General features: G+C 70.9%; 36 protein-coding genes and 1 pseudogene (1 of these 37 only partly in view). 16 read left to right on the top strand and 21 right to left on the bottom strand.

What is annotated here, in order from left to right:
* A protein-coding gene (locus ASE20_RS13175; protein WP_056895198.1) for an adenylate/guanylate cyclase domain-containing protein crosses the window boundary here: on the top strand, positions 1–1262 show its 3' portion. Its footprint begins 313 nt before the window's first position; only the last 1262 of its 1575 coding nucleotides appear in the window; its start codon lies off the left edge, out of view; the stop codon is at positions 1260–1262.
* An 83-nt stretch (positions 1263–1345) separates the two neighbouring features.
* Here the strand turns inward: ASE20_RS13175 and ASE20_RS13180 are convergent, their stop codons facing one another.
* Complete coding sequence (locus ASE20_RS13180) at positions 1346–1933, bottom strand: TetR/AcrR family transcriptional regulator (RefSeq protein WP_056894976.1); 588 nt, start codon at positions 1931–1933, stop codon at positions 1346–1348.
* Positions 1930–4968 carry an MMPL family transporter gene (locus ASE20_RS13185; protein WP_056894977.1) on the bottom strand — a complete coding sequence of 1013 codons (3039 nt, stop codon included), beginning with the start codon at positions 4966–4968 and terminating at the stop codon, positions 1930–1932. Before ASE20_RS13185 ends, ASE20_RS13180 begins: the two co-directional genes overlap by 4 nt.
* Positions 4969–5148: 180 nt before the next feature.
* Here ASE20_RS13185 and ASE20_RS13190 point away from each other — a divergent pair, with 180 nt between their 5' ends.
* Entirely contained in the window at positions 5149–6870 is a 1722-nt protein-coding gene (locus tag ASE20_RS13190) for an FAD-binding dehydrogenase (protein ID WP_056894978.1), read from the top strand.
* 100 nt (positions 6871–6970) lie between these two features.
* Here ASE20_RS13190 and ASE20_RS13195 read toward each other — a convergent pair whose 3' ends face one another.
* The 3 genes from ASE20_RS13195 to ASE20_RS13205 all read right to left on the bottom strand — a co-directional run bounded on the left by ASE20_RS13195 (position 6971) and on the right by ASE20_RS13205 (position 10887).
* Positions 6971–8131 carry a zinc-binding dehydrogenase gene (locus ASE20_RS13195; RefSeq protein ID WP_056894979.1) on the bottom strand — a complete coding sequence of 387 codons (1161 nt, stop codon included), beginning with the start codon at positions 8129–8131 and terminating at the stop codon, positions 6971–6973.
* A gap of 65 nt (positions 8132–8196) precedes the next feature.
* Positions 8197–10020 (bottom strand): phosphoenolpyruvate carboxykinase (GTP), encoded by a 1824-nt coding sequence (locus tag ASE20_RS13200; protein ID WP_056894980.1) that lies wholly within the window; start codon positions 10018–10020, stop codon positions 8197–8199.
* Between the two features lie 357 nt (positions 10021–10377).
* Positions 10378–10887, bottom strand: a complete 510-nt coding sequence (locus ASE20_RS13205; protein WP_056894981.1) for an Lrp/AsnC family transcriptional regulator — start codon at positions 10885–10887, stop codon at positions 10378–10380.
* A gap of 120 nt (positions 10888–11007) precedes the next feature.
* Between ASE20_RS13205 and hppD the strand changes: the two genes are divergently transcribed.
* From hppD to ASE20_RS25305, 8 genes are all read left to right on the top strand, one after another.
* On the top strand, positions 11008–12213 hold the full coding sequence (hppD, locus tag ASE20_RS13210; RefSeq protein ID WP_056894982.1) for a 4-hydroxyphenylpyruvate dioxygenase: 1206 nt from the start codon (positions 11008–11010) through the stop codon (positions 12211–12213).
* A complete protein-coding gene (locus ASE20_RS13215) occupies positions 12213–13415 on the top strand; it encodes a homogentisate 1,2-dioxygenase (RefSeq protein WP_056894983.1) in 1203 nt (400 codons plus the stop codon). Before hppD ends, ASE20_RS13215 begins: the two co-directional genes overlap by 1 nt.
* Positions 13412–14248 carry a hypothetical protein gene (locus tag ASE20_RS13220; protein WP_056894984.1) on the top strand — a complete coding sequence of 279 codons (837 nt, stop codon included), beginning with the start codon at positions 13412–13414 and terminating at the stop codon, positions 14246–14248. Before ASE20_RS13215 ends, ASE20_RS13220 begins: the two co-directional genes overlap by 4 nt.
* Positions 14245–15372, top strand: a complete 1128-nt coding sequence (gene fahA, locus ASE20_RS13225; RefSeq protein WP_056894985.1) for a fumarylacetoacetase — start codon at positions 14245–14247, stop codon at positions 15370–15372. The genes ASE20_RS13220 and fahA overlap by 4 nt, the downstream gene beginning before the upstream one ends.
* A 23-nt stretch (positions 15373–15395) precedes the next feature.
* Entirely contained in the window at positions 15396–16634 is a 1239-nt protein-coding gene (locus ASE20_RS13230) for a Glu/Leu/Phe/Val dehydrogenase dimerization domain-containing protein (protein ID WP_056894986.1), read from the top strand.
* Positions 16635–16656: 22 nt separating this feature from the next.
* On the top strand, positions 16657–18369 hold the full coding sequence (locus tag ASE20_RS13235; protein ID WP_056894987.1) for a cation:proton antiporter: 1713 nt from the start codon (positions 16657–16659) through the stop codon (positions 18367–18369).
* A gap of 116 nt (positions 18370–18485) precedes the next feature.
* The gene (locus ASE20_RS13240) at positions 18486–19679 is read left to right on the top strand and encodes an ATP synthase F0 subunit B (protein WP_056894988.1); all 1194 of its coding nucleotides are present in this window, start codon (positions 18486–18488) and stop codon (positions 19677–19679) included.
* Between the two features lie 193 nt (positions 19680–19872).
* Positions 19873–20727 (top strand): helix-turn-helix domain-containing protein, encoded by an 855-nt coding sequence (locus ASE20_RS25305; protein WP_056894989.1) that lies wholly within the window; start codon positions 19873–19875, stop codon positions 20725–20727.
* A 181-nt stretch (positions 20728–20908) separates the two neighbouring features.
* Here ASE20_RS25305 and ASE20_RS13250 read toward each other — a convergent pair whose 3' ends face one another.
* Positions 20909–22648, bottom strand: a complete 1740-nt coding sequence (locus ASE20_RS13250) for a sigma-70 family RNA polymerase sigma factor (RefSeq protein ID WP_056894990.1) — start codon at positions 22646–22648, stop codon at positions 20909–20911.
* Positions 22649–22859: 211 nt separating this feature from the next.
* On the opposite strand from ASE20_RS13250, the gene ASE20_RS13255 reads away from it, so the two are divergent.
* On the top strand, positions 22860–23846 hold the full coding sequence (locus ASE20_RS13255) for a helix-turn-helix domain-containing protein (RefSeq protein WP_056894991.1): 987 nt from the start codon (positions 22860–22862) through the stop codon (positions 23844–23846).
* Positions 23847–24004: 158 nt separating this feature from the next.
* On the opposite strand, the gene ASE20_RS13260 is transcribed toward ASE20_RS13255, so the two are convergent.
* Genes ASE20_RS13260 through ASE20_RS13270 form a run of 3 tightly spaced genes read right to left on the bottom strand, consistent with a single transcriptional unit; the run spans position 24005 to position 27021 of the window.
* Positions 24005–25243, bottom strand: a complete 1239-nt coding sequence (locus ASE20_RS13260) for an acyl-CoA dehydrogenase family protein (protein WP_056894992.1) — start codon at positions 25241–25243, stop codon at positions 24005–24007.
* 3 nt (positions 25244–25246) lie between these two features.
* On the bottom strand, positions 25247–26269 hold the full coding sequence (locus tag ASE20_RS13265) for a phosphotransferase family protein (RefSeq protein ID WP_056894993.1): 1023 nt from the start codon (positions 26267–26269) through the stop codon (positions 25247–25249).
* Positions 26266–27021 (bottom strand): SDR family oxidoreductase, encoded by a 756-nt coding sequence (locus ASE20_RS13270; protein WP_056894994.1) that lies wholly within the window; start codon positions 27019–27021, stop codon positions 26266–26268. The genes ASE20_RS13265 and ASE20_RS13270 overlap by 4 nt, the downstream gene beginning before the upstream one ends.
* A 98-nt stretch (positions 27022–27119) precedes the next feature.
* Here ASE20_RS13270 and ASE20_RS13275 point away from each other — a divergent pair, with 98 nt between their 5' ends.
* On the top strand, positions 27120–27752 hold the full coding sequence (locus tag ASE20_RS13275; protein WP_056894995.1) for a TetR family transcriptional regulator: 633 nt from the start codon (positions 27120–27122) through the stop codon (positions 27750–27752).
* On the opposite strand, the gene ASE20_RS13280 is transcribed toward ASE20_RS13275, so the two are convergent.
* From ASE20_RS13280 to ASE20_RS13305, 6 genes are all read right to left on the bottom strand, one after another.
* Positions 27700–28491: an endonuclease/exonuclease/phosphatase family protein gene (locus ASE20_RS13280; RefSeq protein ID WP_056894996.1), complete on the bottom strand. Its 792-nt coding sequence runs from the start codon at positions 28489–28491 to the stop codon at positions 27700–27702. The genes ASE20_RS13275 and ASE20_RS13280 overlap by 53 nt on opposite strands.
* A 9-nt stretch (positions 28492–28500) precedes the next feature.
* Positions 28501–28992, bottom strand: a complete 492-nt coding sequence (locus tag ASE20_RS13285) for a hypothetical protein (protein ID WP_056894997.1) — start codon at positions 28990–28992, stop codon at positions 28501–28503.
* Positions 28993–29063: 71 nt separating this feature from the next.
* Complete coding sequence (locus ASE20_RS13290) at positions 29064–29282, bottom strand: hypothetical protein (protein ID WP_056894998.1); 219 nt, start codon at positions 29280–29282, stop codon at positions 29064–29066.
* Between the two features lie 93 nt (positions 29283–29375).
* Positions 29376–30314 (bottom strand): AraC family transcriptional regulator, encoded by a 939-nt coding sequence (locus ASE20_RS13295; protein ID WP_056894999.1) that lies wholly within the window; start codon positions 30312–30314, stop codon positions 29376–29378.
* Between the two features lie 71 nt (positions 30315–30385).
* Complete coding sequence (locus ASE20_RS13300) at positions 30386–31531, bottom strand: tetratricopeptide repeat protein (protein ID WP_157538521.1); 1146 nt, start codon at positions 31529–31531, stop codon at positions 30386–30388.
* Between the two features lie 136 nt (positions 31532–31667).
* Positions 31668–32807 carry a glutamate--cysteine ligase gene (locus tag ASE20_RS13305; RefSeq protein WP_162261015.1) on the bottom strand — a complete coding sequence of 380 codons (1140 nt, stop codon included), beginning with the start codon at positions 32805–32807 and terminating at the stop codon, positions 31668–31670.
* A gap of 107 nt (positions 32808–32914) precedes the next feature.
* Between ASE20_RS13305 and ASE20_RS13310 the strand changes: the two genes are divergently transcribed.
* From ASE20_RS13310 to ASE20_RS13325, 4 genes are all read left to right on the top strand, one after another.
* On the top strand, positions 32915–33625 hold the full coding sequence (locus ASE20_RS13310; RefSeq protein WP_082612365.1) for a PAS and ANTAR domain-containing protein: 711 nt from the start codon (positions 32915–32917) through the stop codon (positions 33623–33625).
* 1643 nt (positions 33626–35268) lie between these two features.
* Positions 35269–36453, top strand: coding sequence for an aromatic ring-hydroxylating oxygenase subunit alpha (locus ASE20_RS13315; RefSeq protein ID WP_056895003.1), 1185 nt, complete (start codon positions 35269–35271; stop codon positions 36451–36453).
* A 111-nt stretch (positions 36454–36564) separates the two neighbouring features.
* Positions 36565–37557: a PDR/VanB family oxidoreductase gene (locus ASE20_RS13320; RefSeq protein ID WP_056895004.1), complete on the top strand. Its 993-nt coding sequence runs from the start codon at positions 36565–36567 to the stop codon at positions 37555–37557.
* A gap of 101 nt (positions 37558–37658) precedes the next feature.
* The gene (locus ASE20_RS13325) at positions 37659–38210 is read left to right on the top strand and encodes a TetR/AcrR family transcriptional regulator (RefSeq protein WP_056895005.1); all 552 of its coding nucleotides are present in this window, start codon (positions 37659–37661) and stop codon (positions 38208–38210) included.
* 210 nt (positions 38211–38420) lie between these two features.
* Here the strand turns inward: ASE20_RS13325 and ASE20_RS13330 are convergent, their stop codons facing one another.
* From ASE20_RS13330 to ASE20_RS25585, 6 genes and pseudogenes are all read right to left on the bottom strand, one after another.
* Positions 38421–39452 carry an LLM class F420-dependent oxidoreductase gene (locus ASE20_RS13330; RefSeq protein ID WP_225869113.1) on the bottom strand — a complete coding sequence of 344 codons (1032 nt, stop codon included), beginning with the start codon at positions 39450–39452 and terminating at the stop codon, positions 38421–38423.
* An 80-nt stretch (positions 39453–39532) separates the two neighbouring features.
* Entirely contained in the window at positions 39533–40645 is a 1113-nt protein-coding gene (locus ASE20_RS13335) for a zinc-binding dehydrogenase (RefSeq protein WP_200952790.1), read from the bottom strand.
* Between the two features lie 31 nt (positions 40646–40676).
* A complete protein-coding gene (locus tag ASE20_RS13340) occupies positions 40677–42119 on the bottom strand; it encodes an aldehyde dehydrogenase family protein (protein WP_056895199.1) in 1443 nt (480 codons plus the stop codon).
* A 146-nt stretch (positions 42120–42265) separates the two neighbouring features.
* The coding region (locus ASE20_RS13345) for a GMC oxidoreductase (protein WP_414858375.1) at positions 42266–43557 on the bottom strand (1292 nt) is incomplete at its 5' end.
* Between the two features lies 1 nt (position 43558).
* Positions 43559–43957 (bottom strand): annotated as a pseudogene (locus ASE20_RS25580) (GMC family oxidoreductase N-terminal domain-containing protein); the annotation flags it as partial.
* 45 nt (positions 43958–44002) lie between these two features.
* A partial coding sequence (locus ASE20_RS25585; protein ID WP_235538817.1) for a molybdopterin dinucleotide binding domain-containing protein occupies positions 44003–45215 on the bottom strand: 1213 nt, incomplete at its 5' end.

The raw sequence follows: 45215 nt of genomic DNA on the forward strand, positions 1-45215 counted from the left end.
CCGTCGACCCCGACCGGACCCAGCGCGAGCGCGCGCTGCGGGTGCCGTTCTGGCTCACCACCATGCAGCTGGTGCTGTGGACCACCGGGACCGTCCTGTTCACGGTGCTGAGCGTCGTGCTGCAGCCGAGCCGGGCACTGGGCACCGGCCTCACCGTCGGTATCACCACGGTGATCGTCGCCGGGGTGGCCTACCTGTTGACCGAGTTCGCCCTGCGTCCGGTGGCGGCGCGCGCCCTCAGCGACGTCCGCGTCACGGGTCGGCTGCGCGGCGCCGGCGTCGGCCCCCGGCAGGCGATCTTCTGGTGGCTCGGCACCGGCGCCCCGACCGTCGGGCTGCTGATCACCGCGATCCTCGCCCTGACCCCGCGCAACGACGCCACCTTGAACCAGCTCGCCGTCGTCACGATCGTCGTCTGCGGGGTCGTGCTGGTCTTCGGCTTCCTGCTCACCGACCTCAACGCCCGCTCGGTGGTCGCGCCGATCATCTCCGTGCGCGACGCGATGCGTGCCGTCGAGCGCGGCGACCTCGACACCGACGTCGTCGTCTACGACGGCACCGAGCTCGGCCAGCTGCAGAGCGGCTTCAACGACATGGTCTCCGGGCTCCAGGAGCGCGAGCAGATCCGCGACCTGTTCGGCCGGCACGTCGGCCAGGAGGTGGCCGCGGCCGCCGCCGCGCTGGGAGCAGGCGAGATCGAGCTCGGCGGCGAGACCCGCACCTGCTCGGTGCTCTTCGTCGACCTGGTCGGCTCCACGACGTACGCCACCGAGCACGGCCCGACCCAGGTCGTCGCCGTGCTCAACCGGTTCTTCGGCGTCGTCGTCGACGAGGTCGACCGCCACCACGGCCTGGTCAACAAGTTCATCGGCGACGCGGTCCTCGCCATCTTCGGCGCCCCCGTCGAGCACGCCGACCACGCGTCAGCGGCGCTCGAGGCGGCGCGCGCGATGGCGGCCCGACTGGCCGTCGAGGTGCCCGAGGTCGGTGCCGGCATCGGCGTCGCGACCGGACAGGTGGTCGCCGGCAACGTCGGCCACGAGCAGCGCTACGAGTACACCGTCATCGGCGACGCCGTGAACTCCGCCGCCCGGCTCACCGACCTCGCCAAGGACGTCCCCGGCTGCGTGCTCGCGGCCTGGGACTCGGTCGAGGCGGCGCGAGCCGACGGGTCCCCGGAGGCGGAGCACTGGGTGGAGCACGGGGAGACCACGCTGCGGGGGCGGACGACGACGACCCGGCTGGCCGTCCCGCGCTTGTAACTCGGTGTTCGGGTGCACTACCACGGTCTCCTGACCGGTCAGGAGACCGTGGAGGTATCCCCGAACACCGAGTTACAAGCTGCTCAGGCCAGCGCGTCGAGCGACCGCGCCACCCGCTGCAGGAGCCCGGGGTCGATCTCGGGCATGACCTCGACGAGCTGGGCGTCGCGCTGCAGGACGGCGAGTCCGTGCACGGTCGCCCAACCGACGGTCGCCAGCTCCTCGGTCGGTACGGCGGTGCCCCACCCCTCCGCCTGGGCGGTGGCGATGATCTGCACGAGGAGCTCGCGGTGGAGGCGGCGTACGTCGACCAGGCGGGGGTCGTCGACGTGCAGCAGCTCGGGCCGGAACATCACGTCGAACATCGTGGGGTGGCGCATCGCGAAGGCGACGTACGCCGCCCCGGAGGCCGCGACCTGGGAGCCGGACGCGATGCCCTCGGTGCCGACGGCCTCGATCGCGGCGACCGTCTCCTCGAGCAACAGCTCGAAGCCCTCGACGGCGAGCGCGGTGAACAACCCGGCGCGGTCGTCGAAGTGGTGCGCGGTGGCCTGGTGGGAGACGCCGACCCGTCGGGCGATGCCGCGCAGGCTCGCCTTCGCGGGGCCGCTGGTCGCGATCTCCTGCTCGGCGGCGCGGAGCAGGCGCTGGCGGAGGTCGGCCTGTCTCATGCCTGCGATTGTGCCGGAACCGCCTCCGGGACGGCCCCCGGCGCAGGCTTCTGCGGCCACCAGAGCCGCGGACCGAGCAGCGTCGCGAGCGCCGGGACCAGCAGCGAGCGGACGACGAAGGTGTCGAGCAGCAGGCCGACGGCGATGGTGAAGCCGACCTGGCCGATCGTGGTGACCCGGCCGGCGAGCAGCGCCATCATGCTGACCGCGAAGATCACGCCGGCCGAGGTGATCACGCCGCCGGTCGCCGCGGTCGCCCGCGCGATGCCGGACGCCGAGCCGTCGGGCGCCTCCTCGTGCATGCGCTTGGTCAGCAGCAGGTTGTAGTCGGCGCCGACCGCCACGAGGATCACGAACGCGATCGCGGCCACGGTCCAGTCGAGCTGGATGCCCAGGCCGTACTGCCAGACCAGCACGGACAGGCCGATCGCGGCGCCGTACGACAGCACCACCGTGGCCATCAGCGCGAACGCCGCGACCGGGCTGCGCAGCAGCAGGAGCAGGACGAGGAAGACCGCGACCAGGGCGCCGGTGGCGATCACCTCGAGGTCGGAGACCGAGTAATGGCGCAGGTCGTTGTTGGTCGCGGCCATGCCCGTCACCGAGACGGTCGCGTCCTCGAGCCGGGTGCCGTTGAACGAGGTGTCGATGATGTCGAGCACCTCCTGCGAGCGCTCGGCCGCGGCCGGCCCGAAGGCGTCGGTGCTGCCGAGGACCGCGATCCGCGCGGTGCGCCCGTCGTCGGAGACGAACAGCCGGCTGGCGGTCGCGAAGGACTCGTTCGCGAGCGCGGTCGGCGGCAGGTAGAAGCCGCCCGCGCCGGGGTCGCCGGCCTCACGGCTGGTCGTCCGCAGGTGCCGTACGGCGGCCGCGAGCCCCTCCTCGAACTCGGGCAGCGAGGCGGCGACCTCGTCGGTCCCGCCGCGGAGCTGGTCGGCCCCGCTCGCGAGCTGGTCGGCCCCGCCGGACAGCTCTCCCAACTTGTCGGCGAAGGTGCGTTGTCCCGCGGCGAGCTGCTCGGTGCCGCCGCGGGCCTGCGCCAGTCCGTCACGCAGCTGGCGCAGCCCGGCGCGGAGGTCGCCGGTGCCGGCGGCGAGGGAGCGCGCCCCCCGCGCGGCCTCCCGCAGGCCCGGGAGCAGCTGGTCGCGCTCGGCCTCCCAGATCTGCTTGAGGCCGGCCCGGGCCCGGCGGCACGCCGGGTCGAGGCCGCACGTCAGCGACTTGGTGGCCAAGGCGTCGTACACGAGGCCGAGGCTGTCGACCGCGACCTGCACCTGGTCGGCCGCCGTGGTCAGGCCGTCGGCGAGGTCGGCCGCACCGCCGCGCAGCCCGCCGGCCCCGGCGACGGCCGCGTCGGCGCCGTCGAGGAGCGTGGTCATGCCGTCCGAGAGGCGGGTGCTGGCAGCGGCGATCCGGTCCGCTCCGTCGACCGCCTGGCCGGCACCGTCGGCGAGCTGGGCCGCGCCGTCGTCGAGCTGGCCGGCTCCGTCCGCGAGCTGCTGCGCACCGCCCGAGCCCTGGGCGACCTTGCGCCGCGCCTTTCCGAGCTGGTCGCCGACGACCCCGGACTGGTAGGCGAGGGATGCCTGCGTGATCGGCTCGCCGGTCGGCCGGGTCACGGTCCGGACCAGGGCGACGCCCTCGTGCTGCTCGGCGGCAGCGGCGGCACGCTCGATGACGGCGAGGTCCCTGGTGTTGCGGAGGTCGTGGTCGGCCTGGATGACGACGTAGTCGGGCAGCACCTCGTTGACCGGGAAGTGCCGGGCGAGGAGCTCGTAGCCCTGGTTGCTCTCCGCGGTGTCCGGCAGCGGGTCGCGGATGTCGTACGACAGGTCGGTCAGCGGGAAGAGCGCGGCCAGCGCGGCGAGCGGGAGCAGGGACGCGGTGAGCATCCGGACCGGGTGGGCGGCGACGAGGCCGGCGATCCGCTGCCACGCACCAGCAGCCCTGGACGCACGCGGCTCGGCCCAGCCGCGGCGGCCGGCGAGCGCGAGGAGCGCGGGGGTGAGGGTCAGGCTGAGCACCAGGTTGACGGCGATGCTGACCGCGACCGCCGGACCGGTGGTGTTGAAGAAGCCGAGGTCGGCGAACACCATGCACAGCGTCGCGAGCACCACCGTGACCGCGGAGCCGGCGATCACACCGCCCACGCGGGTCGCGGCGATCGCCGCCGCCCGCGTCGGCTCGACGCCGAGCCGGCGCTGCTCGTGGTAGCGCGCGACCAGGAAGACGGCGTAGTCCGTGCCGGCCCCGAGCACGATCGCGGTGAGGAAGGAGCCGCTGAACGTGGAGACCGCGAAGAAGTCCTGCATGCCGCACCACGCGACGACCGCACGGCCGACGCCGAGGCCGAGCCCGACGACACCGAGCACGATGAGCGGCACCGCGACCGCGCGGTAGATCAGGAACAGGATGAGCGCGATCAGCCCGATGGTCACGACCGTGATCCGCACGACGCTGTGCTCGGTCTCGGTCGTGAGGTCGACGACCGTCGCGGTCGGGCCGGTGACCTCCACGGTCAGCCCGTCCGGCGCGTGGTCCCGCGCGATCTCGCGGACCGCGGTCACCTGCCGCATCGACGCCGGCGCACCCGTCGCGCCGGTGATGCCGACGAGCAGGTAGCGCGCCTGGCCGTCGGTGCTGGTGAGCGCCTTGCGCAGCTCGGGGCGCCGGATGTCCTGGACGAACACGACGTCGTCCTTGTCCCTGCCGAGCTCGTCGACCAGCGACTCGGCGTAGGTCCGGTCCTTCGCCGTGAGCCCGGCGGTGCGCTCCATCGCGACGACGATGAAGCTCTCCGCACCGCCGTTGCCGAACGCCTCGTCCATCGCCTTGACCGCGACCATCGAGGGCGCGTCGTCGGGCACCATCGGCGAGGAGTCCTGGCCGGCGATCACCTCCAGCTGCGGCACGGCCACGTTCATCACGACCGTGAAGGCCAGCCAGGCACCCACGACCCACGCTGCCCGTCGTACGACGAAGCGGGCGTAGCGCGCCACCTTGCTGCCGGTGTCCCCGCCGGCGTCACTGCTCATCACAGCAAACTAGAACCGGTTCCTTGCCACTGGCAAGGAACTGTGGCGCGGGCCACGCCGGACTTGTAACTCGGTGTTCGCAGGTTCTGCCACGGACTCGTGACCGGTCAGGAGTCCGTGGCAGTACTCCGCAACACCGAGTTACAAGCCTCGGCTGGAACCGTGTGGCAGGCTCACGCCGTGACCGAGGAGAACGCCGTCGACCCCACCTTCCAGCCGGACGCGATCGTCGTGGGGGCCGGCCTCGCCGGGCTCGTGGCGACCTACGAGGCGACCCGTGCCGGCAAGAAGGTGCTCGTCCTCGACCAGGAGAACCGCGCCAACCTCGGCGGCCAGGCGTTCTGGTCCCTCGGCGGCCTGTTCTTCGTCGACTCCCCCGAGCAGCGCCGGATGGGCATCAAGGACTCCCCCGAGCTCGCGTGGCAGGACTGGCAGGGCTCGGCCGGCTTCGACCGGCTCGGCGAGGACCCCGACGACGAGGGCCCCGACCGGGGCGAGGACCACTGGGGCAGCCGGTGGGCCAGGGCCTACGTCGACTTCGCGGCAGGAGAGAAGCGCGACTACCTGCGCGGTCTGGGCCTCAAGTCGCTCACCTTCGTCGGCTGGGCCGAGCGCGGCGACGGCTCCGCCAGCGGCCACGGCAACTCGGTCCCCCGCTTCCACCTGACCTGGGGCACCGGCCCCGAGGTCGTGCGCGTCTTCCTCGAGCCGGTGGAGGCGGCGGAGGCCGCCGGGCTGGTGCGCTTCGCCTTCCGGCACCAGGTCGACGAGCTGGTCGTCGAGGACGGCGTGTGCGTCGGCGTGAGCGGCTCGGTGCTGGCGCCCTCCGACCTGCCCCGCGGGGAGAAGTCGTCGCGCGAGGTGGTCTCCTCCTTCTCCCACCGGGCTCCCGCGGTGGTGGTGAGCTCGGGCGGCATCGGCCACAACTTCGAGCTGATGCGCGCCAACTGGCCCACCGAACGGGTCGGACCCGCGCCGGAGCACATGATCGCCGGCGTACCCGCGCACGTGGACGGACGCATGCTCGCCATCTCCGAGGCCGCCGGCGCGAACCTGGTCAACAAGGACCGGATGTGGGCCTACGTCGAGGGGATCCACAACTGGGACCCGGTCTGGCCCGACCACGCCATCCGCATCCTGCCCGGGCCGTCGTCGATGTGGTTCGACGCCGACGGCCACCGACTGACCGGCATGTCCGGCGTCCCCGGCGCGGACTCGATCGGCTCGATGAAGCAGATCCTCGCCACGGGCGCGGACTACTCGTGGTTCGTGCTGACCCAGTCGATCATCGAGAAGGAGTTCGCCCTCTCCGGCTCGGAGCAGAACCCCGACTGGACCGAGAAGGACATCAAGATGATGCTCAAGGAGCGGCTCGGCAAGGGCGCCACCAGCCCGGTCGAGGCGTTCAAGGAGCACGGCTCCGACTTCGTGGTGGCGACCTCGTTCGACGAGCTGGTGGCGGGGATGAACACGATCGCGCGTGGCGGGCGGGTGCTCGACGCCGGCCTGCTCCGCAAGCAGATCGAGGACCGCGACCGCCAGGTCGACAACCCGTTCTGCAAGGACGCCCAGGTGATGGCGATTCACAACGGCCGCAAGGACCGCACCGGCAAGATCATGCGCGTCGCCAAGCCCCACAAGATCCTCGACCCCGCGCACGGCCCGCTGATCGCCGTACGGCTGAACATCCTGAGCCGCAAGACCCTCGGCGGCATCGAGACCGACCTCGACAGCCGGGTCGTGCAGGCCGACGGATCGGTCCTCCCCGGGTTGTACGCCGCCGGCGAGGTCGCCGGCTTCGGCGGCGGCGGGGTGCACGGCTACAACGCGCTCGAGGGCACCTTCCTCGGCGGCTGCATCTTCTCGGGACGGGCCGCGGGGCGGGCGATCGCGGCCGGCTGAGGCGGTCGAGTGAGTTTCACCGGCCGGCCGGTGAAACTCATGCTTGGACGATGAAGCTTCGTCGTCCAAGCATGAGTTTCGTCGTCCACCCCCCCCGAGGTCAGCGTGCCGGGAGCGCCGGGTCGACCAGGATCTTCGCGTGCCGCTCGGGGTCCGCGAGGTCGGTGAACGCGCCCGCCACCCCGTCCAGCCCGACCGTCCCGGTGATCAGCGGCCGGACGTCGACCTTGCCCGACGCGATCCACTGCAGCGTCTGGTGGAACTCGCTCGGGTCGTAGGCGAAGGCGAAGCGGAGGTCGACCTCCTTGTTGATCGCCATCGACGGGCGGAACGAGTCCTGCCCCATGCACACGCCGACCACGACGACCCGGGTCAGCAGCGGCGCGTTGGCGACGACGTGCTCGATCATGCCGGGGACGCCGACGCACTCGAACACCACCGGCCCGCGCGGCGTCGCGCCCAGCTTGTCGGCGGCCCGCATCACGTGCGCCCACGGCAGCAGGGGGACGGCGCGCAGCTTGTCCATCGCGTCGATGCCGAGCTCGGCGAGCGCGATCGCCTCGGTGAGGTAGCGCTTCGACTCGGCGAAGGAGGCCCACGGGGAGTCGACGGCGGGGTCGACGACGACGTCGGCACCCATCTGCTCGGCGAGGGTACGACGCCCCGGCGAGAAGTCGCTCGCGATGACATGCCGTACGCCGGTGGCCTTGAGCATCGCGATGACCGCGAGGCCGATCGGGCCGCAGCCGATCACCACGGCGGTGTCGCGGGCCCCGACCTCCCCCCGTCGTACGGCGTGCAGGGCGACCGCCATCGGCTCGGTGAGCGCGGCGGCGTCGGCGTCGAGGGCGTCGGGGACGCGCATGGTCATCGAGGCGGTGACGAGCACCTGCTCGGCGTACCCGCCGGAGGCCTGCTCGCTCAGGCCGGTCAGGTGCACCGAGTCGCCGGCCTTGAGGACCGGCAGCGCCACGACCCGGCTGCCGACGGGGAACTGGCGGCGCGAGGTGCGCGAGCCGTGGTCGAGGACGGTGCCGACGAACTCGTGGCCCATCACGACGTGGTCGGTGGAGCGCATGAAGGCGTCGTACCCGAGCTCGGCGACGTCGGCCGCGGTCTCGTCGCAGTGGGTCCGCGCGTGCAGGTCGGAGCCGCAGATCCCGCACCTCTCCACGGAGAGGAGGAGCTGGCCCGCGGACGGGGTCAGGTCGGGCAGGTCCTGGACGGTGAGCTCGGCCTGGTGGCAGACGACGGCGCGCATGGTCCGCAGCCTAGGGCCCAAAAAGCGCAGTGCCCCGACTCTTTGAGCCGGGGCACTGCGAAGGATCAGGCGTTGTCGAGCGCCTGGGCGACGCGGCGGTGCGCCTCCCAGATCTCCTCGGGCAGGCCGTCGAACTGGGCGAGGTGCTTCTCGCGGAAGCCCATCTCCTGCTGCCAGCGCGGGATGTCGATCGAGAGCAGCGTGTCGAGGTCGGCCAGGGCCTGCTCGTCGAGGCCCTCGAGGTTGAGCTCCTCGCGCTTCGGGAGCACGCCGACGGGCGTCTCGACACCCTCGACCTCGCCGTTGAGGAACTCCATCAGCCAGTTGAGCGGACGGAGGTTCTCGCGGTAGCCGGGCCACAGGAAGCGGCCGTCCTCGCCGCGCTGGAACCAGTTGACGTGCGCGAAGATCGGCTTGGTCGTCGCACGGCCGATGACCTCGAGCCAGTGCGCGGCGTAGTCGGCCTCGGAGTACGACATGAACGGACGCATCGACATCGGGTCGTAGCGGAGCACGCCCTCGAGGCCGTCGGCCGCGGCGGTCGCCTCGGCACCCAGCGTGAGGCCGTCGTAGACGCCCTCGGCGACGTCGCGGATCGCGCGGATCAGCGGCTCGCGGTCACGGGTGCGACCACCGAAGATGATGCCGTGGATCTCGACGCCCTTCGGGTCCTCGAAGTCCTTCGCCACGTTCGGGACGTTGGCCAGCGTGGTGGTGAAGCGGCTGTTCGGGTGCGCCCACGGGTCGTCGGCGTTCTCCGGGGCCCGGTCGGCGATGACGTCGCCCTTCCAGTCCTCCCAGCCGTCGAGGTCGGTCGGCTTGTCGCTCTTGCCCTCCCACCAGACCTCCTGGGTCTTGGTGTTGTACGCGACGTTGGTGAAGATCGCGCCGGTGCCCGGGACGATCGAGTCGATCGCGGTCGGGTTGGTCTTCTCGTTGGTGTCCTTGGCGACACCGAAGACACCGTTCTCCGGGTTCATGCCGTAGAGCTTGCCGTCGTCGCCGACCCAGATCCACGCGATGTCGTCACCGTAGAACTCGACGTAGTAGCGGTCACCGAGGGCGTCGGGAGCCAGCGTCATCGCGAGGTTCGTCTTGCCCGAGGCCGACGGGAAGCCACCGCAGATGTTGTACTTCTTGCCGGTCTGCTTGTCGGTGATGCCGAGCAGCATGAACTGCTCCACGAGGAAGCCGTTCTTCCAGCCGTCGTAGGCACCCTGGCGCAGGCCGTGGGCGATCTTGCCGAGCAGCGCGTTGCCGCCGTAGGACGATCCGAAGTGCAGGATCGTGCGCTCGTCGGCGACGGTCACGAAGTAGCGCTTGTCGTCCGGGGTGCCCTGGCCGAGGTTCTCCAGGTCGCCGGTGACGTGCACGGCCTTGACGAAGGAGTCGCCCAGGTCGTTGATGTACTCGACGCCGACCCGCGCCATGCGGATCATCTGGAGCACGACGTTGCGGTTGTCGGTCAGCTCGACACCAGCGGCGAACTTCTCCACCGGGGAGCCCTGCGGCGACATGAGGTAGGGGATGACGTACATCGTCTTGCCCACGGAGGCGCCGGTCATCAGCTCGACGAGCTTCGGCTTCATCTCCGCGGCGGGCTTCCAGTTGTTGTAGATGCCCTTGTCGGCCTCGTTGGAGGTCGCGACGATGGTGCGCTCCTCGGCGCGCGCGGTGTCCTTGAAGTAGGACCGCGAGTAGTAGAGACCCTCGCCGGCGGGCAGCAGCTCTCCCGCGTCCAGGGACTCCTGGACGAGGCGCGCGTCGTCGGCCGCGGACACGACCTCGATGCGCTCGGCACCCGTGATGTTGGCCCAGTGTGCGACGTACTCACGGACGTGGGGGTTGGTGAGACCCGCCTCGTCGAGCGTCCGCTCCACATCAACCATTTGCTTCGCCAGCCTTTCGGTCCTTGGTAAAAGGTGTGGGCACGCTACCCCACAGCCCACCCGGGAATTTCCGGGGTTCGAATCACTAGATCCGTGGACACCGTCGTCCGCGTGACAGTCACCATGACACCCGTTTTGAGTTGACGCACATCGGCGCCACCCCCCGAGATCACGCCGCTCCGGGGGCCCGGTTCGTTGGATCGATCAAAGAATTGCGCTGCCGTGGAGCCGGAGATTTTACTTTCGCCGCTACTGACACGGGGTGCGCTCGTCTGCGATCCTTGCTCACGCCGCCGCAGGTGACCCGAGACACTTGCGGCGGCTCTCACGTTTTCCGACGCCCCTCGCAGCGCAGGCTCAGCCGCGGTACGCCGGGGCGCGGCGACTCGGAGCCGGCTCCGCGCTCGCGAGCAGCGGCAGCACCCGGGGCGCGATCAGCACCGACAGCACCATCACGCTCGTCGAGCGCACCACCGACGAGGACTGGTCGATCCGGACCAGGGTGGCCTGCAGCTCGGGGTGCGAACGGGTCGCGACGCGGCACAGCACGTCGTACGAGCCGGTGGTGACGTAGGCCTCGAGGACCTGGGGGATCGCGGCCAGGTCGCGGGTCACCTCGTCGAGCGCCCCCTGCGAGATCTCCAGGGTCACGTAGGCCTGCACCTCGTAGCCCGCGGCCGCGACGTCGAGGGTCGGGTCCCAGTCGGCGATGACCCCGGCCTCGACCAGCCGCCGCAGCCGGCTCTGCACCGTCGCTCGGGCGACCTGCGTGACCCGCGAGAGCTCCAGGTCGCCTGCTCGGGGGTGCTCGGTGAGGGCGGTGAGCAGGGCGATGTCGACCTGGTCGAGGGTGAGCGGACCGTCCATGTCTCGATGCTAGTCAATCCGGCCAGTTGATCGGCGTACCAACTAGGCAGAACTGGCCGTTCTGCCTACCTCGAGATGGACAGGTTGTGCGGCCCCGGCCGCTCCTGTTGTGCTCCTCACATGTCCCTCCAGGAGACCCTGACCAGCGAGGAGCGGCTCGCCGAGCTCGACCTCGACACGTTGAAGCAGCTCGTCGGACTCGTCGAGTACGACGACCGCGAGGACCCGTTCCCGGTGACCGGCTGGGACGCTGCCGTCTGGGCGGTCGGCAATGCCACCCAGTCCGCCCACTTCTTCGTCTCCGCGTTCGGCATGGAGCTGGTCGCCTACTCCGGCCCCGAGACCGGCAACCGCGACCACGTGGCCTTCGTGCTCAAGAGCGGCGCGGTGCGCTTCGTCCTCAAGGGCGGCGTCGACCCGAGCAGCCCGATCCTCGACCACCACCGCAAGCACGGCGACGGCATCGTCGACATCGCGCTCGAGGTGCCCGACGTCGACAAGTGCATCGAGCACGCGCGCTCGGTCGGCGCCACGGTCCTCGAGGAGCCGCACGACGTCACCGACGAGCACGGCACCGTGCGGATCGCCGCCATCGCGACGTACGGCGACACCCGCCACAGCCTCGTCGACCGCAGCCGGTACGACGGCCCGTACCTCCCCGGCTACGTCGCCCGCACGTCGACCTTCCGCAAGCGCGAGGGTGCGCCGAAGCGGCTGTTCCAGGCCCTCGACCACATCGTCGGCAACGTCGAGCTGGGCCGGATGGACGAGTGGGTGGAGTTCTACCGCAAGGTCATGGGCTTCACGAACATGGCCGAGTTCATCGGCGACGACATCGCGACCGACTACTCCGCGCTGATGTCGAAGGTCGTGGCCAACGGCAACCACCGCGTGAAGTTCCCGCTCAACGAGCCGGCGATCGCGAAGAAGAGGTCGCAGATCGACGAGTACCTCGAGTTCTACGACGGCCCCGGCGCGCAGCACCTCGCGCTCGCCACCAACGACATCCTCGACACCGTCGACCGCCTGCGCGCCGAGGGCGTCGAGTTCCTCGCGACGCCGGACTCCTACTACGAGGACCCCGAGCTGCGCGCGCGTATCGGCGAGGTCCGCGTACCGGTCGAGGAGCTGCAGAAGCGCGGCATCCTGGTCGACCGCGACGAGGACGGCTACCTCCTGCAGATCTTCACCAAGCCGCTCGGCGACCGGCCGACCGTCTTCTTCGAGCTCATCGAGCGGCACGGCTCGCTCGGCTTCGGCAAGGGCAACTTCAAGGCGCTGTTCGAGGCGATCGAGCGCGAGCAGGAGCGACGGGGCAACTTCTGATGGCCCACTACCAGCGGATCGGTTTCGTGCCGCCGAAGCGGCACACGCAGCACCGCGCCGAGGACGGCACGCTCCACTTCGAGGAGCTGATGGGCGAGGAGGGGTTCTCGTCCGACTCCTCCCTGCTCTACCACCGCACGATCCCGTCGGCGGTCGTCGAGGCCCGGGTGTGGGACCTGCCCGACCTGGCCACGACCCCCAACCACCCGCTGGTCCCGCGCCACCTCCGGCTCCACGAGCTGTTCGCCGGCGAGGCGTGGAAGGAGACCGACGCGGTCACCGGGCGCCGGCTGGTACTCGGCAACGGCGACGTCCGGATCTCGTACGCCGTGTGCGGCAGGACCTCCCCGCTCTACCGCAACGGCATCGGCGACGAGTGCGTCTACGTCGAGTCCGGCACCGCGATCGTGGAGACCGTCTTCGGCGCACTCGAGGTCGGCGAGGGCGACTACGTCGTGCTGCCGCGAGCGACCACGCACCGCTGGGTGCCGACCGGGCGCGAGCCGCTGCGGCTCTACGTGGTCGAGGCCAACAGCCACATCACGCCGCCCAAGCGCTACCTGTCCCGCTTCGGGCAGCTGCTCGAGCACGCGCCGTACTGCGAGCGCGACCTGCGCACGCCGTCCGAGCCCCTCCTGGCGGACGACGAGGGACCGGTCGAGGTGTTCATCAAGCACCGCGGCCCCGGTCCGGGCGGTATCGCGGGCACGGTCCACGTGGTCCCCGACCACCCGTTCGACGTCGTCGGCTGGGACGGCTGCCTCTACCCCTACGTCTTCAACATCGCGGACTTCGAACCGATCACCGGCCGGGTCCACCAGCCGCCGCCGGTGCACCAGGTCTTCGAGGGCCACAACTTCGTGATCTGCAACTTCGTGCCCCGCAAGGTCGACTACCACCCGCTGTCGATCCCGGTGCCCTACTACCACTCGAACGTCGACTCCGACGAGGTCATGTTCTACGTCGGTGGCGACTACGAGGCCCGCAAGGGATCCGGCATCGGGCAGGGCTCGATCAGCCTCCACCCGGGCGGCCACGCGCACGGACCGCAGCCGGGCGCCTACGAGAAGTCGATCGGCGTGGAGTTCTTCGACGAGCTCGCCGTCATGGTCGACACCTTCCGGCCGCTCGAGCTCGGCGAGGCCGGGCAGGCGTGCGACGACGGGGTCTACGTGACGTCGTGGGTCCGGGGGCAGCAGTGAACCACCCCGCGGCAGTCCCGCTGCTCCTCGACGACGCCGCGGTCTTCCCGCCGGGCAACCTGCCGCTGGCCGAGGCCGTCGTCGCGCACCGCGCCCACCGCGCGAGCTGGTACGCCGACCTGGTCGGTCCGCTCGTCGTACCCGCCGCGGCTCTCGACGACCTCGTCGACGAGGGCCCGCTCGACGTGGCCGTCGTCGCCCCGCTCGACCAGCTCGCGACGGTCCTGGCCTGGGACGTGCCCGGCATCCGGGTCGTCGCCGTCGAGGTGACGTTGCCCTCCGACCTGCCCGCGGACGCGGTCCTGGCCGAGCTTGGACGACGAAACTCACGCTTGGACGAGGAAGCTTCGTCGTCCAAGCGTGAGTTTCACCGGCCGGCCGGTGAAACTCCCGTTTTCGTCGAGATCCCCCGCGACGAGCGCCGTGACGCCGTCATCGCCGATCTGGCCGGGTCGTCGTACCGGGCGAAGCTGCGGACCGGCGGGGTGCGCGCGGACCTCTACCCCGACGAGGCCGAACTGGCCGCAGCCGTGGTCGCCCTGACCCGGGCGGGCGTGCCGTTCAAGGCGACCGCGGGGCTGCACCACGCGCTGCGCAACACCGACCCGGAGACCGGCTTCGAGCAGCACGGCTTCCTCAACCTGCTCGCCGCCACCGCGGCGGCCGAGGCCGGGGCCGGCGTCGAGGACGTCGCCGCCCTGCTCGCGATCCGCGACGCCGACCGGCTCCCGGCCACCACCGGCAGCCTGCTCGGCTCGATCGGCACCTGCTCGATCACCGACCCCGTCGACGAGCTGACCGCTCTCGGCCGACTCCTGGAGGCATCTCGATGAACGAGCTGTTCGGGCTCACCAACCTGCCCTACGGCGTCTACTCCGTCGACGGCTCGCCCGCCCGCTGCGCGACGCGGCTCGGCGACCACGTCGTCGACCTGGCGACGCTGCTGGGCGACCCCGACGACGCGGTCTTCGCCCGGCCGACCCTGAACGCGTTCATGGCGCAGGGCCGGCAGCGCTGGGACGAGGTGCGCGCCGCGATCACCGCCGCGCTCGCCGACGGGCTGCCCGCCGACGGCGTGCACGCGATCGACGACGTGACCCTGCACCTGCCCTTCGAGGTCGCCGACTACGTCGACTTCTACGCCTCGGAGCACCACGCGTCGAACCTCGGCCGGCTGTTCCGCCCCGACAACCCGGACCCGCTGCTCCCGAACTGGAAGCACCTGCCGGTCAGCTACACCGGCCGCGCCGGTTCGGTCGTCGTGTCCGGCACCGACGTGGTGCGCCCCTGCGGCCAGCGCAAGGCCCCGGACGCGGAGGTCCCGACCTTCGGCCCGAGCACCCGCCTCGACATCGAGGCCGAGCTCGGCTTCGTGGTCGGCGTCGGCAACGAGATGGGTACGCCGATCGCCGGCGCCGACGCGGACCAGCACCTGTTCGGCGTCGTGCTGTTCAACGACTGGTCGGCGCGCGACATCCAGGCCTGGGAGTACGTCCCGCTCGGCCCGCACCTGGGCAAGTCCTTCGCCTCGACGATCTCGCCGTGGGTCGTGCCGCTGGCCGCGCTCGACGCCGCCCGCGTGGACACGCCGACGCAGGAGCCCGCCGTGCTGCCGTACCTCGCCCTCGACCGTCCCTGGGGCCTGGACATCGACCTCGAGGTGGAGTGGAACGGCACGGTGGTCAGCCGACCGCCGTACTCCTCCCTGTACTGGTCGCCCGCCCAGATGCTCGCCCACCTGACGGTCAACGGCGCACCGACCCGGACCGGCGACCTGTTCGCCTCCGGCACCATCTCCGGGCCCGCCAAGGACCAGGTGGGCTCGTTCATCGAGCGCGGCGAGGGCTTCCTCGAGGACGGCGACGAGGTCGTCCTCCGCGCCACGGCCCCCGGCGCCGACGGCACCCGCATCGGCTTCGGCGAGTGCCGCGGCCGCATCACGAAGGCACGCGCATGACCACGACGACCCAAGGAACCGACATGAAGAACCTCCTCGACCGCTTCGAGGCCAAGGCACCCGAGATCGTCTTCGAGTGGCACGACGCCGAGACCGAGGCCAAGGGCTGGGCCGTCATCAACTCGCTGCGCGGCGGCGCTGCCGGCGGCGGCACCCGGATGCGCGCGGGCCTGGACCGCAACGAGGTCGAGTCGCTGGCGAAGACCATGGAGGTGAAGTTCACGGTGTCCGGGCCGGCCATCGGCGGCGCCAAGTCGGGTATCGACTTCGACCCCAACGACCCGCGCCGCGACGGTGTCCTGGCGCGCTGGTTCAAGGCGGTCACCCCACTGCTGAAGACCTACTACGGCACCGGTGGCGACCTCAACGTCGACGAGCTGCACGACGTGATCCCGATGACCGAGCGCTACGGCCTGTGGCACCCGCAGGAGGGCATCGTCAACGGCCACTTCGCCGCTGACGAGCGCGAGCTGGTGCAGCGCGTCGGCATGCTGCGCCTCGGCGTCTCGAAGGTCGTCGAGGACCCGCGCTACACGCCGGACCGCGAGGCGAAGTACACGATCGCCGACATGGTCACCGGCTGGGGCGTCGCCGAGTCGGTCGTCCACTACTACGGCGTCTACGGCGCCGCGCTCGGCCAGAGCCTCGCCGGCAAGCGGGTCATCGTGCAGGGCTGGGGCAACGTCGGCTCCGCGGCGGCCTACTACCTCTCCCTCGCCGGGGCCCGGATCGTCGGCATCATCGACCGCGACGGCGGCCTGATGAACGCCGACGGCTTCACGCCCGAGGAGGTGCACGCCCTCTTCGTCGGCAAGGACGGCAACGCCCTGCGCGCCGAGAACGTGATCCCCTTCGCCGAGCTCGACGACGCGATCTGGGACATGGGCGCCGAGATCTTCCTGCCCTGCGCGGCCTCCCGCCTGGTCACCGTCGAGCACGTGAAGCGCCTCGTCTCCGCCGGCCTCGAGCTGATCTCCGCCGGCGCCAACGTGCCGTTCGCCGACCCGGAGATCTTCTACGGCCCGACCTACGAGTTCGCCGACCAGCACGTCGCCGTGATCCCCGACTTCATCGCGAACTGCGGCATGGCCCGCACGTTCACGCTGCTGATGGAGGGCATCGGCGAGGTCTCCGACGAGCTGATCCTCGGCGACGTGTCGCGCACCATCCGGGCCGCGCTCGAGCGGTGCCACGAGCGGTCCCCCCACCCGACCCTGCTCGCCGCGACGGCCCTGGAGATCGCGCTCGACCAGCTGGTGTGACGGGGGTTCCTAGACTGCCGGGGTGGAGCACGAGTACCTCTACATCGCCGGTGTCGGCCTGGTCATCTCGATCATCGCTGTCGCCTTCTCCCGCCGCACGGGCGTCGCGACGCCGCTGCTGCTGATCGCGTTCGGCGTCGGGGCGAGCTACCTGCCGGGCGTGCCGGACCTGCACGTCGAGCCGGACCTGATCCTCGCGGGCGTGCTTCCGCCGTTGCTGTACGCGTCGGCGGTGCGACTGCCGGTGCTCGACCTCCGGCGCAACCTCGGACTGATCAGCTGGCTGGCGCTGGTGATCGTGGTGGTCGGCGCGCTCGGGGTCGGGTACGTCGTGCACCTGCTCTTCGACGTACCGCTGGCCCTGGCGATCGCGCTCGGGGCGGTCGTCAGCCCGACCGACGCGGTGGCCGCGACGGCGATCGGACGGCGGATGGGCCTGCCCCCGCGGGTGATGACGGTGCTCGAGGGCGAGAGCCTGGTCAACGACGCGTCGGCGCTGGTGGTGCTGCGCTCGGCGCTGGTCGCCGCGTCGGCGGGCACCTTCAGCCTCGGCCACGCGGTCGGCGACTTCGCCTGGGCGGTGGTCGGCGCCCTCCTCGTCGGTACGGCGGTCGGCTGGCTCACCGTGCTGGTCCGGCACCGGCTGGCCGACCCGGTGCTCAACACGTCGATCTCGTTCGCCGTGCCCTTCCTCGCGTTCGTCCCTGCGGAGGAGGTGCACGCCTCCGGCGTGCTCGCGGTCGTGGTCGCGGGCCTGGTCACGGGCCACCAGGCCGGCAAGAGGTTCTCCGCGCGTCACCGCCAGATGGAGCGCACCAACTGGGCGACCATCAGCTTCCTGCTCGAGAACGCCGTCTTCATCGTCCTCGGCTTCGAGCTGCCGCGTCTCCTCGCCGAGGCCCGGGGTACGACGTCCGACAGCCGGATCGCGGCGATGGTCCTCGTGGTGCTGCTGCTCCTGGTCGGGCTGCGGTTCGTCGGGGTGGCGGGTCCCCTGCTGATGGACCGGCTGCGCCGGGAGGAGCGCGCGGACCGGGTGCGGGAGCGGCTGGGCCAGTTCGAGGAGAGGATCGAGGGCCTCACGCCGTCGAGCACGCAGGAGATCCAGCGGGTCAGCATGGCCAGGCGCCGGCTCGCCCGGGCCAGCGCCGACATCGCGTTCGAGCAGCGCGAGCCGCTGACCGGCCGGGCGGGGCTCGTGCTCGCGTGGTCCGGGATGCGCGGCGTGGTCACGCTGGCCGCCGTACAGACGATCGACGTGGACGCCGAGGGCCGCTCGACGCTGGTCGTCGTCGCCTGCCTGGTCGCGGTGGCCTCGCTCCTGCTGTTCGGGCTCACCCTGCCGCCGCTGATCCGGCGCCTGGGCCTGCGGCCGGTCAGCCCGGCGAAGCAGCGCGGCGAGTTCTTCACGCTGATGCAGCAGCTGCGCGACGACACCGTCGCGCAGCTCGGCCCGATCGGCGAGCTGGTGGTCGACGGCGAGCCGATCGACCCGGCGCTCGCGGAGTCGCTGGAGCGCCGCTTCCTGCCGATCCTGCTCGGCACCATCCAGCAGCTGCGCCAGCAGAAGCCCGGCCTGCGGGAGAAGTCGCTGCTGGTCCAGCGCCTCTACCTCGACACGATGCGGGAGGCGCTGCTGTCCGAGCGCTCGATCGGGGCGTACACGAGCGAGACCTACGCGCAGGCCGAGGCGTTGCTGGACCGCGAGGAGCAACGGCTCAACGCGGGCATCTGACCGGCCCGGCCGTCTCCTCCGTGGATCGGCCGTCCCATCCCGACCGGACGTGTGTGAAGATCGGCTGCAGCCCGCGGTACGACGGGCGACGGGTGCCTGACCTGACGAGGGGAACGATGGACATGGCCGGCGACAACGGACGCATCTGGGGCGACGAGGGCTCCGTGGACGACGACCTCCGGCCGGATCTCGGCCGACGCGACGAGGCCCCGAACGACCCGCTGTCCGGCGTCTACGAGCCCAACGAGGCCCTCGACGGCGCCTTCGCGCCGCCCGAGCCGGCCGAGGAGCCTGCGCCGGAGCCGGCCGAGGACTCGTGGACCGACGCCACCATGGACCACCCGGCCGTGCCGGCCGCCGATGCGTCCGCCGACGACGAGAGCCCTGCCGCGGACAGGGAGCCAGCCCCGGCCCCGTCGTCGTACGACGAGCCGGAGCGCGGCACCACCCCCGCCCCGTCGGCCCAGCACTTCCAGGACGTGATCGCGCTGCGCCGCGAGGCCGAGGAGGCCGCCGCGGCAGCGCTCAGTGAGCGGCGCGAGGCCACCAGCCAGGCGTCGCGGATCATCGAGGAGGCCCTGCGCGCGGCCGAGAACCTGCACGCCGACGCGCAGCGCAGCCTCGACGAGAAGCGCACGGCGGCCGAGACCGAGGCGTCCACCATCCTCGAGCGCGCCCGCGCCGAGGCGGCCGAGATCATCAAGGCGGGCGAGAACGACGTCCTGGAGGCCCAGCGGCTGCGTCGCGAGGCCGGCGCCGAGCGCGACCGGCTCAACGCCGAGCTGGAGCGGATCCGCCGTACCGCGCAGGAGGAGCTCTTCGCCGAGGCCAACCGCCACACCGCCCGGATGGACGAGATCCGTACCCGCGTGCTCCACGGCGTCGAGGCCGCGACCGACAGCCTGCGGGCCTCGGACCGCGGGGTGACCCGCGCCGACGACGAGCCCGCCGCCGTCGAGGCGCGACCCACCTTCGTCACGCCGCCGCCGGCCGAGCCCGCGGCTGCGCAGCCGGCAACCCAGACCGCCGCCCCCGAGCCGACCCGCGAGCCGACCCGCGAGCCGACCCACGTCTGGAGCCCGCCGCAGCCGGCACCCGCCCCGGCCGCTCCCACGGCACCGGCCGCCCCCGCGCCCACCGCCGAGGACCTGCTCAGCAGCCTCGGGGGCACCACCCCTGCTCCGGGCATCCCGGCGAACGCCCCGATCACGCCGTACACCCCCGGGAGCTCGAGTGCCCCCGCCGTGTCGCCGGACCACGACAGCGACGACGAGCCGCACCGCAAGCGCGGCTGGCGACGCCGTTCCTGACCCGTTCTCGCATCCGATACGGCACGCGTTCACCCCGTGCCTGTGACACGGAGTCCGCCTACCATCGTCCCCAGCGGATCAGCGACGCCCCGGCAGGTGGGACTGGCGTTGCGTCGCCGCAGGCATGTCCGTTGCATTGGGGGTCGCGGACGGCCTGCCTCCCGAGACAGGGCGTGCAGGGCAGATGTGGGGGATGGTGGCGCGCCTCGAGGCGCGCGTCGGGATCGGTGATGCCGCCCGACAGCACTGGTACGACGCCCAGGCCGCGATCCGGCCGCGGGAGGGTCGTCCGCACGCCGTGCGCCGCAGCATCCTCGCCAACGCCCTCTCCCTGATCCACTTCGACGACGACGCGGACGTCCGCGACCTGCAGCGTCTCGACCAGGAGATCGGCAGCAACCAGACGGCGTCGCTCCAGGACGAGGTGCTCGCCGCCATCGACCCCGTGCCGGGACGCCCGCTGGTCACCCAGCTGGTGCGCACCCTCGGGGAGCGCGCCTGGGGCAAGCCCTCCCGGACCCCCGGCAGCCTGACCCACGACGACCCTGACCTGCGCGAGCTGTGCGCCGGCGCCGCGCTGCGGCTGCTGATGGTCGACGACGGCGAGGACGACCGGCCGCTGCCCACCCTGACGACGGAGGAGGCGCTGCTCGAGGTCTTCCGCGGCGGCGACGCCGGGCTGTGGCGCCGGATGGTGGCCGCCGCGCTCTCCGAGCCGTGGGCCGGCCGGACCGAGCACCACCTCTCGCTGCTCGACCCCGACGAGCGCCCCGGGGAGTTCCAGGGCATCCAGGCCCTGGCCGGCATGGCCCGCCGGATCGCCGAGGAGGACGAGCGGCGCGCCGTCGCCGACCACATCCGCGCCACCATCGCCGGCACCGGCCTGACCCAACGTGAGTTCGCGTCGCTGGTCGGTACGTCGCCGTCCCGGCTCTCGACGTACGTCACCGGCAGCGTCACGCCGTCCGCGGCGATGCTGCTGCGGATCAACCGGATGGCGAAGCGGGCCCGCTCTTCCGCCCACGGTGTGCCCGACGGGCCCGCCTGACCCACGAACCGTGCCAAGTGGCACCACGAACCGTGCCAAGTGGCACCACGAACCGTGCCAAGTGNGGTGTGGCTCCTGGCAACCACCGTCCACACTTCGTGGTGCCATCTCCCACGGTTCGTGGTGCCATCTGCCACGGTTCGTGGTGCCATCTCCCACGGTTCGTGGGGGACGGCGGTGATTAGCCGAAGCGACGTGAGCCGACGACCTCGTCGTCCGAGCGGAGGGTGAGCGTCCCGGTGGGCGCGACCTTCTGGAAGCCCTCGTCGATGCCGACGGCGTGCACGGTCAGCTGCGGCGGCTCGGTGCCGGTGTAGTCGTAGTCGCACACGAGCGGGCCGGAGGCTCCGGGACCGAGGACGATCTCGAGCTTGAGGCCGACGGGCGTGCCGTCCGCGGTGTGGCAGGTCCAGCCGGCGCCGTCGATGTCGCGCTTGCCAACGATCACGTCCTGGTCGAAGGCGAAGGTCGCCGACAGCCGGCGGTCCGCACCGGGCTGCGCCTCGGCGTCGACGACGAGGTCCCAGTGGCCCCACACCGGGTGCGGGTGGGCGGTGGAGGTGACCGAGGTGAGGGTCGCGCAGGGGACGAAGCCACCCAGGTCCCCCGTGAAGGTACGACGCGAGCCGGACCGCAGGACGTAGCCCGACCGGGCCGTCGCCTCGACCGTCCAGGTCCCCGCCCTCCCGTCGCCGGCGGTGCGGGCGTAGCTCACGCCGCGCGTGCTCGGCAGGTCGAGGCTCCCCCACGTGCCACACCCGGCAACGGCGCGGGCGCGGGGCGCCACGGCCTCGACGACCACCGGCCTCGGCGCATGCGGCCGGGGCCGGGCCGGCGCGTTGGTCGGCTCGACCGGGACGACCGGGACATGCTCGGCCACCGGCTTGACCTGCGGCCTGCGCACGACCGGGTCGGGTGGGGGGTCGGCGGGAGGAGCGGCCTCGACCGGGTCGTCGGCCGTCGGCTCCTGGCTGGTGCGGGTGTCCGCGGAGGTCGGCTCGGTGTGCTGCGCGCGGACCACCCAGGTGGCGAGCCCGGCGACCCCGACCGCGACGGCTGCGGCGGCCGCGACGGCGGCCGTGCCCGACGTACCCGAGCTCCCGCCGGCGCCACCCGCTCCTCCGGGCGATGCGCCGGCCGTGCCGACGCCGGCCACACCCGACAGCCCGACGAGCCATGCCAGCCCCTTGCCGGAGGCCGGCAGCGCTCCGAGGAGGACGACCGGGAAGATCCAGGCGGCGAGCTTGCGGTTGACCCGCTCGACCTGGAGGTACGCCGCCAGGCACTCCTCGCAGGAGCCGATGTGGTCGGCGACCTTCTCCTCGGCACGGGAGCCGAGGTCGCCGCGGACGTACTGGCTGAGCCGCTGACGGGTCCAGTTGCAGTCGGCGACGGCGGTGGTCGCGACGACGTGCTGGTCGAGGTAGGCGCGGCGCAGGCCCTCACGGGCGCGGTGCGCGAGCGAGGAGACGGCGCCGGCGCGCATGCCGAGCAGGTCGGCCACCTCGCCCGGCTTGCGGCCCTCGACCTCGACGTGCCAGAGCACCTTCTGCCACGTCTCGGGCAGGGTCGCGAAGGCGAGGGAGGCGGTGTTGTCCTCGAGGTCCTCGACGAGCTCCTCGGCCGAGGGCTGGGCGTCGTCGAGGAGCCACGGCTGGTCGGAGACCGGCGCCTCGCGCGGTCCGCGCAGCGAGTCGCGGAAGCCGTTGCGGATGGTGACGTGGAGGTAGGCACGGAAGTTGTCGCGCGGCCCGCGGCCCGCGCGCAGCTGCGCCAGCACCCGGGCGAAGGACTCGGCGACGAGCTCCTCGGCCTGCTCGGCGCCGACCAGGATCGTCGCCAGCTTCCGCGCGTCGTCGACGTGGTCGCGGTAGAGCTGGTCGAAGTCCGGCTCGGCCGGCAGCACTCCCTCCGCGGTCACGGGTGATCCTCTCGTCGGCTCGTGGTCGCTCCGGGCACACAACGACCCGTTCGATCGTAGGTCTCGGAGCAAGACTTCGGGGATCGCGAAAAAACTTTGCAACCAAATCTGAAAACCGCGTGATGTTCCGTGCGCCCCCGCGTCTTGGTGGGTGCAGGTGCCGCTCTCGGGACGGCACCTGCGCCACCCGGACCGACCCCAAGGACACCGCATGCCCAGCACCACGCGCACCCTCACCCCGTCGCAGCCTGCCGCGTCCCCGACGCCCACGCCGGAGCTGCGCAGCCAGTTCGCCGGCCACCCCGTGCCCGTCCAGGCGGGTACGACGCTGCGCCGGATCCTGTTCGCGACGCTGGACCGCGCCGACCGGGTGCCCGCCGACAAGCGCGAGGTGTGGGACCAGTTCGTCCGGGTCCTCGACCAGAACCGCAACGACCCGCGGTCCACCGCCCGCTGCGCGGTGCTCGCCAACCTCGTCGCGCTCATCGTGTTCGACGAGCCGACCGACTACGCCGCGACCGTCGAGCTCGCGACCCAGCTCGGCCAGCCGCGCCTGGCCCGCCTGCAGCACCGCGCGAGCATCGCGCTCGAGCGCGACGCCTCGATGCCGTGGACCACGACCGCCGTACGCCGGCTGGTGACCTGGGATCTCGCGTCCCGCCTGGGCGGCGACACCACCGCGAGCGACAACGACGAGGACGTCGCCACCACCTGCGCCGTCATCGCCCAGAACCTGGTCTTCGAGGACCTCGACCCCGAGCGCGCCGCTGCCCCGATCACCTCGGTCGCCGAGCTGCACCGCCTGATCGACCACGGCACGATCGCCGACTGGCGCTCGCACCTCGGCCCGATCGCCGCCAGCCCGTGGGGCCCGTACGCCGACCTGCTCCTCGACCTCGGCCGCGCGTCCGACCGGCCCTCCGCCCTGGCGGCGATCGCCAGCTCGATCGAGCAGTGCCAGGAGTGGTGCCGCGAGCGCGAGCGCGACCAGGTCGCCCGCGAGATCCGGCACCTCGTGGCGCTGAGCGGCGCGTCCCAGCGGGAGTTCGCCTCACGGATCGGCACCTCGCCCTCGCGCCTGTCCACCTACGTCCGCGGCACGGTCACGCCGTCCGCGGCGATGCTGCTGCGCATCCAGCGCGCCTCGCGGATGCTGCAGCGCCAGTCCACGCGCACGGTCCTGGAGGCCAGCCGCTAGGACGCACGAGGCCACCACGACGGGAGCGTGGTCGGGACTGGCCGGGACCGCGGAGCTGGGGGGCTCGCGGTCCCGGCCAGGAACGATTTCTGGTGTGCTCCGCTTGGGTGGGTCCGGTGCCGGGCTCCAGTCCCAGCATCATGAGCGGGTCCGAGCCGTCACCCGCGGCGGGCGGCCTGCCGGCTGAGCTCGGCCTTGGCGAGCGCGTTCTTGTGGACCTCGTCCGGGCCGTCGGCGAAGCGCAGGGTGCGGATGCCGGCGTACATGTTGGCCAACGGGAAGTCCTGCGACAGCCCACCCGCGCCGTGCACCTGGATCGCCTTGTCGAGGATCCACTGGACCGTCTCGGGAGTCGCGATCTTGATCGCCTGGATCTCGGTGTGCGCGCCCTTGTTGCCCACCGTGTCCATCAACCAGGCCGTCTTCAGCACCAGCAGTCGCAGCTGCTCGAGCTTGACCCGCGACTCCGCGATCCAGGTCCGCACCGTGCCCTGGTCCGCGATCGGACGACCGAACGCGACCCGCTCCTGCGAGCGCTCACACATCATCTCGATGGCACGCTCGGCGATGCCGATCGAACGCATGCAGTGGTGGATCCGGCCCGGGCCCAGACGGGCCTGCGCGACGCCGAAGCCACCGCCCTCCTCACCGATCAGGTTGCTCACGGGCACCCGTACGTCGGTGAAGCGCAGCTCCGCGTGGCCACCGTGCTCGTGGTCGTCGTAGCCGTAGACCTCCATGCCGCGCAGCACCTCCAGACCGGGGGTGTCCCGCGGGACCAGCACCATCGACTGCTGGCGGTGCCGGTCGGCCGTCGGGTCCGTTTTTCCCATCACGATGAAGATCTGGCAGTTCGGGTTCATCGCACCGGTGATCCACCACTTGCGGCCGTTGAGGACGTACTCGTCCCCGTCCCGCACGATGCTCAGCTCGATGTTGGTCGCGTCCGAGGACGCGACGTCCGGCTCGGTCATCGCGAACGCCGACCGGATGTCACCGTTCAGGAGCGGCTCCAGCCACTGCGCCTTCTGCTCGGGGGTGCCGAACATGTGCAGCACCTCCATGTTGCCGGTGTCCGGCGCCGCGCAGTTCATCATGGCCGGGGCGAGGTGGATGCTGCGCCCGGAGATCTCGGCGAGCGCGGCGTACTGCACGTTGGTCAGGCCGGCCCCCTCGACGTCGGCGTGCTCACCGGGCAGGAAGAGGTTCCACAGGCCGCGGCTGCGGGCCTCGGCACGCAGCTCCTTCATCACCGGCGTCGAGTCCCACGCCCACCGGTCGTCCAGCTCGCCGAGCTGCTCGTGGAAGACCTGCTCGGCCGGGAGCACGTGGCTCTCCATGAGGTCCAGCAGGTTCTCCCGCAGTCCCTCGGTGCGTGCGTCGAAGGCAAAGTCCATGGCTCAGTTCTCCTTGATGGCGCTCAGACCGGCGTCGAGCAGGGGATGGATGGCCTCGCCGATCCCGGCGAAGCCCTCGCCGACCGTCTGGCCGGCCAGGTGACGGCAGTGGATGCCCTCGAGGATGGCGGCCAGCTTGAAGGCCGCCAGACCGAGGTACCAGCCGAAGCGGGACAGGTCGCGATCGCTGCCGGCGGCGTACGCCGCGACGATCTCGTCCTCGCCCAGGAAGCCCGGGGCGAGCGCCGCGTCGGTGACGACGGCACCCGCGGCGCCGGCGCCGAGGCGGTGGTAGGTCAGCATCAGGGCGAGGTCCGAGAGCGGGTCGCCGAGCGTCGCCATCTCCCAGTCGAGCACGGCGGTCGCCCGGTCGTCCGCGTCGATCAGCACGTTGTCGAGGCGGTAGTCGCCGTGCACGATCCCGGTCGCGGACTCGGGGGGCACGTCGGCGGCCAGCAGCGCGTGCAGCTCATCGGCCGCGGGCAGGTCGCGGGTGTACGACGCCTCGAGCTGCTTCTTCCAGCGCGCGACCTGGCGACCGAGGTAGCCCGCGGGGCGGCCGAAGTCGGCGAGCCCGACCTCGGCCGGGTCGATCCGGTGCAGCGCGGTGAGCACGTCGACCAGCTCGACCGAGATGGCGCGGGTCCGCTCCGGACCGAGCTCCACCAGCTCGGCGGCGTCCCGGTACGGCGTACCGGCGCACCGCTCCATCAGGTAGAACGGCGCGCCCAGCACGTCGGTGTCCTCGCAGAAGGCGTCGGTGCGCGGCACGGGGACCGCTGTGCCCTGGAGCGCCGACATCACCCGGAACTCGCGACCCATGTCGTGTGCGGTCGCGAGCACGTGGCCCAGCGGCGGGCGGCGCAGGATCCACTCGTGAGTGCCGTCCGTCAGGACGTAGGTCAGGTTGGACTTGCCGCCGGCGATCAGCTCGGCCCCGAGCTCCGCACCCGCGTCCGGTGCGGCGCCCGGAAGCCAGGCCGCCAGGCGGTCCAGGTCCAGCCCGGGCAGCTGGTGAGCGCTCACACGCCACCGCCGAGCAGCACGCCTCCGTCGACGACCAGCGTCTGCCCGGTCATCCAGGCAGCGTCCTCGCTGAGCAGGAAGGCGACGACGCTGCCGATGTCGTCGGGCACCCCGAGCCGCCGGAGCGGGTACGCCGCAGCGACCTCCTCCTCGCGGCCCTCGTAGAGCGCCGTGGCGAACTTCGTCTTCACCACGGCCGGCGCGACCGCGTTGACCCGGATGTCCGGTCCGAGCTCGACGGCGAGCTCCTCGGTGAGGTGGATCAACATGGCCTTGCTGGCGCCGTAGAAGGCGATGCCGGGCGCGGGCCGCCGGCCGGCGACGGACGCGACGTTGACGACGGCGCCGCCGTGCTCGCCCATCCACTGCCGGTGGGCCTGCTGCACCCACGAGACCGCGGCGACGCAGTTGACGTCGACGATCTTGCGGGCGACGTCGAGGTCCATCTCCATCAACGGGCCGTACGCCGGGTTGATGCCGGTGTTGTTGACGAGCAGGTCGGCGCTGCCGAAGGTCGTGATCGCGCGCTCGACGACCTCGGCCTGATGGTCGGCGTCGCCGGCGTGGCCGGCCACGCCGAGAGCGACGTCCGGACCGCCGAGCTCGGCGACGGCCTCGGCAAGGGCGAGCTCCTTGCGGCCGGTGATGACGACCCGGGCCCCGTCGTCGACCAGGCGCTGGGCGATGGCCAGGCCGATGCCGCGGCTGGCGCCGGTCACGATCGCGGTCCTGCCCTCGAACCTGCTGCTCATCTGCGTCTCCTCGTAGAATAACTAAGCGCTTGCTTAGTTTGGTAGCGTCTACTGTGCCCGCCGTACCCCGATCCCGTCAAGCACCCGAGGAGGCGACCGTGGCCGCACCGTCCCGCGCCGAGGCGACCCGCGCGCGCCTGCTCGAGGCAGCGGTCGCGGCCTTCGCCGAGAAGGGCTTCCACGGCACCACGACCCGCGACATCGCCGGCGCCGCGGGGATGAGCCCGGCGGCGATGTACGTGCACCACAAGTCCAAGGAGGAGCTGCTCTTCCTGATCTCGCGCGAGGGCCACGAGCAGGCGCTCGCCACCGTCCGCGACGCCCGGGCCTCCGCGACCGACCCGGTGGGCCAGGTCGCCGCCGTGGGCCGCGCGTTCGCGATGTTCCACGTCCAGCACCACACCGTGGCCCGGGTCCTCAACTACGAGCTCGCCGCCCTCAGCGCCGAGCACCGCGCGGAGATCGACGAGCTGCGCACCGGCATCGACCGCGAGCTGCGGGCCCTCGTCGCCGCCGGCGTCGAGGCCGGTGCCTTCGACACCCCCAGCCCCGCCCTGGCCGCGACCGCGCTCGCCTCGATGGGGATCGACATCGCCCGCTGGTACCGCGAGGACGGCGAGTGGACGCCCGAGGAGATCGGGGACTACTACGCCGACCTGGCCCTCCGGCTGGCCGGGGCTACAGGTCGACCTGCAGCGCGCGGTGGTCGGAGACCTCGGGCTCCGCGATGATCCGGAAGTCCCGCACCGCCGCGGGATCCGAGACCAGCAGGTAGCTCGCGTGCCGGACCGGCTTGGGGTAGCTGCTGGTCCGCGTGTCCGCCGTCCCGACGAGGTCGGTGAGCCCGATCCCCGCCAGCACCGCGAAGGTCTCGCTGTCGGGCAGCAGGTTGAGGTCGCCGCAGACGACCACGAGGTCGCCGGGCTCCCGGACGTCCTCGACCAGCTCGGCCAGCCGCTCCGCCTGGGCGCGCCGGGCGGGGCTGTCGCCCTTGCCCGTGTCGTCGCGCAGGCCGTGCAGGTGCCCGAGCGTCAGGAACCGCCCGTCCTGCTCGAAGCGCGCCACCTGGGCCGCACGCGGCCGGTTGCTGGCGGGCCAGGCGTCGCCGTGGTCGGCGTACCGGCCGTGGACGTACGCCGCCCGCGCCGCGACCACGAGGGTCGTGGGACCGGTGAGCATCCCGAGCCCGAAGTGCTGCCGGTGCACCGCACCCGCGTCGTCGGTCACCGGGCCGGAGTCGCTGACGGTGAACCAGCCGTCGTGCGCGGGCAGCGCCGCCTCGACGTCGGCCATCAGGTCGGCGCGCTGCGGCAGCACCCGGGCCTCGTCCTCGAAGCGGGTCCAGCCGCCGAGGTCCGGCGTCCGGGTCACCTCCTGCAGGCAGACCACGTCGGCGCCGGTGGTCGGCAACCACGCCGCGAGGTCGTCGTACCGGGCTCCGCCCCAGGCGTTCACCGACACGATCCGCACGCGGGGATTCTAGGAGGGGTGGCCGACCAGACGATCGCGGGAGACGGTGACGTGCAGCCGCTCGAGGGTGCGCAGGTGCTCGTCGGCCCGCGCCAGCAGCCGGTCCAGCGCGAAGGGATCCAGGCGCTGGTCGTCGTCCGCGGCGGCCCGGAGCACCTCGAAGCCGGCCCGCTTGCCCGTCACCGCGAGCCGGAGCGTCTCCAGCTCGACGACGTCGGTCAGCGGCGTCCGGTGCACCAGGCTCCCGTTCGGCTTCAGCCGGCCCAGCAGCTCGCCGGCACGCGCGAGCGTCGTACCGATCACGCTGGGTCTCGTCCCGACCCGACGCATCATCACCCGGAGGGCCTCGCGATCGGCCGCGACCTCGCCCGCGAGGTCGCGGATCTCCGCCGCTGCCTGCGTGTCGGGGAGGTTGCGTCCCACGCGCCGGAAGGCGGCGACGCCTGCCGTCGAGCCCGCCCAGTGGTGCTGCAGGTAGCCGGTCAACACCTCGTCGTCCACGACGAATCACGCTCCCGGATCGTTGGGGAACCCCGAAGTACCCGCCGACCCGGTGACCACACCCGGCCGAATCAGCCGACGGTGCTGGCCTCCCGACACGCGAGGCAGCGCCACCACTGGACCAGGAGGTGGCCGTCGCGGTCGTACGTCGCCGGCCCTGGCGCGTGGTCGGTGAACCGGTCGCACGCGAGGCACTCCAGCTGGCGGGTCACCCCGGCGTCGGCGGCCGGCACGCTGCGCCGCGCCAGGAGTCGAGCGACGTCCTGCGGCGAGGGGGCGTTGTCGGGCACATACCGACGCTACGGAGCGCGACGCCCGCGCGGTATCCGCTCAGCGCCGAGGTGGCTGTCCCGTGCGCGCAGGGTGGCGCCCAGGTCAGGGGCTCAGGACCGGCGCAGCGTGGCGCCGGGCGTCTCGCCGTACGCCGAGCGGTAGGCCTGACCGAAGTGCCCCTGGTGACTGAAGCCCCAACGGGCGGCCACCTGGGCGACACTGGCCTCTGCCGGGTCCGCCGCCTCGAGGTCGCGGCGCACGCGGGCCAGGCGGACCGTGCGGAGGTGGCCCATCGGCGTCGTCCCGAGGTGGCGACGGAAGGCGAGCTGCAGCGCGCGGATGCTGACGTGCGCAGCGGCGGCGATCTCCGCGGGCGTGAGGTCGAGGTGGGCGTGGGTCTCGATGTGCTCGAGGGCACGGCGCAGGGTCGCCGGGTGGGCGTCGCGGCTGTCGGCCACCCGGTCCACGGCCGCGGTGGTGGGGAACGCGGCGAGGACCTGCGCGGCGACGTACCGGTTGACCGCGCCGAGGACCAGCGGACTGCTCGAGGCGACCGGGTCGGACAGCACCATCTCGTCGAGGTGGTCGATCGCGGCCCGCAGGCGCCGCGCCGCAGCCGCGTCGACGGGCCGGTGACCGACCAGCCGCACCGGCTCGTCCGTGCCCGGGGAGGCCACGTCGCCCAGGAGACTCGGGTCGATCAATGTGACCGTGTAGCTGGCGTGGTCGACCGTGCCGCCGTAGGGCCGGCCGACCGGCGACAGCGAGAACAGCTCGCCCTGGCCGAAGGTCTCCGCCGCGCTCCCGTCCGGGGCGTGCCCCGCGAGGGTGCCACTCGTGATGTCGCACAGCGCGATCCGGTCGAGCGGGTCCACGTCGTAGGAGAGGTCGAACCCGAAGTCGACCCGGTCGATGCTGATCTGCGCGGACGCGCTGCGGGCGATCCGCGCGCTCGGACGGGCGGTCGTGCTCCCGACCCGCATCGGGCCGTAGTGGGCGTTGAGGAACTCCTCGGTGCGAGCGAGCTCGGTGCTCTCGAACAGCAGCATCTCGCCCCCTTCGGCCGCGCCGTCGGTCCGAGCGTACCGGCGGCGCCGAAGCAACGGCTGGGCTCGACCCGTCAGGGTGCCCGGCGCGCCCCACGTTCGACGGCCTGCCCGTGCGGGCTCGGCTGCAGGCCGGAGGCGAGACAGGCCTGGCGCAGCGCGTGCACCGCGGCCGGGAGGTCGCCGAGCGCCTCGAACTGCGCGGCGAGCTCGACCCAGTCCTGCGCGACGAAGCGGTTCCTCTGCTCCACCTCGTGGAGCAGCGCGACGACCCGGCCGAATGCCGACCGCGCCGCCCCCTCGTCCCCCAGCGCGGCGAGGGCACGTCCGTGCGCCAGGTGGGCCTCGGCGACCTCGAGCGGCGCCTCGGGCGATGCTCCCGCGACGGCCGCCTCGGCGAGAAGAACCGCCCGTTCGGGGTCGCCGGTCATCAGTACGGCGCCGGACAGCACCGTGTCAGCGTGGGCGATCTCCCCGGTGCTGGCCTGCGAGCCGGCCAGCTCGGTCCGGGCCCGCTCCACGTGATGCACCGCCTCCTCCGGCCGAGGCTCCGGCAGGTGCAGGTGGAGGCGCCCGACCTCGAGGCGCAACCGGGCCAGGTTGCGCGCATCCGCCGTCTCTCCCAGCAGCGCGAGCGCCCGTTGGGCGTGGTCGATCGCCGACTCGACCTCACCTCGCTGCGAGTGCACCACGCTGGTGTTCCAGTACGCCGATCCACGCGCCACCGGCGATCCCGTCGACTCGGCCACCGCGACCGCCTCGGCGCACAGCCGGGCAGCGATGTCGAGGTCGCCGCGCTCGACGTGGGCCATCACGACGGTCATCGACAGCTGGATGCTCTCGTCGGTGCGCCCCAGCTCCTCCGCGGCGATCCGCTCCCGCATCCGGTCCCCCACCTCGACCGCACGCGCCAGGTCGCCCACCGTGCGGTGGCACCGGGACAGGGCCGTCGCGACCACGAGCGACGCCGTGCCACTCGCCTCTGCGAGGGCCGCCTCGAACCGGGGGATCGCCTCGTCCAGCCGACCGGTCGCCTCCAGGCAGCGGGCCAGCACCAGGTTGCCCCGCGCCACCAGGTCCGCCGCGCCGAGCTCCTCCGCGCGAGCAAGGTGGGTGCTGGCCTGGGCCGTGGCGTCGACCGCCTCGCCGTTGAGCAGCGCGAGCTCGGCGTACCCCAGGCCGAGACGCACCTCTTCAGCAGCGGAGGGAGTCGATGCCATGTCGGTCCTTGACGGGTGGAGACGTGGGGCGGGAGCAGCAGGACGAGGGTGAGGCCGTGACCCAGTATGACCGGCCGTCGCGAGGACGATCACGCCTCACCCTCGCAGGATGGTCGCGGTTTCTTCGCGGCGGTCATCAGCCTTCGAGCTTGCGCACTCGGAGGTCGTCGACGACTGCGTTGAGGTCACCATCGGCACCGGCAGCGCGGCGTTGGCGACCGGCACCGCCGCCATCTCGGACGATCCGCTCCACCCCCGTGGTGACGCGGGCGAGGTCGCCTGCGTCATCGAGCGCGTCCCCCACGTGGTCGAGCAGGGTCGCGAACGCGGCCGCGGCCGCCACCGGCAGGCCGCTGCGGGGGTCGACGAGACGATCGCTCACACCGAAGCGTCCGGCCCGCCACCCGGCGCTGCGCAGGCCGTCAACGCGCCACGGCGCCGGCGCGACGCCCTCGCGAGCCTCCCGGGCAGCCGTCTCGGTGAGTCCCCGCGCCAAGGCAGCCACCACCAAGGTGTCCTCGAGCGAGGTGCACACGTCAGCGACGCGGAATTCCACGGTCGGATACCGCGCCGACAGCCTCACCTCGAGGTTGAGCAGGCCCACATCCAAGATGGCCTGGTCGCGCAGGAGCCGCAGGATGAGGGCGTCGTACTCGGCCACGTCGCCGAACACCTCGTGTGGTCCGCTGCTCGGCCACATCCGCCACAGCTGGGAGCGCCACGACGAGAACCCCATGTCGCGCCCGTGCCAGAACGGCGAGTTGGCGCTGAGCGCCACCAGCAACGGCAACCAGGGGCGCACCCGGTCCAGCACCGCGATTCCCTCACCCCGGTCGACGACCTCGACGTGCACGTGCAGCGCGCGCATGAGGGACTCACCACCGAGCCCGGCGTAGTGTCTCGCGATGCGCGCGAACCGATCCTGCGCGACGTGCGGGCCGGGCGACGCCACGAGGACCGGGGTCGCCACCGCCAGCGGGCTGACGTCGAGGTGGGCTCCCGCACGCGCCAGCGCATCACGGCCCGATCGCAGGTGGGCTTCCCCGTCGGCGAGTCGGCGGAGCGGAGGCGTCACCACCTCCACCTGCGCCTGGAAGAACTCCTGCTCCAGCACGGTGCCCGCAAGAACGTCGGCACCAGCGCAGCGGGCGAGCAGGTCGGACGCGCGTGGCGCGGGCGCGCCGGACCCGTCAACCAGGAGCAGTTCCTCCTCGATGCCGAACTGGCGTGTGCTCATCGCGTCCCCTCCGCCGCCATCTTCGCGCACAGCGGGCACCCATCGGGGTCGTTGCCGTCGAAGGATGACGGGCCACAGGAGTCTCACTCGCTTCGGAGCTTCCGCCTTGACGAAGGCACCGGGGCTCCAGCCCTTCCGCTGTTGTGATGGGAGTGCTTTCATGCGTAGGACGGCAGTGTTGCTCCCGGAGCCGCCGATGCAGCGTTGGGCGAGCAGTAGGGGGGAGAGTGGCCGAGCAGCCAGACACGCCACGGGTCGGTCGCTTCGCCTACGACGTGACCACGGAGAGATGGAAGTGGGACGACGAGGTCTTCCGCATCCACGGAGTGGAACCGGGCGCCGTCGAACCGACAACGGCGTACGTGCTGGACTGCAAACACCCCGAGGACCGCGATCGCGTCGAACGCGTGCTGACCCAGGCGACCCTCACCGGTGAGCCGTTCAGCGTCTGTTACCGCCTCCATGCCGCCGACGGCCGCGAACGACGCGTCGTCCTGGTGTGCGAAGGCGGCGTCTGCGACACCACCACGGAGGTTCCGGTCACCCAGCTCGATGGCTACTACGTCGACCTCACCCACGACTTCGCACGGGCCACGAGTGAGGAAGCCCGTGGCGCGGTCGCCGCCTCGGCCGAGCATCGCGCGACCATCGAGCAGGCCAAAGGCTGCCTGATGATGGCCTATGGCCTCGACGCGGAGCAGGCGTTCGCGATGCTGCGCTGGTGGTCCCGGAACAGGAACGTGAAGCTCCGCGACATCGCTGCACACGTCACCGAGATCTCCACCTCGGGCCAGCTCAGCCATCAGAGCCTCCGCACCGCCGTCGACAGGCTGCTCCACGACGCCCCGCACTACTGACTGCCGCAGGGGCCAGCTCCTCCTGCCGACGCGCGCCGCGAACATGCTCGGCCCCGGACCTCCTCGGCTGGTCGGGCGGTCTTCGGGGCAGTTCTCTCGACCCCGAAGACCTCAGCGGAACCGAGTCTGCAGCCCCACTCCGCCGTCCCCGAGCCGTACCCGACCGTCCGCCGAGCACCCGGATCGGAGCCTGACCCGAGGTGTTGGGCGGGCCGTCGTGTTGCAGAGCGGGATCGCGAGGCCCCTGGTTCCTGAGCTGCAAGGAAACTCCGCCGCAGGCCCCGAGGAGAAGGCGGGAAGCGCTCTGCGTTGCCACGCGGGTCCGAAAATGACAGCAGGTCAGGCCCGGGTTCCCGGGCCTGACCTGCGAGGAGTCCTGCGCGCCTGTAGGGATTCGAACCCCAAACCTTCTGATCCGTAGGGCTCTGGCGGGGTCACTGGTGCCGACTTGGCACGCCTACGGCCGACACCTTCGTGTCGCCAAAGTAGCAGGTCAGAGCCCCTCCCGCCGACCCGTCGTCCCCAGTCGGAGCCGGTCGCGGTGAGCCGCAGCTTCGCCTCACCGAGGGTCAATTGAGCCGAGAATGAGCCGGGCACCCGCCACCACCAACGACGCTCCTGGGCGACCTCCAAGGCGGACACAGTAGGTCACCTCAAGCTGTCACCTATCCGTGCAGCACGCCCGATCGGGCTAGTCCAGATCGGCCGACCAGTACCCCGTCTCGCTGCGATTACGAGACCACGGTTTCGGGGGCGCCCATGCAGGACCGTATTTCTCAGTGAGCGCTACGAGTTCGCCGTTGCGAATCGCAATGCAAGGAGCACCGCTGAAGAAGAGGTGGTACAACTCGTCGGCCCAAAGGTCGTCGCGCAACTCGACATTGTCGAGCTCCAGTTCGCCAGCGCGAATCGAGCGAACGTATAGATCGGCGACGAGGTCGAACCATTCTCGGGTGCCGAACTCGATAGCGATGACCTTCCCCCCATGATGAAACGCAACGTGTCGCCATCGTCGGGGTCGACTACCGGTGCTGCCCACTCGGCAATCACCTGCAGGAACGTGCGTTCCCAAACCGCTTCAACGCTTGGCAAGCGGCTCGTCACGCTGGAGCGGACGTCGGTCAAACAGTCGGGTGCCCTTGCAGTAGTAGATGGTGTCGAGATCCACCGGGAATGCGCTCATGATGCGGCGTCCTGTCTCCCCGAGAATAACTGCGATGACCGCAGCGTCAGAGATCCGACCGGAGAGATCCTTGAAGTAGACGCGCTTGGCGTAGCAGAACCGGGTGGGCCCTCGGTCTGTAACTCGATCTGGGTCGGTGATGGTCGCTTAAGGCGCTCGGGCCCAACCGACGTCAAGTGGGGTGCGCACACGCTGCCCCGGGTCGCCCGTCGAGTTCCAAGCGCAACTGAAGGTCCGGCGCCGACGCGACTTCCTCCGAGACCGATCTGCCGCAGGGCACGGTGCGCACCGCGGATGACCGTCGAGCCGGGAGGACTCGAGCAGCGCGGCGAGGAGATCGAGCACCGCCCGTCCACATGGGCCTCTTGACCGACATCGAGCGGCGCCATAGCATCGAATGTACAAATGTACATTCGATGCCGCCGCACTCCGCCGGCGCGACCCGAACAGGGAGATTCCCATGTCAGTAGAAGCCCGCGCGCGCCGCTCGCCAGCCGACGAGTACACAGGGCCGCCTGCCCGTCTCTTTCGCGGCGAAGAGTGGTTCGAACGTGACCTCGCCGCGATCTTCCACTCGAACTGGCTTGTCGCCGGCCACGTCGACGAACTCGACAAGCACGGCAAGTACGGGTACATCACCTTTCGCGTGGGCGATGCCGAGGTCGTCGTCCGACGCGCCAAGGACGGCGCCCTCCGCGCGTACCACAACGTGTGCCCCCACCGGGGGGCTCAGTTGTGCGATGGCCCGAGCGGCGACTCCCGAAGCAGGAATGTCGTGTGTCCCTACCACCAGTGGACCTTCGATGTCTCCGACGGCGCGCTGCTGAACTCTCGTCACATGCATGCCGACTTCGACAGCGGCTCCTACGGCTTGCGCGCGGCGCACGTCGAATCGTGGAACGGGATCATCTTCGTCTGCTTCGCCGACACGCCGCCTCCCTCACTCGCCGAGAGGCTCCGGGGAGCGGATGCAGGTGGATACGACCTGAGCTCGATGAAGCTGGCCGCGACCTCCTCCCATGCGATTGCGGCGAACTGGAAGATCGTGGTCGACAACAACATGGAGTGCTACCACTGCGCCGTCAGTCACCCCGAACTGTCCGAACTCCTGGATTGGCAGTTCATTGACGACGAGGAGAGCTTTGACAGCTTCGCCGCCGAGCGAGCCGCCGGGCTCGATGTCTTCACCTTTCCCTTCCCCGTGCCGCAGGTCTCCTTCGGGAACAAGAGCGTCAGCAAGAAGGCGCTGCAGCGGCTGGACGGACAACCTGCGGCCCAGTGCCGCGCGATCCATTGGGAACCCGGGATTGCATTGGTCGCCGCCGAGGACCACGCCTGGCTTTTCGTTCCTGTCCCGATCGCGCCGGGCGCCACCGAACTGCGCCAGTACTGGTTCGTCCACCAGGACGCAGTCGCTGGCGAAGACTACGACGAAGAAACGGTCAAGGAGTTCTGGAACACCACCATGCTGCAGGACCGAGACCTGTGCGAGAGCGTTCATCGAGGGATGGCCAACCCGGTCTACCGGTCGGGTCCACTGAACCGCAGGTACCAGGGGTACAACGCTGGTTTCTACCGGTGGTACGAGCAGCAGATGATCTCCAAGTTCCCGGACCTCGCCGATGAGATCGCGCCCCTTCCCTGAGCACCACAGCCCATCGGCGCCGATCAACCCGCCCGTAGTGTTCCTTGCTGGCTCGCGCTACCGCGACGGACGACTTCGGCACCACCGCTCTCATCCGCAGGTAGAGGGGCAATGAACACACAGACAACCATCCGAGGTCCGCTGATCTCGATGGCCGGACCAGCCTTCGACGGCGACGTCGTCGTGGTGGGAAAGACGCGTGCCGCGACCGGCGTGGCCGTCCTCACGTTGAGCGCCGTGAGCGGCGCACGACTCCCTTCGTGGACGCCTGGCAGTCACGTCGACCTGGACATCCCGGATCTGCCGACCCGCCAGTACTCACTCTGCGGCGATCCGTCGGACCGCGACACCTACCGGATTGGGGTCCTTCTCGATCCGGGCGGCGGAGGAACTTCCTGGCACATCCATGAGGTTCTCGACGTCGGCGACACGGTCCACCTTCGCGGTCCGCGCAACCACTTTCCACTGCTGGAGGCCTCGCGCTACATCTTCGTGGCAGGGGGAATCGGAATCACCCCTCTGCTGCCCATGCTCGCCCACGCTGAGGAAGCCGGCGCTCATTGGTTATTGGAATACGGAGGCAGAACCAGAGGCTCCATGGCGTTCGTCGAGCAGTTGCAACGCTACGGCGACAAGGTCAGGTACTCGCCCGAGGACGAAACCGGCATTCTGGACCTCGCCGTCATTCTGGGGCACCCCCGCGACGACACGCTGATCTACTGCTGTGGCCCAGAGCCCCTCTTGGCCGCCGTCGAGGCCCACGCCGTCAACTGGCCGCCGGGAGCACTCCGCCTGGAGCGGTTCTCCCCGAGGATCGCGTGGGACTCCGGGGGCGCCGAGGAATTCCAAGTCGTGCTCGCACGCAGCAACCGCCAGGTCAGCGTTCCTTCGGATCACAGCATCCTCGATGCCGTACGCGCCGCCGGGGTGAACGTCGAGTCGTCGTGCCGAGAGGGTGTCTGCGGCACCTGCGAAGTCGCGGTGCTCGAGGGGATCCCCGACCACCGCGACTCGGTCCTGGACGAAGACGAGCGGAAGAGGAACGACTGCATGATGATCTGTGTGTCCAGGGCACGAAGCGAACGCCTCGTCCTGGACCTCTAGAACGCCCCAACGGACGTGACCAACGCGCGTGACGCGTCGCGTTGCCCTGTGGGTACTGGGTGCTCACCGCCTGTTAGGCAATGACAGGGCGATGACCCAAGATGGCCCACATGCCCAAAGGTGTTGCCGACCCCGAGCGCCGTGACCGGATCGCCGCAGCCGCGGTCGACATCGTTGCCAGGCACGGCGTCGACAAGCTCACCCACCGCGCTGTCGCCGCGTCAGCGGGCGTCCCCCTGGGTTCGACGACCTACCATTTCAGTTCGCGGGACGACCTTCTGCTCGCAGCAGTCGAGCACGCCAAGCGACGTTGGGACGTGAGCGTGGCGGAATGGGAGGCCTCCCTCGCCCCGACAACCGACCTCGCATCGGCACTGGGTGATTTCGCCGTACGGACGACCGGTGAGGCTCGCGCCCAAGCTGTCGTCGAGTACGAGTTGTACATCGCGGCACTCCGGCGGCCGGCCCTGCGACAGCTGAGCCTCATGTGGGACGAGACACTTCCGCGAGCGGTCGCGCGCCATACCGACTCCGTCACGGCCCAGGCGCTCTCGATGGCCCTCGACGGACTGGTGGTGCGTTCACTCGTCAGCGGAGAGCCGCTGACGTTGCCATCAGTGAAACCCATCTTCGATCGGATTCTCCGGGGCTGACCCGCCAACCCTGGGTGTTCAGGTGCTGCGAACGGCCGTGGCGTCCTTCCTGACCTGGCTCGAATCCAGACGATGTGCGTCGCCGAGGTCCCGCATCCAGACTCTCCGAGCAAAGCCGCGCTCTGGTGTCGATTGGCCGGGCAGGCGAACTCGTCCTCGTCTCCGACGGCACGATCCGTACCGGTCTCGGCCACGGCTGTCTCCGAGACCTCACCGCCGAAGGATCGTCGACAGCGTCGCCACGTCACTGACCCTCCGACTGGGGTCCACGGCGAGCGGCTTGAGCAGGAGAGTTGTGACCCCGGCCGCGGCGAACTCCTTCACCTGATCAGCGATGTCCTCCTCCGTGCCGACCAGCGAGACCGCGCGCACCAGGTCGTCGGGGACCGCCTTGGCGGCGTCCTGCTTGCGCCCGGCCAGGTAGAGCTCCTGGATCTCGGTGGCCTCCGAGTCGTAGCCGTAGCGCCGTGCGAGCTGGTTGTAGAAGTTCTTGTCCCGTGCACCCATGCCGCCGATGTACAGGGCCAGCTGCTCACGAATCGGGCGTAGCACCTCCTCGGTCGGCTCGGCGACGGCGAACGACAGCTGCAGCATGATGTCGAGGGGCCCGAGCTCGGGATCGCGTTTCGCGAAGCCCTTGTCGAGCGCCTCCCCCCAAGCGGTGCCGGCATGCTGGGGATGGAAGAACAGGGGCTGCCACGATTCCGCCAACTCGGCGACCAGGGCGACATTGGCTGGCCCCAGGGCCGCGATCGAGATCGGGATCCGTTCCCGCACGGGATGGTTGATGAGCTTCAGCGGCTTGCCGAGCCCCGTGCCCTGCTCAGGCGGAAGGGGAATCCGGTAGTGCTTGCCCTCATGCTCCAGTGGCTCGCGGCGCCACACCTTCCGGCAGACCTCGACCACCTCCCGGCTGCGTCCCAGTGGAGCGTCGTACGGAACGCCGTGGAAGCCCTCGACGACCTGCGGCCCGGACGCGCCGATGCCGAGCGTGAAGCGGCCGTTCGAAACGTGGTCCAGCCCTGCGGCGGTCATCGCCAGCAGCGCAGGAGTACGGGAATAGACCTGCAGGATGGCCGAGGCGATCTCGACCGTCTTCGTGCGCGCAGCGAGGAAGCCGAGCCGGCTCACCGCGTCGAACGAGTAGGACTCCCCGACCGCGGCGAGCTGGAGGCCTGCCTTCTCATAATCCTGAAGCAGGTCTGCGGTCTCTTCGAAGTCGTCGGTATGACTGAGAATCATGCCTAGACGCACTGGGGTTCTCCTCGGTTGGCGGGGCTGCTCGAGCGCGGCCGTCGAGGACGCCGGCTCGGCTCGTCAGGTCACGGGACCACGACAAGCTTTCCGACGTGGGTGCGCTTGAGCAGCTGCTCCTGTGCCGCGCTGAGCTCGGCCAGCGGATACGACGCTTCGAGCATGGGCTTGAGTCGACCCCCCTCGATCAACTCCGCGAGGCGACCGAAGGTGTCCGCCGTCGGGTTGGTGATGCCGTGCATCTCGAGGTCCTTGTAGATCAGGTCGCGCAGGTCCATCGCCGTCGTCGGGCCCCCAATCGCGCCCGACGTCGTGTAGCGGCCGCCGCGACGCAGCACCTTCAGGATGGGCCCGAACAGCGGGCCCCCGACGACATCGGCGACCACGTCGACGGCCTGCTCCCCCACCAGCGCCTCGACCGATCCCTGGAGATCGGCACTGTCGCGCGGCACGAAGAGGTGCGCCCCCAGCGCGAGCAGGCGCTCCCGCTTCGACTCACTGGCAACGGCGACGATCCGGGAGCCGCGGACCAGCGCCAGCTGGATGAGCGCCGTTCCGACACCGCCGGCCGCTCCGGTGACGAGGAGCGTCTCGCCTTCACGGAGGTCGGCACGGACCAGCATCTCCTCGGCCGTGTCGTAGGAGCAGGGGAAGGTGGCGAGCTCGGCGTCAGTCAGCGACGTGGTGATGCGGTGCGCGTTGGTCGCGGGCACGGCGACGAACTCGGCGAAGCCGCCATCACGCTCGCTGCCGAGGTACTCCACGAGCTGGGCACGCAGCGGGAGCCGCGGGTCACGGACGCACGGGTCAACGAGGACCCGCTCCCCGACGCGCTCCGGCGCGACGCGGGGACCGACCGCGGCGACGTGCCCGGCGACCGCGGCGCCCTGGATCCGCGGAAAGGCGACTGTGGCCTTGTTCCACGACGACGCCGCGTCGTCGTCGCGACCGTGCAGACCGAGCTCCTCGGTCACGCTGGACTCGACCTTGCGGTCGTACCAACCGGTCCTCGTGTTGATGTCGGTGTTGTTGAGCCCGCAGGCCCCGACGCGGACCAGCACCTCGCCGGGGCCGGGCGTCGGGGTGGGTACGTCGTCACGGCGCACCAGTCGGTCGATGCCACCGTGCCCGGTGAGCACCACCGCGCGCATGAGCGTGGGAACGGCTGCTTGGGTCTGCACGAGATCTCCTGTGTTCTGCGATCCGGGACGACTAGGGCGCGAGCTCGGGCTTGACCATGACGTGCTTGAACTGCGAGTACTCGTCGAGGCCGTGGCCGGAGAGCTCCTTGCCGTAGCCGGAGTCGCGGAACCCGCCGAAGGGCATCTCGGAGGCGGTGAAGATCTGCTGGTTCACCCACACGGTGCCGAAGTCGAGCTCGCGCGTGAAGCGCAGCGTCCGGGCGAGGTTGGTGGTCCACACGCTGGCCGAGAGGCCGTAGTCGACGCCGTTCGCCATCTCCAGCATCTCGTCGTCGTCACGGCCGCGCTGGATGGTGACGACGGGACCGAACACCTCCCGCTGGATGATCTCCGAGCTCTGGTCGATGTCGGTGACCACGGTCGGCGCGTAGTACCACCCTGCTCGCGGGAGGCGTTCGCCGCCCGTGCGGATGACGGCGCCGTAGCCGCGTGCCCGCTCGACGAAGCCCTCGATCCGCTCGAGCTGGCGCTCCGAGATCACCGGTCCCATGGTGGTCGCCGGGTCATCGGCGTCACCGACCTTGATCTTGGCGACCTCGGCGCAGTAGGCCTCGACGAACTCGTCGTACGCCGCGTCCTCGACGATGATGCGACAGGCCGCGGTGCAGTCCTGGCCGCTGTTGGCGAAGCCGAACTCGACCAGGTCACGGGCGGTCTGGGCGACGGGGCTGTCGGCAAAGACCACGATCGGCGCCTTGCCCCCGAGCTCGAGGCTGGTGTGCTTGAGCGTGGCAGCTGCCAGCGCGGCGACGGTCTTGCCGGTCGACACGTCACCGGTCAGGGCCACCATGCGGATCGCGGGGTGCTCGACGATCGCGCGCCCGGCGCGGCTGTCGCCCAGCACCAGGTTGACCACGCCGTCGGGCAGGAACCGGTTCATCAGCTCGACGAGCTTGATCGTGGTCTGCGGGGTGAGCTCCGAGGGCTTGATGACCACGGTGTTGCCGGCGGCGATCGCCGGCGCCAGCTTCCAGGCCGCCATGAGCAGGGGGTAGTTCCACGGAGTGATCAGTCCGATGACACCGAGCGGCTCGCGTCGCAGCCAGGAGGTACTGCCGTTCGCGTACTCTCCGGCCGCAGGGGCGTGCGAGAGCCGAGCCGCGCCTGCGCTGAACCGGATCACGTCCCAGGCCCAAGGCATCTCGTCACGCGCGTGCGTGATGGGCTTGCCGACGTTCTCGCACTCGAGGAGCGCGAACTCCTCGGCCTCCGCCTCGACCGCGTCCGCGATCTTCAGCAGCAGCTCCGCCCGCTCGACGGGCGGGGTGTTCCCCCACGCACGCTTGGCGGCCACGGCGCGCTGGACGGCCTCGTCGACGTCTGCAACGGATGCGTTGCGGTAGGTCGCGATGGGCTTCTCGGTCACGGGGTTGATCACCACCGACACGTCCGTGTCCCCGGCACCGGCCAGCCAGCTGGATGCGGTCTGTCCACTCTCGACAACGGTGGTCATGCTGATCTCCATTCGTGTGTGAATCGACGGCTTCGGGGCAGGGACGAAGTCGTGCCAGGTCTCCCAGTCTGGGCGACGAGCGCGACTTCGGCATTGGAGCCGGCGCAGACGAGCGGCTCAGGCGTTGGTGGATCGCCAAAGACTGCTCAGCTCACCGGCACGTGTCGGTAGAAGTCGGCATGCTCGGGCGCCAGTGGCTCGTTGCCGAGGATCAGGTCAGCCGCTCGCTCCGCGATCATCATGACGGGCGCGTAGAGGTTGGCGTTCGGGATCGTCGGCATCACCGACGCGTCCACGACCCGCAGTCCCTCGACACCACGGACCCGCATGGTCTCCGGGTCCACGACGGCGTCGTCGTCGGTGCCCATCTTGCAGGTGCCGCAGGGGTGGTAGGTGGTCTCAGCATCGCGGGCCACCCAGTCGAGGATCTCCTTGTCGGTCGCCGCCGCAGGTCCCGGGGAGAGCTCGCCGCCGTTGTACTTGGCGAAGGCCGGCTGGTTCAGCAGCTCGCGGGTGATGCGGACGCCCTCGACCCAGTCGCGACGGTCGCGTTCGGTCGACAGGTAGTTGAACGTGAGGGCCGGCGCCTTGGACGGGTCGTTCGTACGCAGCTTCACGTGTCCCTTGGACTCGGGCTGCTGGGGACCCAGATTGATCTGGTACGAGTGGGGAGTCGGCGCGGGCGTGCCGTCGTTGCGGACGCCCAGGGGGAGCATCGTCAGCATCTGGTTCGGCATCGGCGCGTCGGGGTGGGAACGGACGAAGCCGCCCGCCTCGAAGTGATTGGTGGCTGCCGGGCCCGTGCGGCGGGTCAGCCACTTGAGTCCCGTGCCCGGGTAGGTTCGCTTGCGGAGGATGCCCGCCATCGACACGGGCTGGGTACAGGCGTACATGACGAACGCCTCGAGGTGGTCCTGCATGTTCTCCCCCACACCCGGCAGGTCGTGGACGACGTCGATGCCGAGCGTTCGGAGCTCGCCGGCGTTTCCGACGCCGGAGAGCTGGAGGAGCTGCGGTGAGTTGAAGGCGCCGCCGCAGAGGATGACCTCGGCACCGTTGACGACCCGGCGCCCGTCCCGACGTGAGGCGAGCTCGACGCCGATCGCCCGCGTCCCGTCGAAGACCACCCGCGTGACGAGGGCACCCGTCACGACATCGAGATTGGGACGGTCCCGGATGGGATCGATGTAGGTGCGCGCGGCGTCGTACCGCTCGCCATTCTCGATGTTGGAGTCGAAGGGCGCGAAGCCCTCCTGGCGGTAGCCGTTCACGTCATCGACGATCTCGTGTCCGGCCTGCGCCGCGGCCTCGAACAGGGCGTCGAACAACGGGTTCTCGACGGTGTGGCGATGCACCGGGATCGGGCCGGATCGGCCGCGGTAGATCCCCGTCGGGTCGGTTCCGGCGAACCGCTCGATCTTCTTGAAGTACGGCAGGGNCGCGCGCTGGAAGAACATGCCGTTGATGCAGCTGCAGCCGCCCATGAGCTTGCCCCGGTAGTGGGCGATCCTACGGTTCCCAAGACCGGGCTCGGGCTCGGACTCGTAGCACCAGTCGTAGAACCGGTTGCCCATCACGAACAGGAAGGCGGCCGGGACGCGGACCGGGAAGTCGTAGCGTGAGTATCGGTGGCCCGCCTCGAGGACGAGGACCCGATTGTTCCCGTCGGCCGTGAGCCTGTTCGCCAGCACGCAGCCGGCGGACCCGCCCCCGACGATGATGTAGTCGTAGTTGTCGTGCTTCATCGAAGCCCTCTCCGGGTCGGGAACGGTGCGCCCTTGGCGCTGGCGGCACGACCGCTGCCCGCGGCGTGGGCCCACTCTGGCCCGAACCCGCATTCCAGCTCCATAGTGAACCTCCCGAACGTGGCGGTCATCCGTTGGTCAGGTACCCGAGACCGAGTGCCGTGGGAGCAGCGCAGGCGGCCGATCGACGGTGAGCGCAGGCAGTGGGCCGTCCCATCGCTCGACCTCGATGAGCGTGTGCTGCGCGGTCGTGCCCTGGGAGAGCAGCGACGAAGGCAGGTCGGCCGTCAGGACGTTGGGGTTCCCGTGGCGGCAGAACGACGGGTCGTCGGGATCGGGGTCGTACCACGCCCCGGTGGCGAGTTGGACGATGCCGGGACGGATTTCCTCGGAGACCACGAGGCCCGCGAGGCAGGTGCCGCGGTCGTTGCGGAGCAGGATGGTGTCCCCGGTCCGCAGGCCGCGGGCCTCCGCATCGGCCGGATTCATGCGCGCGGGCTCGCGGCCGTTGACCTTGCTCTGCTGGCTGGTCTGCCCAACGTCCAGCTGACTGTGCAGCCGCGTCTTCGGCTGGTTCGAGATCAGGTGCAGGGGATGAGCTGGGTCATGGGTGCCGAGCCATTCCCGCGGTTCCAGCCAGACCGGATGCCCCGGGCAGTCGTCGTACCCGAAGGCGTCGATGGTGGCGGAGAAGATCTCAATGAGGCCCGAGGGCGTCGCCAGCGGGTTGCTGACGGGGTCGGCACGGAAAGCGGAGTGGAGGATCTGCCGAGGGTCCTCGACAGGGATCTCCAGGTGGTCCGAGGTCCAGAACTCCTCGAAGCCGGGAACCGGGTGGCCGCCGACCGCCATGCGTTCGGCCCAGCCGTCGTACAGGTGGTGGAGCCATTGCCTCGTGGTCCGGCCCTCACTGAAGCAGTCGTCGATCTCCAGGCGCCCTTCGAGACCGGCGAAGATGGCGTAGTCGTCCCGGGCCTCACCAGCGGGCTCGGTCAATGCCGGCATCGGGAAGAAGAACGGGTCGTTGCGCCCCGAGCCGTAGTCGTCCCGCTCGATGCTCATCGTGGCCGGAAGGACGATGTCGGCGTGGCGCGCGGTGCTCGTCCAGAACTGTTCGTGCACCACGACGGTGGACGGTCGCTTGAACGCCCCCCGGAGCTTGGCGAGATCCTGGTGGTGATGGAAGGGATTGCCACCGACCCAGTAGACGAGGTCGATCCTGGGCAGCGTGATCTGCTGGCCGTTGAAGTCGATGACCTCACCGGGGTGGAGGAGCATGTCCGAGATGCGGGCGACCGGGATGAAGGAACGCTCCGGGTTGCGGCCTTGCGGAAGGGAGGGCGGACCCATC

It is taken from the genome of Nocardioides sp. Root240, assembly GCF_001428825.1.
Classification (GTDB): Bacteria; Actinomycetota; Actinomycetes; order Propionibacteriales; family Nocardioidaceae; genus Nocardioides.

Excerpts from the sequence above, each read along its gene's own strand:
- ASE20_RS13180 (WP_056894976.1), bottom strand. The coding sequence starts at position 1,933 with ATGAGACAGGCCGACCTCCGCCAGCGCCTGCTCCGCGCCGCCGAGCAG.
- ASE20_RS13185 (WP_056894977.1), bottom strand. The coding sequence starts at position 4,968 with ATGAGCAGTGACGCCGGCGGGGACACCGGCAGCAAGGTGGCGCGCTAC.
- ASE20_RS13195 (WP_056894979.1), bottom strand. The coding sequence starts at position 8,131 with ATGCGCGCCGTCGTCTGCCACCAGGCCGAGCTCACCGTCCAGGACCTG.
- ASE20_RS13200 (WP_056894980.1), bottom strand. The coding sequence starts at position 10,020 with ATGGTTGATGTGGAGCGGACGCTCGACGAGGCGGGTCTCACCAACCCC.
- ASE20_RS13205 (WP_056894981.1), bottom strand. The coding sequence starts at position 10,887 with ATGGACGGTCCGCTCACCCTCGACCAGGTCGACATCGCCCTGCTCACC.
- hppD (WP_056894982.1), top strand. The coding sequence starts at position 11,008 with ATGTCCCTCCAGGAGACCCTGACCAGCGAGGAGCGGCTCGCCGAGCTC.
- ASE20_RS13215 (WP_056894983.1), top strand. The coding sequence starts at position 12,213 with ATGGCCCACTACCAGCGGATCGGTTTCGTGCCGCCGAAGCGGCACACG.
- fahA (WP_056894985.1), top strand. The coding sequence starts at position 14,245 with ATGAACGAGCTGTTCGGGCTCACCAACCTGCCCTACGGCGTCTACTCC.
- ASE20_RS13230 (WP_056894986.1), top strand. The coding sequence starts at position 15,396 with ATGAAGAACCTCCTCGACCGCTTCGAGGCCAAGGCACCCGAGATCGTC.
- ASE20_RS13240 (WP_056894988.1), top strand. The coding sequence starts at position 18,486 with ATGGACATGGCCGGCGACAACGGACGCATCTGGGGCGACGAGGGCTCC.
- ASE20_RS25305 (WP_056894989.1), top strand. The coding sequence starts at position 19,873 with ATGGTGGCGCGCCTCGAGGCGCGCGTCGGGATCGGTGATGCCGCCCGA.
- ASE20_RS13255 (WP_056894991.1), top strand. The coding sequence starts at position 22,860 with ATGCCCAGCACCACGCGCACCCTCACCCCGTCGCAGCCTGCCGCGTCC.
- ASE20_RS13260 (WP_056894992.1), bottom strand. The coding sequence starts at position 25,243 with ATGGACTTTGCCTTCGACGCACGCACCGAGGGACTGCGGGAGAACCTG.
- ASE20_RS13270 (WP_056894994.1), bottom strand. The coding sequence starts at position 27,021 with ATGAGCAGCAGGTTCGAGGGCAGGACCGCGATCGTGACCGGCGCCAGC.
- ASE20_RS13295 (WP_056894999.1), bottom strand. The coding sequence starts at position 30,314 with ATGCTGCTGTTCGAGAGCACCGAGCTCGCTCGCACCGAGGAGTTCCTC.
- ASE20_RS13300 (WP_157538521.1), bottom strand. The coding sequence starts at position 31,531 with ATGGCATCGACTCCCTCCGCTGCTGAAGAGGTGCGTCTCGGCCTGGGG.
- ASE20_RS13310 (WP_082612365.1), top strand. The coding sequence starts at position 32,915 with ATGGGAGTGCTTTCATGCGTAGGACGGCAGTGTTGCTCCCGGAGCCGC.
- ASE20_RS13315 (WP_056895003.1), top strand. The coding sequence starts at position 35,269 with ATGTCAGTAGAAGCCCGCGCGCGCCGCTCGCCAGCCGACGAGTACACA.
- ASE20_RS13320 (WP_056895004.1), top strand. The coding sequence starts at position 36,565 with ATGAACACACAGACAACCATCCGAGGTCCGCTGATCTCGATGGCCGGA.
- ASE20_RS13325 (WP_056895005.1), top strand. The coding sequence starts at position 37,659 with ATGGCCCACATGCCCAAAGGTGTTGCCGACCCCGAGCGCCGTGACCGG.
- ASE20_RS13330 (WP_225869113.1), bottom strand. The coding sequence starts at position 39,452 with ATGATTCTCAGTCATACCGACGACTTCGAAGAGACCGCAGACCTGCTT.
- ASE20_RS13340 (WP_056895199.1), bottom strand. The coding sequence starts at position 42,119 with ATGACCACCGTTGTCGAGAGTGGACAGACCGCATCCAGCTGGCTGGCC.